This window comes from Ferrovibrio sp. GW821-FHT12D07 (genome assembly GCF_058807275.1).
The window spans coordinates 1,949,836-2,003,860 of the sequence record NZ_JBXAQN010000001.1; the positions used below are offsets into that span (position 1 = coordinate 1,949,836).

Genomic DNA, 54,025 nt, shown 5'->3' on the forward strand with positions numbered 1-54,025 from the left:
AAAAGGCGGAACGCATTAGAGAAGGGCGCTTTATGCCCGATCTCACGGAGACGCCATCCGAATATTTTGACGAGGAGCATGAGTTTGTACGGCAAGGGATTCGACGGTTGTACTTCGGCCTTCCTGACATTAATGCCCGAAAGCAGCTGATCGCCGCTGATAGGGCCCTTCGACGGGAATGGGAGGAGTGGTGGCGGCTTCACTGGCTTGAGGCAGAGCAAGAGCACCACAAAGCGAAACAGAAACTTCAGACCTTGCCGTGGGGCGAGGCCGCCTTCATTGCATTGGGCTTTGTCGCTGTAGGTTATTGGGCGAAACAAATGGTGGGAGCAATAGGGGGAGCCGTTTTCGGTTCTTTCATTGCCGCCGGCTACGTTTGGAATACAAGATTCCGCAGGCAGAATGATCTAGAAAGAGCACAAATCGACCTATCAGATCGAAAAACGGCACGCGAGGAAGCCCTTGCCCGCAAAGAGTGCTTCTCACAGATAGAGGAGGTAGCCGGCGAGGACTCCAGATGACAAATGCTCATCCGACTTGCGGAGGAGTAGATTTCTGACGATCTATCCTAAGGGCTCGCCAGGTTATTCTGGACGATACGTGAGGCAGAGTGAGTGCGCGATCTCGGTGATGCCTTCTTGCAAGTCCGGAGCATGAGGGCCCCCCTGAACGCTGAGCTCAAAAAGCGCTTTCGCTATGGAATGCCGGTCAACCAGAGTGACCGGGAAGTCGGCCAGCATTTTCTTAATTGTCGATCTCCCAGGTTTAAATGGCGAAATCGTTTGGTGACTGCGCGGGGTAGGCGGGCTGGCTAAATGATGCCAGTAAAGACGCAGAGTATTGTGAAGACCATCTGCGATTGCGCCGAGATAACTGTCGCGCTCAGCGAAAATACGACTTTCCGCTTCCTCCATCGCGGACACGATATTTTCGTATTCTCGTGATGTGGTTGAGCAGCGAATAATGCGGGGGCGACGGCTGCGACGCTTTCTTGAGATTTTAGTCATTTGCTGCCTCTTGAACTTGTATACGTATTTTACAAGTTCAATTAGAGAGCTTTAGGTAGGTTGTCCGGGCTTGTTGACGCGTCTTTAGACGGAGTTGAGCCCGGTTACGGCCAAGGCTGTTTTGACGCCTCTAGAGTAGTTTCAGCACCCGCTGGTATAGCGCCATCATGGTGGCATCGTTAGTGTTGCTGGCCTGGTGAGTGTACATCACGACACCGCGGCGTGGGGTGAGCACCAAATACTGCCCGCCATAACCAACAAATAGAAAGGACTCCGCGCTGCACCAATTCCAAATCTGGTAGCCGTAACAGCGGCTCGAAAGATGGGTGCGCTGCATCGGCCTCACTGCGGTCATCAGGTAGCGCGCAAAGCAGTCGTCGGGGTCACGCATCGAATCGATGAGGAAATGCCCAATCCGCAACCAGTCTTCAGGAGCGGCGCTAAAGCCGTTGTAGGTCGAGGTCTGACCTGAACTGTTCTGCAGCCAGGCACCACCTTGCTGTGGGCCGGCAGGCTGCCAGATAGCTTCATTGAAAAAATCGGGGAACTTGCGCCCGGTCGCCGCCTCGACGAGAAAGCCCAGTACCAGTGTATCGTAATTGTTGTAGTTGTACGTATCACCGGGCTTGAAGCGTCGCTCGTCATGCCGGCGCATCATTTCGATGAAATTTCCGGTCATGCGGCCGTTGTATATCCCGCGATGCTCGACCGCGACCGGTTCGGTCTGCCAGCCTGTATGCGCTGGACCATCCACGGCAGAGCCGCTTTGCATCAGCAAGATCTGCTCGATTGTGGAATTGCCCCAGGATGTGCCAGCCAAGGCGGGCAGGACAGCGTCTGTTCGGAGTTGGAGCGAGGATATCGCTCCACTGCACAGAGCTTTGCCCACCGCCAGGGCCGTCAGGCTTTTCGATATGGAAAGGCCAAGCGGTGTCGATTTCCGCAACCAGTTCTCGGCGTAGCCCTCATGTAGGATGTTCCGGTCTTTTGAGACCATGACAATGCGGGTCTCGCGGGGCCGTAGCAGGGCATCGAAACCTGCAGCAATGGCCGGATCGCGATGGGCGAGTTTCTGATCCGCGGGAGCCGGGGAAAGCTGTGAGGGAGCTGTTGCCGCTGGTAGGTGTGCTACCTGCGCTTGGCGGCGGACGCCTTCCGATAAGTTGGCCCACCAGGTCAGGGATTCTTGCGCCTGAACTGAGTGAGCCAGAGCTGCCGGAAAAAGAATGGAGACGAGGACGAGCGCCTTTGCCAGTTTCAGGGCGGGCCTGGCCTTTGCGCGTTTCTTGTTATTAGCCGGTGCGTGCTCCATCATGGAATCCCCTCGTTTTATCCCGTCCTTCATCGCAAGCTAAAAGCTCTATCCTAGCTACCAGAGCTAGAACTGGGCTTCGATGACCCATCGCCCCTTGGCCTTGTCGGCCCAGGAGATTCCATAGAGCACGGCCTGCCGCCCGCCATTGGTGATGACTTCTGCCTCGCACAGGTAGATTTGCACGTCACCGGCAGGCCCCTTCACGACAGCGTCCTGGCTATTCCAGACCCAAGGCTTGCTCGTCGGACCCGCCGTGATGATATCTTGGATTTCGAGCTGTAAGCGGCGGCCCTTCGGCGAATTCTTCACCGCGTCTTTCAGACTGCTTTGGGCGGTCCGGCTCTCGCAAGTCGGAAGCGAAGAGGTCAGGCTGAATTCATCTCCAGCGCCTTGGCGCATCAAGTTCCAGCCCAGAGCGATGACCAGGATGATACAGAAGGCCACCTTGTCTCGGGTACGGTGGAGAATCACGGCGCCTTTCTTCCGCTTATAGACCGGCCCCATCCAGAGCAGGATCAAGCCCGGTATCAGGAGTGCCAGGGAGCCCAGGACGTTTACGAAGGACAGGGCGACGCCCAGGGCGTTGATGATCCCCACCAGCCAGAGCTTGCGGTAGATCGGGATGCTGCCCCATTCGGGCAAAGCGGGAGCGGTGACGGAATCGGGATTCGTCATGGATGCCTCTAATGGCTGGGTGGATTGTGGATGAGTTGGACCGGTGCGCGGTTATGTGGCGGTGCTTATGTCTCCCGGCGGGCCTCGATTCGGAGGGAAAGACCGGCTTTTAGTAATTCCCGCTCGTTTAAACGAAATTATCCTCGTAGTTAAGTTTCGGTCAAGCGGCATTTCCGTAGTTTCCTTCGGTGGTTAATGGAGTGGCCCGAAACGACATTCGGGCATGGATAAACGCAGGAAATCGACCCCGGCCGAGACCCGCCAAAAGGCGTTGGGTCGTCGGATCAAGGCGCTCCGCAAGGAGCGGAAGCTCAGTCAGGAAGACCTGGCAGAGATGATCGGAATGAGCGTCGATACCGTGTCCAACATCGAGCGCGGGTTTTCCTCGACAAAGCTGTCAACGGTGTTCGAAATCGCCGCGGCGCTGAAGGTCGGCTTTACCGATCTCTTCGATTGGGCGGATATGCCGAAGCAGTCCCCTCAACAGAAGGTCCGAGCAGGGCTGGTCGAGAAATTCCGCATCCTTCTGGAAGGTAACGCTGAGGTCACGGTGGCCGATATTGCCGAGCTGACGCGAGCGATTTCCGAAGCCGCGACCAGGCACTGATACCGGCTCAGTATTCCTCTGCCAGCATTAAAGTCAGCACCCGGGTTGTGACGGCCGGATCAGCGGGATCGGGCGAGCCGAATTCCAGCGACTTGTCGTAGGCGTCGATTTTCCAGAAGAACTTCCGGCCACCATATTCGATGCTCCCGAAGTCATGCTCACCATAGGGATCGTTATCCGGGGTGAAGGCATCGAATTGGATCACCTCGCGACATAGCTCGGCGACGCGAATGGGGCCTAGCGCCTGGACGCCGGCAGTTATCATGAACCGCCCACCGAATCCGCCGCTCTTGCGGAAGGCATCATTGAGCTTGGCAATCGACTGGAGCTGTTCTTCCGGGTTTTCGCGATCGGTCGGTTCGTTCGACATGGACAATAGTCTCCTGTGGCGCGGCCCAGCGATTGACGGGCGGCGCAGATGGATCGGAGTTTGGGTGGAGTTAGATGCGATTACGGACGGAACGGACGGCGGCGGAGTAGCCGCAGCCGGGAGATGGCGTCGCCCTCTGTCTCCAGCACCAGGTAGAGGCGGGTTGGCCGATGACGTCGGGCACGTGGGTTTGAGACACGGGCGCTGATGATCCGATAGGCCAGATTGAGACTGTCGGGTGCAAGCACCAGAACTTCGGCGCTGAGCGGCACGCCCTCCAGGAGTTCGGCGAGGTCATCCACGGTCATGGCGGCCCCGGTCTTGATCCTGCGCCTGTTGGTCGGAGCCCCGGTCCTGACGATATTGCCGGAGTGCCGAATCCAGCTCCCGGACCGCTGCGGCCAGGTCGCCTCGGGTCCACCGATCAAGTACGGTCTGGGCGGCTTCGGCCAGGGTGACCATGCCTTTGCGGGGGCCGTTCATGGCGCACCTTCTTCGGCACTGCCGGTTGGCGGTATCCGCAGGCATGGTGGTGGCGTTGGCAGAAGCGGTGGGCCGGTGGGCACCTCAGATGCATTATCCGGTAACGGCTTCCGAGGCAGGAAATGGTTGAAAAGCTGATCCAGGGCCAAATGGATGCTCTCGGCACCGAGGTCACAAATCGGGCCTAACGCTGAGATCACCAGGCCAGTGACCAGCAGTTTCAAACGCCGCGCACGCTCCAGGCGGCTATCAAGTTCGTCGGCTTCTACATCCGTGCCGTCGAAGGCGAGGATGAACAGTTCGGTCTCTGGCCCCTGGAAGAGTGCCAGATAGCGCCTCCGTACGGGGGACGGTGGTTCCAGTCCGGCGAAGGCTGCAAACTCCTCAAGTGTCCCAATGAAAGCGAGCGAGAGCCGGTATGCAGCGGCCGAGGTCTCTCTCCGCCAAGTCTTGATGACCAACTCGTCCTCTACCGTTGTGACTTCATACCGGAAATCGAGCTGACCTTGGTCCCACCAATGGCTGCAGAGCGTGAAATGGGCTCCGTCACTGAGGCTGTCTTCCGCCCTCTGTGGTTTGGCGGCTGCCAGAAAGGCCGCAGCCCAATCACCTGCCTCGAACTGCGGCAGCGACCAGGCATAGAGGCAGGCCCGGTGACAGAGCGATGCGACACTTACCGGATCGCCCTGCGGCTCGATTCGGATATGGAAGGATTGCCCCTTGTTCTTGACACTCAAGACGGCCCGGATGACTGGGCCCGGCGTAATTCCAATATTGCTTCCGATGCTCATGGCGGCCTCACTCAAACCGGAGAGTGGCTTCGTCGGCATCGTGCATTACGGGCTGCGGGTGACCCGCCGAAGCCCAATCCTGCCAGAAGCGGACAAACGGTCGGTGGTCCAGGGTAATGCGGGCTGGAGCTCCATCGTCGTCATACTGGCCCAGCAGCGATACGACGCTGCCGTGACCGACGATGCGGCGGATATGAACGGGACGCTCGATCATGTGATCTCCTTCTATGTTGTGATGGGCAATAGGAGAGCGCCGGCGCCAGCCGAAGCGGGCGCGGAGACTTCCGGGTTGTGGTGGAGTGGAGAGGGTTACTCGGCGCCGTAGAGGCGCAGCAGGGCGGCTTGGTTGCCGACCTGAATGGTTTTGCTAGCTATCGGCTGTAACCGATGTGGACCCCGCTTCGGCCCTGCCGCCAAAACCTCACGGGGCACATTCATGGCAGCGAGGGGAGATTGGCCAGCCTGGGGCAGCTTCTCCTCAAAATGCGCTGCTCCGACAGCCAGGCCACCCTGCAGGGCAGCAGACGCAACCGCCAAGCCATGCCGTTGCCAATAGCCATCCCGCCCCGGCAGCTTGAAAGCATGGATGGCGGCAAGCGCGAGAGTAGGGCGATGCGCATCGAGCAGGGCTTGCCAATTTTGCAGTGCCTGTTCGCGGAGCGACTTGAAGCCAGTTTCCTCGACCCTTGGGCATTCCCCGTTCGGCAGCCATAAATCCCGGATTGGCGAGCCGCGCTTTTTCAGCATGCTGGGATCGCTGCAGATCCCGAACATATCGAAACAGGCGTTGAGCACGGCCCTGTGGCCGCTTGGCAGGATCACGAAGCGATATGGTGATGAATAGTCCGCCAGCGACGGCACGTAGACCCGCTTGCAGTGGATAGTGTCGGGATTGGACGGAATGACCTTCCGAGCGAGGCCGACGATCCCATCTGGCCCGACACCTATGCAAAGCTGGTCGCCGAACTCCCAGCGCCGGGGCGAAGCTGAATCGGCTCCGAAGACCAAAAGACTACCTGGTGAGGTATCAGCCAGGATCGCCACAGCCCTCTTCACGGCAGGCATGAAAGGCTCCTTGGCGAGCAGCCTGACCTGGGTAGGATGTTTCTTGCCCCTGATGTAAATCGAGATGTGGAAATAAGCACCGGGTAGCAGCATAGCATCCAGATTCTGCCAATTGGGGTCTTTCGCGATGGCGGTCGCGGCTGCGATCAGCAGCTCGCCTCTGGGTTTGTTGATGAATACTCTATGGGCGCGCTTACCCAGCACGCATAGGGCCGCGATCCGCGGCGACCGAATAGGTCCACGCATGACATCACTCCAGATTGTCGACGATTGTTGAGGATTGGTTTGGGATTTGGCTTTACCGGGTAACCTATCCCGGCTTTGCCCTAGTTATCCTAGCCTGTCATCCAAGCCGGGATTTCTCTTCACTAGAGGAGGGACACGAGCCGACGTTTGGCATTGGTGTCGCCGTCGATGTAGCCTTGCGTCTGCTCGATCGACTTGTGGCCAGCCAGTTGCTGGACGTCGCGCAGGCTGCCACCGGCCTTAGCAACCAGCCTGGCAGCTCTGGTGATGAAGGTCCGCCGACCCGAATGGGACGAGCAGCCCTCGAAGTTGAGCGCTGTGTAGAAGCCATAGAACCAATTCACGACGCTCGTAGGCTTCATAGGGTGTGCGCCACGCTCTGACTCGATGACCGGCGCTGTACCGCCGCCGAAGCGCCGCTTGCGCTGTAGACGCAGTAGAACGGCTTTGAGGTCTGGGTGCATCGGGATGGTCCTCCCGCTGCCTTTCTTGGCTGCCTTGTCGTGCAGCTCGATGGTGCTGGCCAGCTTGCCGTCCGATGTCTCGACCATCTGCCAGGTGAGTTTGGCGATCTCGCCGGCGCGCAAGCCCGCTTTGATCGAGAGCAGCAGCATGGCGCGATTGCGGTCGGCAAAGCGCGTGCGGCCGGCCTCGGCCATCGCGATACGAAATTGGCTGCTTGTTAACACTTTGGCTTGTTTGCCTGCCATATTTGCCCTCTTTTTGGAGTTAAATTACTCGCAATAGTAGCATATCAAAAATTTCAATAAAAATCAATAATATAAATTAGTTAAATGAAAAATAGGCCAAATTTTCATATCGACTTGGCAGTTATTAATCTACTTTCAAGGGTGTATTTGGCCGAGCGTAGGGGTGAGGGGGGCACCGGGCAGAAGCATGCCTAGACGACTTGGGCGGGCGCCGGGGCGCTGGCGAGCCAAGCTCGTAGGGGCCAGATTCCCGCGACGCTCTGCTGTAGTAAGGAGGCGGGCAGGCTCGGACAGCTGACCGCCCCAACCACCCGACCTCCCCCCCAAGGCGTCTGCTACCGCATCGCAGCCTTCAACGCCTTGAGCACCGGCTTGCCACCATGAGTGGCAAAGAGCATATCGCTCCAGTCGGTGTGCTGGAACTGCTGCCAGACGGCTGCCATGACGCGGTAGGGCTGTTGGCGGACTGTCCTGATGACGGTGTCTCCTGGGCCTTGGTACTCGGCGTAGAGCGAGTAAGGGTGCTTCAGCATGTAGGCGACAGCACCTGGCAGGTCATAGACCTTCTTGCGCACCACCGTTGGGATGTTGCGGGAGCCAGACTCAAACGCCCGACTAACCGCTTTCATCTGGGGCCTCGTTTCAAGGCCCCAATACATCCCCTCCACATGGAAGCGGACCTCCCAGTGAGCCAAGAGGTTCCGGTTCCCCCTCCTGACCGCAAACTCGATCGCAAAGATGCCATGGCAGTGGCGGAAAGCCTGCTGGACGCGGCGCTTGATCTCGTCGAGGTCAACCTCGAACCGACCAATATGGGTGACCCAGTCGATATCGAGGACCGTCACTTTATAAAGCGGCCATTCGGCTGCGATCGGGGCGAGATGCTTCATGGCGACCGAGTGCAAAAAGAGTGGGGCGGCCGGGTTCGTATAGGCGCAGGCTGGCGCCCATCTAAGACACGAGCTCTTTGGTGCGATCAAACCTTTAGCCCGGGGCAATCGAGTCCCATAAAGCTCCAGTGCCCGCTCAATCCGATCGCCGACCCTCCTGGCATCAGCAAGGCGGTGTTTGGGGTGATAAAAGCTTCGACGCCAGCCCGTCGTATCCGGTCCAGATCCTTCATAATTCAGAGCGTCCCAGAGATAGTTGGGATCAGAGAGACGATGTTTGTCGTAAGTCATGGTTATCCTCTTTGGATGCATCAGGCGCATCAGTTGATTGGTTAACTTTGGTCTACAATGGCTGCACGCATCGAAAATGCGTGAGCAGGCTGAGTGAGAAGGGCTGATAGGTCGCTAGGAGGTCGGGTTGGATCCGCCGGCGGACACTTCAAACGCCTCGATATCGGTGAGGGCATAACGGACCAGACGTCCGGCGATCTTGTTGACTGGCGGGCCAATACCGGCACTCGCCCAATTCGCCAAAGTTTTAGATTCCATTTTCCACCGAACCGCCAATTCACCGCGAAGCAAAAACTTGCGATTTCGCTTTTGGCAGCATTCGCAGTGACAGTCTGCAGTTTTCGCGATGTGCATATTTTCAGTTTTGTCGATCATGTCCGCACTCCTTTTGTTAGGGGACGGACTCACTTGACAAGATTGATCGTAGGCCGATCGGCGGTTCAAAAGTGCCAGTTTTAGGCTTCAATTGTCATTTTTCATTGACTTAACTTTCATTATGAAAGTTAAATGATTCCGGAAAAAATATGTGGGGGCGATGTATGTCGCGCAAGGTTTCGCCAGAAGCGGAAGAATATCTTGAAGATTTGCAGGATCACTTTATCGGGTTGGTCGGAGCGATTAAGCGGGGCCCGCAAATTATGCTCGTGGAACTTTATCGCAAACTCACCAGGGGCAAGGTCGATCGAAAGATCATAAATCAAGCTGCATGTGATGCGGCGGCTGAAGTCGGTAGGCGTGTCCGCACTGTCAACGCAATCCCATGTCTCATCGAGGTTTGGTATTTGCTAGGGATGCCCGACGTAAAGGATGGGCGTATTCCCTATGGAACAATGCGGCGATATGCAGCCGCCATCCAATATGGCCTTTACAAGACTTGGTCTTACAAGGAATTCGAAGAAAGACTGACCGCAGACGGGGTCACCAAGCTCGCCGCCAAATATGACAAGAAGTACGGCGGGCATCGGTCCGATACTAAGAGTGATGATGCCAATCAGCGTGATAATGGTGATAGGAGAAGCCGAAGGTCGATACATCGTAGGCGGCGGCACTGATCACTTAGTAGAATAATCCGTTCGCCCCCTGGCCGGTAGATAATCGTCTTTTCCTACTGAGATAAGCTGGGCAGACGCTGGGCCAATGGCCCATACCGTCATCTCGCTAGATGACTTCCTGTCCCAGGTTTTCAAACAGGCATAACTGCATGCCGTCAGCAATGAGTTGCGCCAACGGGCTAGGGTTTGTGGGTAGAGCGCCCCGCGTGAAACGCAGGGGAATGATTTTAATATGTTAGGCTGGATATTGGCGGAGAGGGTGACGTATGTGTGTTGCTGTCCATGATGATTCGGCCTCTGCATCGACGGCCAAATCCTCGATCGTCATGCCTCGATCGACCCGCAACTTACGCAAATTTCGCCCAACGACTTTCTTAATATCCATAGCCGGACACGACCAGCTTTGGAATCAGTAATACAGGTGGAATACCACCAATAATAATTGGCGAAGACTTATCGCCGAGATGAGGAGCTATCCGTTGCAGCCGGGGTGAGACTGGATGTCTTCGGTCCCCCGCTTTGTTGGTTCAAAGTCTGCCTACGCACGGATGTCCATGGGGCATGACCAAAGAAACAGGGAATGCCGGGGCCGGCTCAGAATTCAGAAGTTATTCCGAAAGGATGCCTAATGCATAGATCGGTAGGGATTCCACCGCATAGCAATCCATAGCAAGGAATGAAAACGCCGCTACATTACTCTTGAGAGTTGCGAAATTAATTCGGTGCCATATAGATTGTAGAAAAGGTGGGCGTGTGAGGGGGTACATGAGAAATTTGGTCTCCATTGTCGGCGTGGCTGCATTTCTGGCTGGCTGCACTACTCAGATACATTCGCAGGACGAAACCATTCAGCCTAGTAAGGTGCCGTTGGGAGGCTTCAAGTATGTGGAGCTCAGGCCGCTCGTTGTCGAACGGATGGAAGATGATGCTGGTGACCGGCGCGCCGCGACACGGATCGGTAATGAGCTGGAAACCTGCCTGAATTCTGTATTCCCAGCGATCCGAGCAAGCACGGAAGTTAATGCCGGGAGCAAACTGCTTATTGAACCGAGCATTGTTGACATGAAGAAAGTCAATGTCAGTGAAAGGTTCTGGCTCGGCAGTATGGCGGGTAGCTCGGCGGTCCTGCTCAAAGTTAAATATACCGACTTGGTGGCGCAGCAAGTGGTGGCCGAACCGGTTTTCTATGCAAAGGCAAATGCCATCGGGGGAGCTTTTTCGATTGGCGGTACGGACAATCTGATGCTTTCGCGTATTGTGGAAACCGCCTGCGCTTACGGGCGTCAATACTACTGATCTGTGGGATTGTTGCTCAGTCCGATACCATTAGCACGGGCCGTTGCTGGGTGGGGGTATTCTCTGCGGACGTCGCGCACGCTAAGCTGAGATCGGACGCAAGCAGCATGTGAGTTATATCCCACGGCTCGTCGGCGACTGTGGTTCGCCAGCTTCCCAGCGTCGGCCCAGTGCCAGCACAATCCCGGCCATCGGTTGCCTGGGCCAGGCCAGCACCTGTCGCCTTGGCGATAGCTTCGCGGATAGTCCAGATACGGTAAAATTCTTCCGGCACTCCCTGACTACGATGTTGTTCGGCTGCGCTGAAGCCCAGCGCGGCGATGCCGTGCAAGTCGCGATCCCGCCGGTGCACTTCAATATCTACCCCGATAGGGCCTGTGGTGCTGAGCGCGCAGGCGACCCAGGCGCCGGAATGACTGAACGAAACCCAGACGGGGTAAGCTCCGGCGTTGACGATGTGAGGCTGGCCGGATGCCGCCCGAGAAAAAACCCATGTCGCGGCTTTGGGGAAAAAGCCGGAATTCCTAGCGGAATATCTTAAAAGCGCCCGCGCCAGACGGCTGGAAGGGGACGCTGCTGTTTGGTCTGTTTCATGGCCCCAGGCTGGCAGCAACTGCAATCTCTGTCCTGCATCCCGGCTCATTGCGTGAACGAGTAACATGCGCGTTCATTTTCGCCTGAGTTGTAGAATATTCGAAAAATCTATACTAAAATTGTATTCAAGGTTGTGGGGATTTAGAAGGGTGTAAGGCGGGTCTGATTATGGCCGCCGAGCATATGTGGGGGACTTACATGGTACAAGGGAAGGCTCGCTGCGCTGTTGGCGCAGCGCTGGTTATCATGCTGACTGTTGGCGGCTGCAACCGCGTACAGCCTATCTATAAAGTTGAAGACCATCCGATTCCGGTCGCAGCCCAGAAGGCCGACCTGGTGACGCTGGAGACCGCCATTTATCAGGCTGCTTCATCGAATGGCTGGCTGGTCGAGAAGGTCAATCCCGGGCTGATGCGTGCCACCCAGAAATGGCGCGAACATACAGCGACGGTCGATATCGTTTATACGCAGAAAGCCTACAGCATCCGCTATGCAGGGTCATCTAACCTGAAGGCGGATCAGGACTGGATTCACCGGCGATACAATTCCATGGTCGTCAAACTTGAACAGGACATCGAGAAGCGTTTGTACACAGTCGGCTCTTGAAGGCCGACTCTTGAAGGGGGGCGCATGTCGGTCCTGCTGACATTCGCGGTGCATGACTGTTATGCGTGGGCGCTGTCGCGCGATGCGCTGCCGTCTGTTTTTGGCGGCGGCCGCGATCGCGTGGTCGAGCTGCCCATGATGATGCGTCGCCGGCTGACTCCGCCAGGGCAGGCTTTGATGAAGGCGGCTCTGTCCTGTGCGGGCAACCGGCAGGATGTGCGCTACATTCTGGCAAGTCGTGATGGCGAGCTGACGCGAACGTTGAGCATTCTTGAAGCGGTATCGCAGGGCGAGATGCCCTCACCGGCCGATTTCAGCGTCTCTGTTCATCATGCGCTGCTCGGCCTGCTGTCGATCCACACAAAGAACAAGGCCGGTCATACGGCAATTTCAGCCGGCCCTGATTCCTTCGGCTATGGCTTGCTTGAGGCGGCTGGTTGTCTGGCGCAAACGGGCGAGCCTGTGTTGTTGCTGTACGGCGACGAACCCCTTCCTGGGGCTTATGCAGCGTTTGAGGACGCAGAGCGTCCGCGCCAATCGTTCATCCTCTCCCTGTTGCTGGGGCGGCCGGCAGCGGGAGACGATGTCATCCGTCTTCACGTGTCGGCAGCCGCACAGTCCGAAGCTAATCCTGCCCCGTGCCTGGCGCAGGACTTCCTCGGCTTTCTGCTCTCAGACAGGAAGCATCATGCGGCCGCCGGCGCTGATATGACATGGGAGTGGTCCCGTGCGGCTTGATCGGTTAGGGCGCACATGGCGGATGCTGGCGACAGGGCTGGCCTTCTTCGCTTTGTTTGGCGGCGGACCGGTTCTTGCGCTGATTGCGATCTGCACCGTTCGCGTAATGTCGCTGGAAGGGCCCGAGCGTGGCGCGCGGGTGCGATACCTGATCCACCGCCTGTTCCGCCTGTATGTGGGCATTCTCCTGAAGCTGCGCATCCTCGACCTGGAGATGACGGGCGTCGACAAGCTCGCGGATCGTGGCGGACGGCTGATCATTGCCAATCACCCCACGCTTCTCGATGTCGTCCTGCTCATTGCGCAGCTTCCGCGCGCGCAATGCGTGATCAAGGCAGAGCTCTGGGATAGTCCGATGCTTGGGCGTTTGATGCGGGCTGCCGATTATATCCGTAACGATCTGCCTGCCGACGAAATGCTGTCGACCTGCCGCACCGCTCTGGAGGGCGGCAATCATTTGATCATCTTTCCCGAAGGCACGCGCAGCCGCCCCGGCGAGCCGTTGCGCTTCCGCCGGGGTTTTGCCCATATCGCGACGCTGCTCAATGCTGAAATCCAGCTCGTCGTGTTGTCCTGTAATCCACCGACTCTTCTTAAGGGAGACAAGTGGTGGCAGGTTCCGGTTCGGCGTCCGCGCTTTCGGATCGTTATCGGCGACACCATAACGACGAAGGATATTGGTATCGAAGAGCATCGTTCGCTCACGACACGTAAGCTCGTTCGCCATCTTGAAGATTATTATACGGAACAGTTAGCCAATGGATGATCTTGAGCTCGAGGTTAAAAAACTAATAGTCGCGTCCCTGAAGCTTGAGGATATCAGGCCAGAGGAAATTGACAGTGAAGAGGCGTTGTTTTCGGACGGCCTCGGATTGGATTCCATTGATGCGTTGGAGTTGGGCGTAGCGCTGCGCAAAGCCTTCAATGTGAAATTCGACACGGTAACCGAAGAGGTCAAGGCGCATTTCGCCAATGTGCGTAGCCTTGCCAGGTTCATTGCCGCTCAGCAGGCGGGGTGAGGGTGATGTTGTCGCGGGAAGAAATTTTTGAAAAACTGAAGGGGCATCTCGAAGAGATGTTCGAGGTGCCACCCGAAAAGATCGTGCAGAGCGCGCGCCTGTATGAAGATCTTGACCTCGACAGCATCGATGCCGTCGATTTGGTGGTGAAACTGCAAGAACTGACGGGCCGAAAGTTTAAACCGGAGGAATTCAAGAGTGTCCGGACGGTGGGCGATGTTCTTGAAGCGGTTTATGCCCTGGTTGCGTAACAAGGCTGCTGCAGGCGGTCTGGCGATCGTTTTTCTTCTCAGCGTCGGCTATCCGGCCGTTGTGTACTTCACGCGAGACCGCGTCGCGCCGCTGGCCTTCATCGGACTGGCGGAAGCGTTGCTGCTTGTGCGGCTGCTGACCCTACCGGCGCATTTGATGCGGGACTGGCGACCGGCTTTGCTGGCCGCGCTGGGATTGCTGCCTCTGCTGGCCGTGCTGGACGCCGAACTGGCCAGCCGCTGCTATCCGGTGCTACTCAGCCTGGCCGTCGCCACCATCTTTGCGGTATCGCTGTGGCGGCCGCCGAGCCTGATTGAGCGGTTTGCGCACCTGCGCCATGGTGCGCTGCCGCCGGAGGGGCAGATTTACTGTCGCCGCCTGACGATAGTATGGACCGCCTGGCTGGTCGTTAATGCCGTCATAGCAGCGGCGCTTGCCGCGGCGGGGGCCGATGATTACTGGGCGCTGTGGACCGGGTTGATTTCCTATGTCGTGATGGGGGGGCTGTTTGCAGGCGACTACATCCTGCGGCAGACCATTTATCGATCCTTCGGGCGCGCATGATGGAAGGCCGGCTGTCACATTTGCTGACGGATGCATCTTCTCCTGCGCGATGCATTGCAATCCATGATGGACGCCGCAAAAGCCGGGCGGATTTCCGTGCTGATGTTGCCACCAATGCGCGGCGCCTGCGGCAGGACGGATGCCGCCGCGGCCTGCTGCTCGCCGATGACAGTTACTGGGCGGCGGTCGGCCTGTTTGCCCTGCTGGATGCCGGCTGCGAGATCGTCTTTCCACCTAATGGCCGGCCCGGCACGCTGGACGCAATGGCGGGCAGCTTCGACTGTCTGGTCAGCGACGCACCGTCATCGGTGCCGGTGCATAGTCTGATCCTGCAAGACGGCATGCCAGGTGAATCCCCTGCGGCCCGGCCGCTGAATCCTGCCATGCCCATCGCCTTTTTCACCTCCGGCTCCACCGGTGCTGCCAAGCGTGTCGACAAGACCCTGCATCAGCTCGAGCAGGAAGCTGCCGCGATCGAAGCGGTATTCGGGAGTGTCGTTCCGGCAGCGGCCTGCGTGCATGCCACGGTCAGCCACCAGCATGTCTACGGCCTTGCCTTCCGTTTGTGCTGGCCGCTGGCCACCGGTCGTGTCTTCGAAGGACGCACGCATGACATATGGGAAAGCGTGATGGCTGCTCTGCAGGATGGGGGCGTACTGGTTACCAGCCCGGCGCATCTGATGCGGATGGATGGCATGATGTCACCGTCGGGGAACCGTCGGCCCAGCCTCATCCTCTCGGCTGGCGCGCCGCTTGGCTCGGAAGCTGCCGCAGCGACGGCGCAGCTGTTCGGCATTGCTGCGACCGAGATTTTCGGCAGCACCGAGACCGGGGCTGTCGCCTGGCGTAGCCACCGCAGGCCAGATGCCGACTGGCAGCCGCTGCCGGGTGTGCGCATCGGCACAGATGCGGAAGGCCGCATGGAGGTGCAGGCGCCGCATGTCGCCGGATTGCAGGCCAGTGCCGATCTGGTCGATCTGCTTGCCGACGGCGGCTTCCGCTTCCGTGGCCGTGCAGATCGGGTGGTGAAGGTGGAGGGAAAACGCGTCAACCTGCAGCAGGTCGAGCAGATGCTGGAGGCGCTGCCCTGGATCGAGGATGCTGCCGTTATCCTGCACGAGCCGACACGACGCCTTGCCGCTGCGGTGGTGACGACGACGGAGGGTCGGGATCAGCTGGAGAAGCTGGGTGCTTTTCGCTTCGGTCGCATGTTGCAGAAGGCATTATCAGTGACACAGGAACCGGTCGGCCTGCCGCGCCGGTGGCGCTTCGTTGCCAGCCTGCCGGTTGCGGCGCTGGGCAAACGACGGCAAACGGATATTGCGGCGTTGTTCGACGCCGCAAAGGTGGAGGCTATCCAGCCATGACGCGGCCTGTCGAACCGGTATTACGCCATAGCCGTGTTGCTGACGGCGTGGCCGAGTTGACGCTTTTCATTCCGCCGGACCTGGCGCAATGCGAAGGGCATTTTCCCGGTCAGCCGGTGTTGCCTGGCGTGGTACAGGTCGATTGGGCCGTATTGCTGGCCGAGCGGCATCTGGGACTTGCGCTTGAATCTGCGCAAAAGCTGCAGGTGAAATTCAGGCGAGTCACGCAGCCGGGCATGACTGTGGTCTTGCGCCTGCAGCATGTAGCCGCACGGGGACGCCTGACATTCGAATACCGCCATGAGGAGGATATCCTGTCTTCGGGCAGCATCGCCCTGGTGCCGGCATGACCGGTAGCGATCAGAAGATCTGTGCCATTGTTCCCAGCCATAATCACTGGCTGGCGCTGGACGGTGTGGTCTCGCCGCTTCGCGCGGCCGGGCTCACCGTGTTCATCGTCGACGACGGCAATGTCGAACCTGCCCGGAGTGCTTTGGCGGCACGCCACGACCCCGCGCAGGGCGTCATCGTGCATCGCCTTGCCGTCAATCAGGGCAAGGGCGGGGCGGTGCTGGCCGGCATGGCGCTGGCTCAGGCGGCCGGTTTCACGCATGCCGTGCAGGTCGATGCCGACGGCCAGCATGATATGAGCAGGCTGGAAGACCTGCTGGCGCTGGCCCGGCAGCATCCGCAGGCTCTGGTGACCGGCGTTCCCGTCTATGACAACACCATCCCCCTGGGCCGTGCCATCGGTCGCTGGATCACGCATTTCTGGGTCTGGGTCGAAACCCTGTCCCTACAGATCCGTGATTCGATGTGCGGCTATCGCGTCTATCCACTGGCTGCCGTGCAGCATCTGCGGGCCGATGGTGAAGTGTTGGGCCAGCGGATGGATTTCGACACTGAAATCATGGTGCGCCTGTTCTGGCGCGGCACGCCGGTGGTGCAACTGCCGGTCCGCGTTACCTACCCGCCGGGCAATACTTCCAATTTCGATATGCTGCGCGACAATCTGCGAATATCGGCCATGCACACGCGGCTGTTTTTCACCATGCTGTGGCGCCTGCCACGGGTGCTGAAGCATCGCCCCGGACCGCTGCGCGCGGAGCCCACGCACTGGGCGCGGCTGTCGGAGCGTGGGCTTTACTGGGGCCTGCAATTCTGTTCGGTCCTGTATCGCCTGCTCGGTCACCGGCTGTCGCATGCCGTGATGTCGCCCATTGTGCTGTTCTTCTATCTCACGGGCGGTGAACAGCGCCGAGCTTCGCGGGATTTTCTGACCCGGGCCTTTGCCGCCCGTGGCGAAGCAGGCAGGCCCGGTTTCTGGAGCGGCTATCGGCATTTCTTCAGCTTTGCGGGCCGTGCGCTGGATTCCCTGTCGGCCTGGTCGGGAAACCTGTCACCCGACATGATGGATGGGGATGGCGCCGACAGCCTGCGGCAGGCGATGGGGGATCGGCGTGGTGCCGTGATCGTTGTCGCCCATGTTGGCAATATAGAAGTCTCCCGCGCGCTCATCGATCCCGCCATCCGGCGCCGCCTGCTGGTGCTGGTCCATACCCAGCATGCCGCGAACTACAATCGCGTGTTGCGGGAAATCAATCCGGAAACCGCGCTGAACACATTTCAGGTGACCGAACTGGATGCCGCCACGGCGGTGCTGCTGAAGGAGCGGGTCGATCGCGGCGATTGGGTCGTCATTGCTGGCGACCGGGTGCCGGTTTCCGGCCAGCGGGTCAGCCTCGCTCCCTTCCTAGGGCAACCGGCAGCCTTTCCGCAGGGGCCGTATATCCTGGCGTCGGTCATGGAATGCCCGCTCTACACATTGTTCTGCCGGCGTGAAGGCGGCCGTTTCCATCTGGCGGGTCGTCGGCTGGCCGAGCGGGTGACATTGCCGCGGGGGCAGCGTATGGAGGCACTGGACGGGTATGCGGGCGAATTCGCCCGTGCCTTGGAGGAACAGGCGCTGCTGGATCCGTTCCAGTGGTACAATTTCTTCGATTTCTGGGCGATGAAGAAGGAAACCGTGACGCCATGATCTCGGCCGAGGTGGTCATTCACCCGCAATTCTACGATCTCGATCCGATGAATGTGGTGTGGCACGGTAATTACCCGCGTTTCCTGGAGCAGGCCCGCTGCGCCCTGCTGGACAAGATCGGCTACAATTACCAGCAGATGGTGGATTCAGGCTTTGCCTGGCCGATTGTCGACATGCATCTGAAATACGTCCGGCCGATCCGCTTTTCCCAGGCGATCGTGGTGCGCGCCACCCTGACCGAATATGAGAATCGTGCCTGCATCGACTATCGTATTCTCGACCAGGCTACCGGTGAAACCCTGACCAAGGCGCGTACCGTGCAACTCGCCATCACGGCTGAAACCGGTGAGCTGCAATTCGTCTCCCCGCCAGCCTTCACCGATAAAGTTAGGGCGTTGCTGTGAGTGCCATGCTGCGCATCGGCCTTGCCGGCCTATTGTTTCTGCTGGTGTTGCCTGCCGTGCACGCCGCCGAACGTGTCGGTGAGTTCGCGGATGGCCAGGTCCTGCAGGGCCGTTTTGTGCAGCTGCGGCAGCTCGCCGGCTTTCCCGCGCCGCTCAAAAGCGAGGGGCGTTTCACGTTGGCGGCCGGCCGCGGCCTGATCTGGCGGACGGAAACCCCCTTTGCCGTCACCACGGTCATCAGCCCTGCCGGCCTGGTGCAGGAGACCGGTGGCGTAGAAACCATGCGCCTGCCGGCCGCGCGGCTGCCATTCATTGCGCGGCTCTATGCCATGCTGGGCGGCGCCCTGAGCGGCGATTGGCAGGGCCTGGAAGAAGCCTTTGTGGTGACGCGCCAGGGCGATGACAAGGCCTGGACCCTGCGTCTGCTGCCGCGCAACGCCGTTGATGCGGCCATGCCTTTCCGGGAGATACTCATCCAGGGCGGTCGTTATGCCGACCGGGTTGAGCTTTTGAAGCCCGATGGCGATCGTGACACCTTGCTCTTCCTCGATCAGGTTCTGGCGGCCCAACCGCTGACGACTGATGACATGCAGATACTCGCCACAGTGGGGCGCCGCTGATGCGCGTCCTTGCCGTTCTATGGCTGGCTGTCGTTCTCTTGTCCGGGCTGTATCTGGGCTACCGCTTCCATGAGGGGGCGTTGTTCCGCACCGATCTCACGGCGCTCCTGCCGCAGGACGAGCGAAACCCGGTTCTGCAGCAGGCCAGCGACACCGTCTCCAAGGCGCTGAGCCGCCGCGTGATTTTCATGATCGGCCATGAAGACCGCATGGTGGCGCGGGCTGCCGCCGCACAATTCTCGACCGATCTGCTGTCGCGCGGCGTCATTGAGCGATTCGACTCGCAGTTCGATGCCGAACGCGTGGTCCGGCTGGGCCGCCAGTATTTTCCCTATCGCGATGGCCTGCTGTCGGAGCGGCATCGCAGTCTCCTGCTGCAGGACCGAGGCGAACAGCTATCGGTCAACGCCCTGTCGCAGGTCTTCGGCTTCGTCGGCATGGCGGATGCCGCATTGCTGCGACAAGACCCTTTCCTGCTGCTGCCGGGTTTTGTTGCCGATCTGCCATTTCCGGCGTCGCGCCTGGTGGTGGATGATGGCTATCTCACCGTAGTTGATCAGGGCATGGCCTGGATCGCGCTGACCGGCCTGGTTGCCGGCGAACCGATGTCGCTTGACACCCAGCAGCGTGTGATCGATGCGGTGTCCGACGCAGAAGCCAAATTCAAGGCGACGGCACCGGGCGGGGAACTGCGGCGGCTCGGCGTGACCTTCTTTGGTCATGCCGGTGCGTCGGTGGCGCTGGAGGAAGCCTCCTGGCTCGGTGGCCTGTCGCTGGTCGGCACCGTGCTGCTGATCCTGGTGGTGTTCCGGCGCATCGGGCCCCTGCTGCATAACCTGATGGCACTGGCGACCGGAAGCATTGTCGCACTCGCCGTTAGCTTTTTCATTTTCGGCGAACTGCATGTCGCCATCCTGCTGTTCGGCACCAGTCTCATCGGTGTCGCTGTCGATTACGGGCTGCATTACAGCGCCAGCCTCTTCGATCCGGATATGCAGCATCCGACCGAGCGGCTTGCGCATGTGGGAATCGCCATCACGCTCGGCCTGGTGACCACGCTGATCGGCTATGCGACCCTACTGCTCGCGCCGTTTCCCGGACTGCATCAGCTGGCGGTCTTCGCGGTGATCGGGCTGATTGCCGCTTTCCTGACAGTGATTCTCTGGATTCCGCTGCTCGATCATGACCGCACACTGCGCCATGGCGCAGTCATGCTGCATGCCGCTTCCGCGTTGTGGCGATTCTGGGCCGCGCCGTCTCTGCGGTCGCTGCGGTATGCCCTGCTCGCCCTCCTTGCCTTGATGGGTGTCGTCGGCTGGATGCGTTTGGAAACGGATGACGATGTGCGCCACATGCAGGCGCTGTCGCCTGCGCTGCTGAAGGAGCAGGCGGACATCCAGCGCCTGACTGGTGCGGTGCCGGCCGCACAGTTCCTGCTGATCAGGGCCGGGGGTGATGAGGCTGCATTGCTGCGGGAAGAAGCAATCATGCCGGCGCTGGAAACGATGAAGGCCGGCGGCCAGATCGCCAGTTATCAGGCCCCGGCCAGCTACGTGCCCTCGGCTGCGCGCCAGCGCGAGAATGCGCAGCTCCGCGCCGCCCGTCTTGATATCCCGCTGCGGGACGGGCAATACGCCAAGCTCGGCCTGCCGGCGCCCGATGAGATCGTGCCGACGCAGGGCGTGTTGACGCTAGGCGAGGCTTTGCAGCGCGACGCGATCCCCTATCTCAAAGACATGGTTATCGCGCCGGGCTTGCATACCATCACCTTACACGGCCTGCAGGATGCTGCCGCGTTGCGCGCGACCTTTGCCGGTATTCCCGATCTATGGGTGGTTGATCCGGTAACCGATTTCAATGCACTGCTCGGGCGCTATCGCGACCGTGCGGTGATGCTGATCGCGGTCTCCGCGCTACTGATGCTTCTGCCGCTGTTCTGGCGCTATGGCCTGCGCGGCGGTCTGAGCGTAATGGCGCCGCCGGCCATGGCGCTGCTGTTGACACCGGCCGTGCTGGCCCTGCTGGGCCAGCGGTTCACCTTTTTCCATGCCATGGCGATGATCCTGGTTCTGTCGATCAGTGTAGATTACGCGATCTTCTGCGCCGAGGGTGAAGCCGAGCATCACTCGATCATCATGCTGGCGATATGGCTGGTCACCTTCACGACGCTTTTATCCTTTGGCATGCTGGCCTTCAGCAGTGTTGCCGTGGTGCACGGTTTCGGCCTCACCATGCTGATCGGCATGTGCATTTCGCTGTTTCTGGCGCCACTGGCCCGCCGACAGATGGCGGCGGAGGCGGCATGATGCGACGCCTAGCCCTGCCTGTGCTGCTGGTCCTGGTGCTGGCCGCTTGCGCCGCCGCGCCGCCGCCCGTCTCGCCCGAAGAGGCTGCGCGGCCGATGATCGCGCCGGCGCGACTGCTGACGTTGCCGCGGCCCGCCGACCTCGGACGCGAGGTTCAGGCCGTGCAGCTCATCACGTTGCGTCGCGACAATCAGGCGATAAGTTTTGAAGGCCATCTCAGCATCACGCCGGAACGTCTGCTACTCGTCGGTATCGACTCTCTAGGGCGGCGGGCGATGACGCTGACCTGGAGTGAGAGTGGTCTTGCTGCCGAGGCCGCTGCCTGGCTGCCATCGGTCGTGCGGCCAGGCAGCATGCTGGCGGATATCGTGTTGCTGTACTGGCCGGCGACGGTGGTGCGCGCAAGCCTGCCGGCCGGCGGAGAACTGATCGAAAGTAATGGCCGTCGCCAGATCCTGCTCGACGGCAAGCCTGTGCTCGGCATCGAATACGGGTTCGATATCAGCCAGCGTTGGACCGGCCGCCTGCGCTATGTCAATTATTCCTGGGGCTACGAAATCGAGGTCCAGTCGGCGGAGGCGGGATTGTGACGGCGCTGTCTCTTGGCATCACGGCAATGGGCCTGTGCACGCCGCTTGGGACCGGTAAGGCCGCGACAACCGCGGCGCTCTTTTCTGGTTCCACCACCGGTCTGGTCCCGCGCGACGACCTGCTGCCGGGGCGCAGCCTGCATATCGGATCAGTGCCGCAGGATCTGTCGCCGTTGCCAGCTGCGCTGACGCAGTGGGATTGTCGCAACAACCGGCTAATGATGCTGGCGTTGCAGGAAATCGTCGATCCGGTGCGCGAAGCCGCAGAACGCTACGGTCGTCACCGCATCGCAGTCATCATGGGAACCAGCACCGGCGGCATCGCCGAGGGTGAGCTGGCCTTCGCCGCATATCGGCAGAGCGGGCAATGGCCGGCTTGGTTCCACTACCGGAATCAGGAGGCGGGCAGCCTGAGCCGCTTTTCTGCAGCTGTGTTCGGCCTTACCGGGCCAGCCTATGCGGTGGTCACCGCCTGTTCGTCCAGTGGCAAGGTCTTTGCGTCGGCGCGCCGGCTGATCCAGGCAGGCGTGGTTGATGCGGCAGTGGTCGGCGGCGCGGATACGTTGTGCCGCATGACGGTTGGCGGCTTCGCGGCCCTGGAAGCCGTATCGGCAGGACGCTGCAATCCGTTCAGTGCGCATCGTGATGGCATCAATATTGGTGAAGCTGCCGCAGCCTTCCTGCTCACGCGGGATGCGGCGCCGGTGCAACTGTGCGGCATCGGTGAAGGGTCGGATGCACACCATATCAGCGCCCCGGATCCCGAAGGTCATGGCGCCGTCACCGTGATGCGGCTGGCACTGGCCGATGCCGGTCTGATGCCTGGCGATATCGCCTATATCAACCTGCATGGTACCGGTACGACGTTGAACGATTCGATGGAATCCAAGGCAGTAGAAGCCGTATTTGGCGCCGGCATCGCCTGCAGTTCCACCAAGGGCATGACCGGGCACACCCTGGGCGCTGCGGGTGCCTGCGAGGCGGCCTTCCTGTGGCTGACCTTGCACCCTGACTGGAACCCGGAAGGCTATCTGCCGCCGCATCTGTGGGATGGTAACGCCGATCCGGCACTGCCTCGCCTGGCGTTGACCGCAATTGGCGAGCGTTTGCGCGATCCCGGTGCCCCAGCGGCGCTGCTCAGCAATTCTTTTGCTTTCGGGGGCAGCAATCTGGCGCTGCTGTTTGCACGGGGGGAGTTGTCGTGACGCCTTGCCCCTATCCGATCGAGCGACTTCTGCCGCATGCCGCGCCGATGCTGCTGCTCGACGAGGCGATCGCCTACGATGACGCATCCATGCAGGCCGGCGTTACAGTCCGCGAGGGGCTGTTTTTTCGATCCGGCCGGGGCATGCCGGCGCATATCGCGCTCGAATGGATGGCGCAAACTTGCGGCGCTTACATCGGCGCGTTGTCGCTCAACCGCAGCCTGCCTGTGCGGATCGGCTACCTGCTCGGCACCCGTGACTTCCGCTGCGGGCGAGCATGGTTCGCTGCTGGAGAGCATTTGCATGTCTATGCCCGACTGCTGTTCCGTGATGATGAAATGGGCGTGTTCGATTGTCGCGTTGCGGAAGTGGTGACGGGCCTGGACGTGGCGCAGGCACAATTGACGGTCTATCAGCCGGCCGAGGGTGGTACACTTCCGGGCGCCGGCGGAGAAGGAGGGGGGCAGCCATGACACGATTCATACTGGTCACTGGCGCCAGCAAGGGCATCGGACGAGCCATTGCCTTGCGGCTGACGCGCGATGGATTCGGCATCGTCGTACATTACGGCAGTGACCGTGCCGGCGCTGAAGAGACGCTGCAGATGCTGCAGGCTACGGGCGGCAACGGCCGTTTGCTTGGCTTTGATATATCCGACCGTGTCGCGACGCAGAGAGCGCTGGAAACAGATACGCAGGAGCATGGCGTCTATTATGGCGTCGTGCTCAATGCGGGGATCGCACGCGATGCCGCTTTTCCTGCCTTGTCCGATGATGACTGGGACTCCGTGCTGCGCACCAATCTCGATGGCTTCTACAATGTCCTGAAACCATTGAGCATGCTGATGATATCGGCAAGGCAAGGTGGACGTATCGTCACGCTTTCCTCGGTGTCCGGCCTGATCGGCAATCGCGGCCAGGTCAACTACAGTGCCGCGAAATCCGGCATCATCGGTGCGACCAAGGCGTTGGCCATCGAACTGGCAAAGCGAAAGATCACCGTGAACTGCGTGGCACCGGGTCTGATCGAGACGCAGATGACGAAGGATGTACCGATGGCGGAAGCTCTGAAGCTCGTGCCGATGAACCGGGTGGGCCAGCCGGACGAGGTGGCTGCTGCTGTGGCTTTCCTGTGCTCGGACGAGGCTGGTTACATCACGCGGCAAGTGATCTCGGTGAACGGAGGGATGATCTGATGCGGCGCGTCGCAGTCACCGGCATGGCGGGTATCACCGCCTTGGGTGAGGATTGGACCAGCATCCGGGGTCACATGATCCGTGGCGAAACGGCCGTGCGCGTCATGCCGGATTGGGATCGGTATGTGGGAATTAACACGCGCCTGGCCGCGCCGCTGCCGGCCTTCACCGCAACCGATCATTATCCGCGCAAGAAGACGCGCACCATGGGGGCGGTCGCGCGGATGGGTGTTTATGCCACGGAGCGCGCACTGGAGGATGCAGGCCTGCGTAATGATCCTGTTGTGCGCAATGGCCGTACCGGCATTGCCTATGGATCGTCTTTTGGCAGTCCGGCGCCGGTGATCGGTTTTGCCGAACTGATGACACAGGGGCATTCACGCACGTTGAACGCAACCACCTATATTCAGTTGATGAGCCATACTGCTGCGGTGAATATCGGTCTGTTCTTTGAGATCACGGGGCGAATCATCCCTACCTCCAGCGCCTGTACTTCTGGCAGCCAGGCTATCGGCTATGCCATGGAGGCGATCCGCACAGGCAAGGCGGACGTCATGGTCGCGGGTGGTGCAGAGGAGCTGGATGTAACCCAGGCAGCTGTATTCGATACGCTGTTCGCCACCTCGACACGCAACGACCGTCCGCAAACGACGCCTCGGCCCTATGACCGTGACCGCGACGGCCTGGTGATCGGTGAGGGGGCTGCCACCCTGATTCTGGAAGATTATGATCGCGCCATGGCGCGCGGGGCCCGCATCTATGCCGAGGCTGTGGGATTTGCCACCAACTCTGACGGCAATCATGTCACCCAGCCGCAGGCATCGACCATGGAGCTGGCTTTGCGCATGGCTCTTGAGGATGCCGGCCTGCAGGCGGGAGATATTGGTGCCGTCAATGGCCATGGTACTGCAACGGAATGGGGTGATATAGCCGAGACGCAGGCAACGTATAATGTCTTCGGCGGATCAACGCCGATGCATTCCCTCAAGAGCTATTTCGGGCATACCCTTGGTGCCTGTGGATCGCTCGAGGCCTGGTTGGCTATCGAGATGATGCGTGAGGGCGTGCTGTATCCGACCATAAACTTGACGAATGTCGACGAGCGCTGTGCGGCATTGGACTATGTGATGGGCGCTCCACGCCACCACCCCCATGCTTATGTCATGTCCAACAATTTTGCTTTCGGGGGCATCAACACGTCTTTGATATTTCGTGCGGTGTGAGGTGACGTCGATTCTTTAAAAATATAGCCGATGAATCAGAGCGAGTAAGAAAAGCAGGGGAAGTGCGATAAATATCCAGCGCAAGATGGAGGCCTCACCTTCTAGTAAATAGTCAGGAGCAGAATATTATCGTACTCCGCTCACATGGGTTGGAATTTTTTGAAGTAACGAATGACAAGTGACGCCGCGTACTCTCTTGCGCTGTCAGATGGGAAAGATATCCAAGTTATATCCAGCATTTGACAATTAAGATTAGTTTGCACAAAAATTTCTAGCTTTGTCGCGGATCTATGGGTGTCGAATTTCAGGAATGACTGTGACGGATCGAATATTTGCCGCTATTGCGGGGGTGTTTCTTTCGGCGGCAATGCCTTGCATCGGTGTCGCCCAATCCTATACCGCGGGCATGATGCAGCTGCCCCCGGTCCAAGTGCCCGGAGCCGTGGTGCCGGGCGTTCCGGTTACTGTGTGGTACCCGTCAAAAACACCAGAAAGTAAGGTGCAGATCGGAGATGTCGAACTAAAGGTGGCTTTGGACGCCCTCCCGTTGCCGGGGCGTCGCCGTCTTATACTTATCTCGCACGGCAGCGAAGGGAGTGACCTGGCCCTTAGCGATCTGGCGCGGCTACTGGCGCGCCGCGGAATGGTCGTTGCAGCACCACGGCACCTGGGTGACAGCTTCGACGATAAATCGGCGCATGGTTCGTCACGGCAATTTGGCGCGCGCCCCTATCAGGCGTCGTATGCACTGGATGTTGTGCTCAAGCACCCCCAGTTATCCAAAGTTGTTCACCCCCGGCGGATCGGGATGGTGGGGTATTCTGCCGGTGGTTATACGGCGTTGGTGATGGCTGGCGCCAAACCCGATCGCCAGAACTGGATCAAGCATTGCCAGAAGCCAGTGGAGCATGGCGCCGCTTGTCCTTTGGGTGGTTGGCTGACAAGCCTAGGATTGAGATTTCTCGATGATTGGAACAGGCCTCCTGAAACCCGGATTAAGTCGGTCGTTCTGCTCGCCCCATTCGGCGTGATGTTTGATAAGGCCGCCTTGGCAGATGTGAAGGTGCCCGTATTGATGTTCCAGCCAGAGCGAGATGAAATGCTCCCCAACGCCTTTAATGGTGAATTAATTCGAGACTCTCTTCCGCGCCGACCGGACTATCGCACGGTTCCGGGAGGGCATTTTATTTTCATCCAACCATGTTCAGCAAAAGCGGCGCTCACTGTGCCTCGCGTTTGCGTGGATCCACCTGGGGTGGACCGTAGAGCTATCCAGGGCCGGACAAATAACCAGATTGTGGAGTACTTCATGCGCACTTTGCGCAGTAAGTAGTGAAGTCTTTGTCCGTTAACAACGGACTTTCGCCCAGGTCGGCCTTGGAAATGGCATCTGGATCGGTTCGGGTCGAGGCCGAACTAGGTAATGGAGGGTGCGCAGGCATGTCAGAGAGCTCTGCAATGAGACCAGCTCCTTCGCGGATCACTGGCGTGTATCTGCTCACCTGTCTGCTTCTCGCGTGCCAGACGACAAGTGACCCGGGTGAGCCGGTGGGGGGCAGACTATGTCTTCATGAAGAATGGTGTTCTCCAGGATGAATTCCGGTTGCCAAACCGGTTGAGGATCACTCCTGTATATCCCCCTGGAGCGACGGTCATTCATTCGGACTACGCGCGGCTGGCCGAAATCCAGTGACCACGCGCCGGTATGGATAGAACTGGGAAGGCCGACGAAGCGCAAGTCAGCGTCACTCTGAAGCTACTCCCGCCGTCTAAGCTTGGCATTCCGTGAGCGCCATCTGACATCGCGTAGCAATTCCTCTAAGGACGGAAGTAAGTCGATGAGTGCGATGGCAGCGAGCAGGGTGACGATGTATGTCGTAGGTAATGGACTTTCCTTCGGCGTCAACATCCAGTTGGCCGACGCTTCTGGATTTTCGAGCAGTAAGGCGGCCTTGTCCCAATGAAGGACGCGTTCGAAGCTAAATGCCATGAAGGGAATGACCCCTAGATAATCATGCACCGGGCCATAGGCTGTGCGAATTCCTGACGGAAAGAAATGTAAGGTCTTTAGTAGTCAGCGGTGCAGAAACCGACGTCTGTGTATTGGCTTCGACGCTGGGCGCCATCGACTGCGGATATCGAGTAATTCTCGCACGGTTGGTAATGGGTGACATCATGGGAGATGGGAATTTCAATGGGTGACAAAGCGAACCAGGCATTAAGTGGGCCGGTATTCCAGCACTCTGGAAGGATTCACAATTTGAGTCCGCGGCGTGGAGCTACGCAGCACGGAAGGGGCCACATTCGGAAGCCCTGACGAAAATTGGTGGCCTGCAGGGAGAAGTTATCCTGCAATCCAAGATGCAACTGGAGAAGATCGTAGGATTTTCTGGTATGCCGAGCCCTATAGAAGAGTTATTCGCTTTAGCAGGTGTTTCGGGGCAAGACGCAGAAGACGAAGCGTGGAAGCGTTTGATCGAGGCAAACATTTATCCGAATGAATATCGTTGGATTAATCCAGCCCAAGCACAGGCGGCTATCGCACGTGTCAGAAAGCAATTCGCAGATCGTTTAATGGCGAAGTAGGCATATCCTCATGTCCACCAGAGTGCCGGCATTTCCACGCGGGTTTTGCAGTACTTTTGCAGTACGGTTCCTAAAAGAAACCGCATCATCCGACTAAGTTGTTGATTGATTTGGAGCGGGTGAGGGGAATCGAACCCCCGTCGTAAGCTTGGGAAGGAGCGTGATGTCCCAGGAGACAATGCGTCGGTTTTGGCGATTGTTGACCAGCGACTTATTTTGTCGCCAAATTGTCGCCAAATCGGCGAGAACCCTAAAAAATGGTGGGCGGTGACGGGATCGAACCGCCGGCCACCTCGGTGTAAACGAGGCGCTCTACCGCTGAGCTAACCGCCCGCGTCCGGTCTGGACGCGGGGTTATTAGCAGATCATTCCCGGCAATGCCAGTTTCAGGGCCGGTTATTCGGCCGCCACGGGGCTGGGCTGTTTCTGCAGCTTGCCCCGGATATAGACCCGCACGATGGTCTCGTCGGCGGGGTAGTGCGCGGGCTGCACGCTGGTCAGCTGGGCCTGGATGCAGCGCCAGATGCCGTCTTCCTGCAGATAGGTGTCCGTGTAGAAGGTCATACCGGTGGTCTCGACACCGTCCTTGATTCTGACCGCTTTGGTGGTGGAGCAGACGAGGGCGACATTGCCGAAAAGAGAGATTCGCTCATCGCGGTAATCGTAGTAGGGGATGGTGTTGGGATTGAAGGCGATGGCCCAATACGTCATGTACTGCTTGCGGGTGAAGCGTTCGCCATTCGGCATGATGCAAACAAAGCGGTCGTGAATGATCACGTCATGCGCATCGACGTCACTCATGATAAAATTGTTGATGAACTTCGCGTTCATGTCCCGCAGGATGGACAGCGTATTGTCAGACATGTTTTCGTTCCTTGTCACTCGTCTGGTCGGGTCAGGGCAGAAGCTGGAATTCCGGATCGTCCGCCAGTTCTTTCGCGATGGCGGCCGTGGCCTCGTCGGCCGGGAAGAAACTCTCGATCTTGATCTGCTGCAGCGTCACATCGCGCGGCATCGCAAAGGTGGTCAGTGCCACGAAGAAGGACAGATCGTGTTTGCCGATCGATAGTTCCATGCTCAGCATCGGTGCGTCGACGCCGGTTGGATCCGCTGCACGGAAGGAGGCCGGCATGTCGGGATACTGCATCAGGCTGTCACGCAGGCTGGCGGCGGCCTGGTTCAGGCCCTGCGTTGCGTCCCGATGCAAAACCTGCATGAAGGCGCCGACGAAGTCTTCCCAGTTGCGCATGAATGGCCGCATGCCGCCGGGATGGCAGAGTACATGCATGATGTTGGGCAGCAGCGGCTCCGGCACGGTGTAGCGCGCCCGCATGCCGCCGAAGATGCGTGTGCTGGCGGTATTGCGCATGCGGATGTTCCACCTTTCATCCAGCACCAGGGCCGGATAGGGCTCGTGATGTTCCAGCATGACGGTCAGCGCCCGGTTGATCGGCGCGAGTTCAGGTGCATCCAGGCTGCGCGCGCTGTAGATCGGCGCATAGCCGGCGGCCACGAGCAGGGCGTTTTGTTCGGCGAACGGAATGTCGAGTACCTGCGCCAGCAGGCGCACCATCTCGCGGCTGGGCAGCGAACGTCCGGTCTCGAGGAAACAGAGATGGCGCGCCGAGATGCCGGCCTCGGTTGCCAGGGCGAGCTGGCTCAGCCGTCGGGTCGTGCGCCAGTGCCGAAGCAGTTGCTGGAATTGCGGGGTCATGATGTTCATGTCTACAAGGTAAGACGGCCCAAGTAGGCTAAACAATTACGCCGAAAGTAAGCGTTTAATAAGTCTGGTTTTTCATATGCTTAATCGCACGACTGGGCCGTGGGCGCGGTTTTTCTATGCCTTTGGCCCGAGGCCTCTCGAATAGAGGTCCCATAATCCGAAGCGCTCGACCGTCTTGGGGCCTTCCGTCGGAGAGGCGACCGGCTCGCCGGTGATGTAGGTAAAGCCCGCCGCCACCGCCGCCGCCGTCAGGCTGAGCGACGGCGTGCCGCGCAGATAGGTGTGGATCAGGTTGCGCTGCGCGGCCGCGGCGAAGGTGGTCAACATTCCGACCAGGCGCGTTTCATCCTTGGGACGGGTGGTGAGTTCGATCCCGCAAATCCGGATGCCAGCCTCGATGAACGTGCTGAAGACACTGCCTTGCAGGGGAACCTGGGCAATGACATTGCGGCAATGCCGTTTGATGCTGGCGGAGATATCGAACAGGCGGTTTGACGGAATACCGGCCGGCAGGCCGACGATTTCCACCAGCAGGTACTTCCGGGTCTCTTCCGGAATGGCAGAGAATTTCTCGATATAAAGTCCGCGCGAGGCTGGCGATGTGATGGAGTCGTAATGGAGTGGAATGCACACCAGGGACCGCGCACCGGTTGCCAGCAGTTCGGTCTGGGTCGTACTCGCGGTCTGCAGCAGATAATAGTCGAGATCTGTCTGGTTCTCGAAAGCCCCCAGTGCCAGCACGCGATCCCGGCCAAGGATAAGACCGCTGGGAGTGCTGCAACTCGGCTCGGCTACGAAGGTCGATATTACATGACGGCGAATGTCCCACATCGGCTGATAGTGGATGCTGCGAGTGGCCTGCTCGCCGATTGCCGACCAGTCGAGCGCGCCCGGCTCCGGAGCGACATCGGCGCCGGACTCTTCCACGAGCCCGGCGGCATCCGGCGATGATTGACTGGCATCCGTTTTTTTCGACATCGGTGAAATCCCGTCGGGTCCGGTCTCTGCCCGGTCTCTGGCAGTGCGTTCCAAGATGCAGAATATGCTAGGATTTTCCGCCGTGAGCTGTATTTTTTACAATCTGATACTTTGACGTGCACCTTGAGTTCCAGCCAAAGGCGAGGACTTGGATAAGTCAATGAAAGTATTGGTAATTGATGACGAGCCGGCACTCCGTTCCCTGGTGGTGCGGATGATGCGGGGGGCCGGATTTCAGGCCGAGGAAGCGTCCGATGGCCGTATCGGCATGGAGATGCTGGCCGCGGCTCCATATGACCTGGTGATCACTGACATCATCATGCCCAACCAGGAAGGCATCGAGACGATCCGCTCCATCCGGGCGACATACCCGCATGTGAAGATCGTCGCCATGTCAGGGGGCGGCAATACCGCCAATTTCGACTTCCTGCGCATCGCCAAGGAATTCGGCGCAGCCGTCATGCTGCAGAAGCCGTTCCGCAAGGAGCAGCTGCTGGAAGCCGTGCAGTCCGTGATGGCGACAGGCTAGCCGTCTCGCCCGCTTATGCACTGGCGCGGCGGGGCTGCAGCGCCGTTTCCTCGACGCGAATCCGGTGCCGCAGCAGCAGCGCATTGGCGATGCTCCAGATCAGCGCAATCTCCCATGCGCCGAAGGCCAGCGGCAGCACGGCGATCTCGGCCACCACTACGGCGTAGTTCGGATGTTTCATGAAACGGAACGGTCCGCTGCGCACCAGCGGCGCGTCGGGCAATGTTATGACGCGTGTGGTCCAGTAGGGGCCAAGTGTCGCCACCACCCAGATGCGCAGGCCCTGCAGTACAGCGAAGACACCGATCAGCGGCCAGGATGGTTGCGTCTGTGGCGGTATGCTGGTCGCGATGGCGACGAGCCAGGACGCATGCAACAGAACGAACAGCGGATAATGCCGCCGGCCGATCTCGATCGCGCCGCGCGCCAGCAATCGTCTGGTATTACGCGCAGCCCAGACCAGTTCAGCCAACCGCTGCACGATCACGAAGCAGACGACCGCATACAGGATCGTCATGGCAGGTCGATCAGCTGCAGCGCAGCCGTGAAGCCGGGGCCCAGCGACGTCATCAGATGTCGCCCACGCGCGCCGGCATTCATCATCGCCTGCAGAACGAACAGCACGGTGACGGAAGACATGTTGCCATGCTGGCGCAGTACCTCGCGCGCATGCCGCATGCCGCCGGCCTGCAGGTCGAAGCATGATTCCAGGGCATCAAGCACCTTGGCGCCGCCAGGATGGCAGATGTAGCCGGCGATCTGCTCGGGCGTGATGCCTTGGGCGGCAAAGAAACGGTCGACGATGGGGCGCAGGTCGCTGCGCACCAGATCGGGAATGTTGCCCGAGAAGATCACCTTGAGGCCGTCTTCCAGCACATCCCAGCCCATCACGTCCAGGCTGTCGGGCCAGATATGCTCAGCCGCCGCGCCCAGCACCGGTTTGGCCATATAATCCTCGCGGCAGCTTATCACCGAGGCGGCCGCGCCATCGCCAAACAATGCGGTGGCGACAATGTTGCTTTTCGACCGATCCTGGAAACGGAAGGTGAGGCCGCAGAGTTCGACCGCCAGCAGCAGGATGTGCGATTGCGGCTGCGCTTTCGCCATGGAAGCCGCGCGTGACAGGCCTAACACGCCACCGGCACAGCCCAGGCCGAAGACGGGTAGGCGCTGCACATCGCTGCGGAAGCCCACCTGCTGCCACAGCCGCGCCTCCAGGCTGGGTGTGGCGATGCCGGTGGAGCTGATGCTGATCACCATGTCGATGTCAGTGGCAGCCAGCCCTGCGGCATCGAGTGCTTCGCGGGCCGCTTCGGACAGCAGGGCCGTGGCATTGTCGAGGAACAGGCTATTGCGCTCGGTGAAGTCATGCGGCGCGGTGTACCAGTCGATCGGCACGCAGGAATGACGATGCTCAATCTCGGCATTGCGATAGATCGGGGTCAGCCGACTGAAGTCGCTCATGCTGGGCGCGAAGAGTTCGCCGGCGCGGCGGGCCACCTCATCCTGCGGCAGGTCGAAAGCCGGCACCGCGGTGGCCAGCGAGACCAGATGCGGAATAGGGTTCCGATACGCGCTGCCGGTCATGACGCCTCCGTGGTTGGCCGCGCACCCTAGCTGGGCGGATATCCGGACGCAGCCGCCCGGCGTCTCAAGCTTCGGTGATCGGAACGCCCGTTGCGTTTACTCCGCCGCTACATCCAGCGGCGGATAATCGGTATAGCCTTCCGCGCCGCCGCCATAGAGCGTAGCACGATTCAGCGGCGCCAGCGGTGCCTTGCGGCGCAGGCGCGTCACCAGATCGGGATTGCTGATGAACGGCCGGCCGAAGGCCACCATGTCGGCATGGCCGCTGGCAATCGCTTCGGCGGCCATCTCCGGCGTGTAGCCGTTGTTGGTGATCCAGGTGTTGCGGAAACGGCTGCGCAGCGCGCCGTAATCGAAGCCGGCGCCGAAATCGCGGTCCGCACCGGTCGAACCCTCGATCACATGCACATAGACCAGGTTGAGGCGGTCGAGCTGTTCGACCACGTAATTGAACAGCGGCTGCGGGTCGCTGTCGCTGGCGTCGTTGGCCGGCGTCACCGGCGAGAGGCGGATGCCGGTGCGTTCAGCGCCGATCTCTTTCACGACCGCTGCGCTGGCTTCCAGCATCAGGCGGGCACGGTTCTCGATGCTGCCGCCGTATTCATCGGTGCGGTGGTTGGTGCCGTTGCGCAGGAACTGGTCGAGCAGGTAGCCATTGGCGCCATGCAGCTCAACGCCGTCGAAACCGGCGGCGATGGCATTGGCGGCACCCTTGCGATAGCCATCGACGATGCCGGGCAGTTCTTCCAGCCGCAGGGCGCGCGGTTCGGAGACGTCGATGAAGGCACCGCCGACAAAGGTCTTGCCCTTGGCGCGGATGGCCGATGGCGCCACCGGTGCCTGGCCGCCGGGCTGCAGCGACACATGGCTGATGCGGCCGACATGCCAGAGCTGCAGGAAGATGCGGCCGCCCTTGGCATGCACGGCATCGGTCACACGCTTCCAGCCGGCGATCTGCTCGGGTGAATGAATGCCCGGCGTGTCTTGGTAGCCCTGGCCTTCAGGCACCACCTGGGTCGCCTCGGCCACGATCAGTCCGGCATCGGCGCGCTGGGCGTAATACTCGGCCATCAGGGTGGTGGGGACGTTGCTGCCTGGCGTGGCGCGGTTGCGGGTCAGCGGGGCCATGGCGATGCGGTTGGCGAGCTGGAGCGGGCCAAGGCGGACGGGGTCGAACAGGGAGGTCATGGGAGGAGATCCGGGCAGGAGGATAGAGGCGTGGCATTAGAGAAAGGGTGCCGGGCGGCAAAGGCAAGGGTCGGGGAGACGATACTAACTACTTGATATTTCTGTATTTATGGAATGCATCCACAAGCACAGTGAGAATTGATCAGAATTTTTTGAGGGGGTAAGTAGAAATCAACTGTTACTAGAACAGGGAGGCGCAATACCCTCGAGTCTCTCCTGCCGAGCTTCGCTGTGACCCTGACCGATATCGCCATCATCACCATCCCCGGAATGCTCCTGCTGCTGGCAGTCGGCATCGGTGGGGATGCCTTGGCCGCACTGGCGCGCAACATGGCGATGAAGCGCTTTGATCTCGCCCGCCTAAGCGGTCTGATCGAGGCGGCGCGCAGCACCTATCATGAGCAGGCAGCGCGGCTGGATGAAAAGAGCAAGGCGCTGCTGGCGGTGGAATCCCAGTATCTGGGCGTCGCGCGTGAATTGCAGAGCCTGCGCTATGCGGAATCCGCCCTGCAGGACCCGCAGAACAACACGGTCTTCGAGATCGGAAAGCCGCTGGCCGGCAGCACCGGCTGGTTTGTGAAACTGCTGCTGCATCGCAAGCATGACATGTTCCGCGGCCTGGGCACGCAGCCGACCAACAGCGAAGGCTATCGCACCGGGCGGCTGGTGATCTGGGGTGTGGACAGCGAAACCGCCCAGCAGCTTTGTCGCCAGCGCTTCAGCACGGATGCGTCCGTGCTGGGCATCCAGCGCTTCAAAGGACAACTGAAGAAAAGCGATGTTTGATCTCGACCTGATGACGCTGGTCTATGTGCTGGTTCTGGGCGCCAACCTCGCCCTGATCCTGCTGGTCGGCAATCTGGCGATGGAACGCGCCCGCGATGCCTGGAACGATGTCGCCAGCCGCGCGCGGCAGACGCAGGTCCAGCTCGAGCATCTGGAAGACCTCACCGAAAAGGCCGGCATCCGCACGTCAGAGGCGATCCAGAAGATCGGCGAAGCCGAGCGCAAGCTGACCGAGGCGGAGCAGGAGCTGACGGTGGTGAAGCAGCGGCAGGAGTCCGAACCGCTGCCTTTCGTCTACAGCGTGACGCCGCCGGAGAATTTCGATCCGGGCGGCACGGTCTGGGAATTCCTGGCGCAGCATGATGGCGAGGCGCAGAAGGAAAGCAGCCCGCATCATCCCGCCCGGCAGTGGCTGAATGGTCGTCTTTATTTCGTACAGGCTGCAACCCAGACGGCAGCCAAACGCCAGCTTGAACGGCATCTGCCCGAGGCTGACGGTTTCCGGGTCACTTTTGTGAAACGGCATGGCGAGGCGTTATTCGCGCAAGCAAGCTGATCACGCTTGTTGGCCCTGTGATGGTGGTCACAGCGAGCCCGGGCGCCGCTGTGGAATAACATTGTCGTCAGCGTCGAGGGATGACCCTCGTTGTTCCAAACTGAGACCCCGGAGTCCGTGTGACTCCGGGGTTTTCTTTTTTCTGGTTGCACAGGCTGCCGATGCTCAACCGAACGTATCGGCGATGATTCCGGCGTACCAGCCGCGCGTATAATCGGCCTCGGCCTTGCGGTGCGCCGGGGCCGCGCGGGCTGGCGAAACGCCGCCGGAATTGGGCACCACGGCAACCCCCTGCGGCCCGGGGCGATAGGTGTCAGACACCGATATGCCGTAGTCGGGCGTTACCAGGCTGTAGCAGGTGTTGTGGAAAACCGTGGCCGGTGCAGGCGTGCCGCGCAAGGACGCGACGACATTGGCAGCCACCACCTTTGCCTGGCTATTGGCCGCGGTGCCGGATTTCGGCATGGTGCCGGCAATCGAGGCATCGCCCAGCACATAGACATTGGCAGCCTTGCGAGAGGTGAAGCTGGCCGGATCGACGGCGCACCAGCCGTTTGATTCCGCAAGGCCGGCATCCAGCGCGATGCGCCCGGCGGTCTGCGGTGGAATCACGTTGATGACGGCGGCTTTTTCGGTGCCGAAGCCGGTCGTCACGGTCATCCCCTTGGGATCGACGCTCTCCACCTTGCCGCCATCCTTGCCGGCGACCCAGGTGATCATGCCGGGATACTCGCTTTCCCAGCCGGCCATGAACAGGCCCTGCTTGGAGAAGGCGTCCTTCGCATCCAGCACCAGGATCTTCGACTTCGGCTTCTTCGTCTTCAGATACCAGGCGATCATGCTGACGCGCTCGTAGGGACCGGGCGGGCAGCGGAACGGATTGGCCGGCGGCGCGACGATCACGGTGCCGCCATCGGGCATCGCTTCCAGCTGCTTGCGCAGCAGCAGGGTCTGCGGGCCGGCCTTCCAGGCATGCGGCATCACGCCATTGGCAGCCTGCTCGCTGTAGCCGGCGACGCCGCCGTAATTCAGCTCGATGCCCGGCGCGACCACCAGCCTGTCATAGGGCAGGGCAGTGCCATCTTTCAGCTTCACGCTGCGGGCATTGGTATCCACCGCCGTCGCTTCGCCACGCACCAGCCGCACGCCATAGCGCTGGCGCAGCGGATCACGGCGATGGGTGATGCTGTTGAGGTCCTGGAGGCCGCCCAGCACATAGTTCGAGAAGGGGCAGGTGATATAGATGGCATCGCGCTCGACCAGAACCACATCGGTATCGGGCGAGAACAGCTTGATGTAGCGCGCGGCGGTCGCACCGCCAAAGCCGCCGCCGATCACGACGACGCGGCCGGCGGCATTCTGCGCCTGCGCGATATGGGGCATGCCAATGATGGCGGCACCCGAGGCGATGCCGGTCAGAACCTGGCGGCGGGACAGCGAAGACTGTGTCATGGCGCTCTCCCTCAATTCTTCGACAGGTAATCGGCGAGCGCCTTGAGCTGCTCGTCGGAATAGCCGCGTGCGATACGCCCCATGATGGTGGAAGGACGCTTGTCGGTCTTCAGCTCTGTCAGCGCTGTGTAGAGCGTGCCGGCATCCACGCCGCGGATCGGCGGCATGGCGGGTGAAATGTAGGAGGCATTGCCATGACAGACATTGCAGGTCTGCGCGGCAAGCGCGGTGTCGTCGAGGGTGGCGATGCGCTGCTGCGCCAGCGCCGGTGTGGCCAGCAGCGTTACGGCTGCAGCCAGAAGCATGATGGGGGCACGCATGGACTTCCTCCTTGAACCTGCGGGAGGAGACTAGGCCGGCTTTCGCCGGTTGATCAAATTAATTTGGGTATCGCCAGATTATACAAATTTTAGCGTTATTCTTTGATGGCGCTTTCTGCCCGCGCCGCCAGCAGGATCGCGCCAACGATCAGTGCCGCACCCGCTAGCATGGTGGGTTCCAGCACTTCGCCATACGCGAATGCGCCGACCAGCAACGCGGTCACCAGTTCGCTGGAACCGGCAATCGCCGTGCGTTCCGCGCCGGCCATCGGCGCGCCGTAGAGCAGCAGGCCGAGCGCGCCCACGGTGCTGACGATGGCAAGACCAATGGTCGCGCCCCAGCCCGCCATCGAGCCTGGCATGGCGATGCGCCCATCCATGATCAGACCGAGTGCGAGCATCGCCAGCAGGCCGCCGAGAAACACGCCGCCGAGCCGCACCGGAATGGCCATCCTGCTGAGCGGCTTGGCCGCCACATGCATGAAGACGGCGTAGGCGAGCGGCGGGATGAAGGCCATGCCCACGGCCATCAGGTTCTGACTGCTGCCCAGACCAGTGGGTGCCAGGATGAGGATTGCCGCCACCAGCACCAGCGCGGCCGCGCTGGCCGTGGGCCAGGTCAGGCGCTCGCGGAAGAACAGCCAGCCCAGCAGGATCGTGAAAAGCGGATAGGTGAACAGGATCAGAACGGTCAGCGCCACCGTCAGATGCTGCAGCGCCAGGAAGTAAAAGAACATCGTGCTCATGTAGCCAGCCCCGGCCAGCGTCGCGATCAGGGTGTCGCGTCTTGCGGCCAGCATGCGGCCGATGAAAGGCAGCAGGCAGAGAAAGGCGATGCCGAAGCGCCAGCTCAGCAGCGACAGTGGCGGTAGGCCATCGGCATAGGCGCTGCGGGCAAACAGTGGCATCAGGCCGAAACCGATGGCGCCGAAGGCCACCAGCGCCATGCCGGTGGTAGGAGAGCGGGATGCAGACATGATGGTTTCGTGTGACTAGACGGCGAAGGTCATTGTCAGCGGCTCCATGCCCTCGATCAAGCCTGTGAGCGTCGTGCCCGCAGGGAAAAAGTGCAGGCCGGTGAAGGAGCCGGTGGTGACGATCTGGCCCGGCTGCACACCGCCGCAATGGCGGCATTCGCGCACCAGATCGGCCAGCATGCCGAATGGCGTGCCGGTATTCAGCGTCGCGGGACCATTGCAGATATCCTTGCCGTCCGCCGCGAGTTGCACGACCGGATGGGCAAAATCCTCAGGCTGCCAACCCTTCGCGAGTGGCATGCCATGAATCAGTCCGGCATTGAGCTGGAAATCGGCGAGCTTCCAGTTTGGACTTGCGCCCTGCGGATCGCGCAGGCGCGTGTCGACGACCTCGAAGGCTGGCATCGGTGTCACCACGGCGGCAAGCGCCGTCATGAAATCGGGGGCATCGGTTGCGGGCAGCGGCCCGTCGATGCGGAAGGCGATTTCGAGCTCCAGCCCACGCAGTCGCGTTTCCGCCGGCTGGCGTGTGTCGGGTGCGGGACGGATCAGGTCGGCACGGATTGGTGCACAGATCAGCGGTTGGTCGGGACCGGCGCGGCCGACCTTCCAGCCGCCGACGGTACCGAGTTCAGCCATGACGCCGGACTGGATCGCATAGACGTCGTCGAGATTGGTTAGTTCATAGCCTGGCGACAGCAGCGGTCCGCCGCGCCGTGCTGCCAGCAGGCTGGCAATCGCATCGGCATGGCGGGCACCCGTCATCGGATTACTTGATGCCGCAGAAATCGCGGGCGGAAATCCACTCGCCGTGCTGTTTGCTCTTCGCTTCGGCCAGCGCCACGAAGACTTCCATGATGTCTTCCGGCTTGGGCAGGGTGGTCGGGTCTTCGCCGGGGAAAGCCTCGGCGCGCATCTTCGATTGCGTGCCGCCCGGATTGACCAGATTCACTTTGATGTTGCTTTCCAGCACTTCCTTCGAATAGGTCAGCACCAGATTGTCGAGTGCCGCCTTGGAGGCGGCATAGGCGCCCCAGTAACCACGGATGTCGCGGGCCACGCTGGAGGTCACGAAGATCGCGCGGCCGGCGGGAGAGGCGAACAGCAGCGGATGCACGGCGCGCAGCAGGCGCTGGTTGGCATGCACGTTCAGCTTGAACACCTGTTCCCACAGGTTCGGCGGATACTGGTGCATCGGCGTCATGCGGCCGAAGATGCCGGCATTGCCGACCAGGATGTCGAGACGGCCGAAGCGCTCGAGCAGCGGTGCGGCCAGACCATCGATCATCTCGGTCTTTTCCAGGTCGAGCGGCACCAGCGTGGCGGTGCCGCCGGCGGCCTTGATCTCGTCGTCCAACTCTTCCAGCGCGCCCGAGGTGCGGGCGACGCAGATGACATGCGCGCCCTCGGCGGCATAACGCTTGGCGATGGCGGCACCGATGCCGCGGCTGGCGCCGGTGATCAGCGCGATGCGGTCCTTCAGACGCATAACAGGTCTCTTCTTATCTTAAGGCTTGGGAAAACTAGCCAGTTTCGGCCAGCAGGGTGAGCTGGCGCGGGCTGCGGACGGTGCGGTTGACCTCGTCGGTCAGGCCGATCGGATAATCGCCGGAGAAGCAGGCGTCGCAGAAGGCCGGATTGGTGGCGTCACGCACCGGACGGCCCATGGCGCGATAGAGGCCGTCCATGTTCAGGAAGGCCAGGCTGTCGGCCTTGATGAACTTGGTCATCTCTTCGATCGAATGCGTCGCGGCCAGCAGCTTGCTGCGCTCGGGCGTGTCGACGCCGTAGAAGCAGCTATGCGTGGTCGGCGGCGATGCGATCCGCATATGCACTTCCTTGGCGCCGGCATCGCGCACCATCTCGACGATCTTGGTCGAGGTGGTGCCGCGTACGATCGAGTCATCGACGAGGATGACGCGCTTGCCCTGGATGTAGGCGCGGTTGGCGTTGTGCTTCAGCTTCACGCCCAGATGGCGGATCTGGTCGGTCGGCTCGATGAAGGTACGGCCGACATAGTGATTGCGGATGATGCCGAGTTCGAACGGGATGCCGCTCTCGGCGGCATAGCCGATGGCAGCCGGCACGCCGCTATCGGGCACCGGGATCACGACATCGGCGTCGACATGGTTCTCGCGGGCGAGTTCGGCGCCGATGCGCTTGCGGGTTTCATAGACGCTCAGGCCTTCGACCTGCGAGTCCGGGCGGGCGAAATAGATGTATTCGAAGATGCAGAAGCGGCGCTTCACATTGGGGAAGGGGTGATAGCTGTGAATGCCCTCGGCATCGATCACGATCAGTTCGCCCGGTTCCACGTCGCGCACGAAATCGGCGCCCATGATGTCGAGTGCGCAGGTTTCAGATGCCAGGATCGGTGCGCCGCGCAGATTGCCCAGCACCAGCGGCCGCACGCCCCAGGGATCGCGCACGCCGATCAGCTTCTTCGGCGTCAGGCAGACCAGCGCATAGGCGCCCTCGACCTGCTTCAGCGCATCGATGATGCGGTCGACCACGGCGCTCTTGCGGCTCAGCGCCACCAGATGAGTGATCACTTCGGTGTCCATGGTGGACTGGAAGATGCTGCCCTTGGCCACCAGGTCGTCGCGGATATGGCGGGCGTTGGTCAGGTTGCCGTTATGGGCGAGCGCGATGCCGCCCAGTTCCAGATCGGCATAGATCGGCTGCACGTTGCGCAGCAGCGTGCCGCCCGAGGTGGAGTAGCGCACATGGCCGATGGCGCTGTCGCCCGGCAGTTCGCGGATCACCTTCTCGGACGAGAAGTTCGGTGCCACATGGCCCAGTGCGCGATGGCTGTTGAAGCGGCCCTCGTTGAAGGTGACGATGCCCGCCGCCTCCTGGCCGCGATGTTGCAAGGCGTGCAGGCCGAGCACCGTGTTGGCGGCGGCGTCGGGCGTGCCGTAGATGCCGAAGATGCCGCATTCTTCATGCAGCTTGTCGTCATCGAAGGGGTTCGTTTGCATACTTAACGGCTCCATCGCCCGACAGGCCAGCCCGGCCCCCGGTGACTCACTGGGCGGCTCAAGGCTTGTCCTGCTTCTGGATCAGACTTTCGATGCCCTGGCGTTCCTCGGTCTTATAGCCGGTTTGGCCGCGCGAGTCAGCGCCGCCGCCCGGTGTTGTATGGGTCGGAATCGGGGTTGAAACGGGCCCGACCGGACCTTTTTTCGGGGCCCGGCTGGGATCGAGCTGGCGCAGCACCAATTCGGCACCCCATTCGTAGCCTTCTTTGGCCAAATCGTGGGTTTTGGCGTCCTTCAGCCAGGCTGGCCGAGTCTGTTCCGGTACCAGCCGGTCGACCGCCCACCAGGCCACCACCACGATCAGCGCGCCGCGCGCCAGACCGAACAGAAAGCCCAGGCTGCGGTCGACCGCCGAAACGGCCGATGCCCGCACCTGTTCGGAAAACCAGTGGGTGAAGATCGAGCATAGAATCAGGGTGGGCAGGAACAGCGCAATACCGGCTGCGATATCGGCGAAAAGTCGTGATTCGATATAGGTACGGGCGATGTCCTTGGCAATCGGGAACAGAAAATAAGTCACCGCCACGGCGGCCACCCAGCCCAGGATCGACAGGACTTCCTTCACGAAGCCGCGGAACAGCGCCAACAGGGCCGACAGCAGCAGGATCACGATGACGATCAGGTCGGCCGGATTGATCGGCAGGGACGACATGGCTCAGTCCTCCTCACCCGTCCAGTTGGAACGATCCCCGCCGCGGCCCGCATTGGCGCGCTTGGCAGCGGCGCGGGCGCCGGGGAAGAGTTCGACCAGTTCGTTCAGGCGCATCAGTTCACTCGTCCCGATAGCCTTGACCTTGGTTTTCCCGCCAGAAGGCATGACGGCATGTTCAAAACCCAGCTTGGCCGCTTCCTTCAGCCGCGACTCGGACTGGCTGACCGGACGGACCTCGCCGGCAAGACTGACCTCGCCGAAGAAGACCGTACGTTCCGGCGCCGGGCTGTCGGCCAGCGCCGAAAGCAGGGCAGCGGCCACGGCCAGGTCGGCGGCGGGTTCGACGACTCTTAAGCCGCCAGCGACGTTGAGATAGACGTCGCAGCCCGAGTAGCGCAAGCCACATCTTGCATCCAGGACGGCCAGCACCATGGACAGGCGGCCGGAATCCCAGCCGACGACGGTGCGGCGCGGTGTCGCAAGCGGAGAGGGCGCGACCAGGGCCTGGATTTCCACCAATAAGGGTCGCGTGCCTTCCATACCGGCGAAGATGGCCGAGCCCGCTACGGGATCGCCCTTGCCGGCCTCGGAGCGGCCGAGGAACAGGGCGGAGGGGTTGGCCACTTCGGCCAACCCGGCATCGGTCATGCTGAACACGCCGATCTCGTCGGTGGCGCCAAAGCGGTTTTTCACGGCACGCAGGATGCGGAACTGGTGGCCGCGCTCGCCTTCGAAATACAGCACGGTGTCGACCATATGCTCGACCACGCGCGGGCCGGCGATCTGGCCGTCCTTGGTGACATGGCCGACCAGGAACACCGAGGCATTCGACTGCTTGGCGACGCGCACCAGTTCATGGGCGCAGGCGCGCACCTGGTTCACGGTGCCCGGCGCGCTTTCGATATTGTCGGCGAAGATGGTCTGGATCGAGTCAATGACAATGACTGACGGTGCGCCCTTGGCCTGCGCCATCGCCGCATCGATACCGGCAAGGATGTCACGCAGGGAATTCGCAGACGACAGCAGGACCGGCGCGTCGGCCAATCCTAAACGCTGTGCGCGCAGGCCGATCTGCGCCACGGCTTCTTCGCCCGACACATACAGCGCGGTCGTGCCATTGCGCGCGAGCTGCGCTACGGCCTGCAGCAGGATAGTGGATTTGCCGATGCCGGGATCGCCGCCGATCAGGATGGCCGAGCCGGGAACCAGGCCGCCACCGAGCACGCGGTCGAATTCATTGATACCGCTGACCGTGCGCACCACCTTGTCGGGCTGCGCGCTCAGGCTTGCAAAGCCGATGGCCTTGCCCTTGCCCGAGGACAGGCCCTTGGGGACGGCGACTTTCGGCGCTTCCTGGACAATCGTGTTCCAGGCTTCGCAGGCATCGCAGCGGCCCTGCCATTTGCGGTAGGCGGCGCCGCAGGACTGGCAGACGAAAGAGTCGACGACCTTGGCCATTAGATGCCTGTTACCGTCATCCCGGCCGAAGCGCAGCGAAGAGTCGGAATCCCATTTTGTAACACCAAGAAAATGGGACCCCGGATCAAGCCCAGGGTGACGGATTTGGGAAACACGACTGCGCTACTCAAGGCTTCAGGATTTCCATCTGGATCGGGCCTTCGGCCCGTCCGTGGATGAACTGGTCAACGTAAGGATTGCCGGAATTGTCGATCTGGCTGGCCGGACCGTGCCAGATGATCTTGCCCTTGTAGATCATTGCGATCTCGTCGGCGATCTTGCGGGCGCTGGCCATGTCATGGGTGATGCTCAGCGCGGTGGCGCCCAGCTTGCGCACGCAGGAAATGATCAGGTCGTTGATCACGTCGGCCATGATCGGATCGAGGCCGGTGGTCGGTTCATCGAAGAAGATGATCTCGGGTTCGGCGGCAATCGCGCGTGCCAGCGCCACGCGCTTCTGCATGCCGCCCGACAGTTCCGATGGCGACAGTTCGGCCACTTCCGCGCCCAAGCCGACCTGGCCCAGTTTCTCCAGCGCGATTTCCTTGGCGTCCTTGCGATCCATGCGGCGGCCCTGGATCAGGCCGAAAGCGACGTTTTCCCAAACTTTGAGAGAATCGAACAGCGCCGCGCCCTGGAACAGCATGCCGAACTTGCGTAGCGCATCCTCGCGTTCGCCGTTGTCGAACCGGGTCGCGTCCTCGCCATCGATCATGATCTGGCCGCTGTCGGGCCTGATCAGGCCGAGGATGCATTTCAGCATCACCGATTTGCCGGTGCCCGAACCGCCGATCACCACCAGCGACTTGCCGCGCGGCACGTCCAGGGTCAGGCCATCCAGCACGACCTTGCGGCCGAACTTCTTATGGACGTCCTTGAGTGCGATTTTGGGCTGGTCGCTCATTTGCCGGCAAAGAAGAGTTCGGTGACGAAATAGTTAGCGACCAGGATCAGGATCGAGGCCGAGACCACCGCATCGGTGGTCGCCTTGCCCACGCCCTGTGCGCCGCCGCGCGAATGGAAGCCGTGATAGCAGCCCATCAGCGCGATGATGAAACCGAACACCGCCGCCTTCACCAGACCCGACACGACGTCCAGGGTCTGCAGGAAGTCGATGGTGGTCTTGATGTAGACGCCGGCATTGAAGCCCAGCTTGTGGGTGGCGATCAGGTAGCCGCCCATAACGCCGATAACGTCGGCCACCAGCACCAGCACCGGCAGCGACAGCGTGGCGGCCAGCAGGCGCGGCGCCACCAGATACTTGAACGGGTTGGTCGACAACGTGGTGAGCGCGTCGATCTGCTCGGTCACACGCATGGTTCCGATCTCGGCCGCCATGGCGGAAGCAACGCGGCCGGCGACCATCAAGCCACCCAGCACGGGCCCGAGTTCGCGGGTGATGCCCAGCACCACGATGCTGGCGACGGCATTCTCGGCATTGAAGCGGCCGGCGCCGATGAAAATCTGCAGCGCCAGCACCATGCCGGTGAACAGCGCGGTGAGCCCGACGACCGGCAGTGAGAAATAGCCGATGATCATCATCTGCCGGATCAGCAGGCGCAGATAGAAGGGCGGTAGGAAGATGTGGCGCACGCCCTCGAAGGTGAAGACCGCGACGCGACCGATGGCTTCAAGGAATTCGAGGAAGACGCGGCCGACGATGGCGAAGGGATTCATCGCGCGCCGCCCCCAAGAGACTGGCCCTTGTAAATGCGGTGGTAGCGATGGCCGAGCTGCGTCAGCAGCTCGTAGGAGATGGTCTTGCCGGTGGCGGCCTGGTCGTCGATGTCGATGCCGCCGCCGATCAGGCTGACCGGTGTGCCGGGACGGCAGTCGTCCTCCGGCAGCGCGGAGACATCCAGCGTGATCAGATCCATGGAGACCCGCCCCGCGATAGGTACTCGAACATGGCCTTGGCGACCCTTTATGACGGCGCTGCCCCGACCGGACAAAGCGCGCGAGAACCCATCGGCATAACCGACCGCCACAGTGGCAATTCGGCTCGGTTTTTCAACGATATAGCCGGCACCGTAGCCAACGGTCCCCTTGCTGTCAACGGAACGGACCTGCAGGATTTTTCCTTGCAGATGAACCACTTCCGCCATCCGGGTGGCCTCCCGCCGGGACCCGGCCGAGGGGTCCAGAGGGTTGGCTCCGTAAAGGGCGATTCCCGGCCGGAGGATGTCGTGGTGATAGTCCGCGCCGAGGAAGATGCCGGCCGAATTGGCCAGGCTGCCCTTCAGGTTGGGGAAACGCTGGCGCCAGGCGGCGAAGCGGTCGGCCTGTCTGGCATTCAGCGGATGGTCGGGCTCGTCGGAGCAGGCCAGATGGCTCATCACGAAACCCAGGTCGATGCCGGCCAGATGGCTGCCCGGATCGGCGGCCACCGCATCGGCTTCCGTATCGCTCAGGCCCAGACGGTTCATGCCGGTATCGATATGGAGTGCGGCGGGCAGGCGGCGACCCAATTTCTTTGCCATATCGCGCCAGGCGGCGATCTGCTGCGGGGTGGACAGCACCGGGCTCAGGCCGGCTTCGGCCAGATCGCGTTCGATGCCAGCGCTGGGTCCATGCAGGATGTGGATCGTCGCGTCGTCCGGCAGAACGGCCGAAAGCTTCAGGGCTTCCTCGGAATGGGCGACGAAAAAACGGCGGCAGCCGGCGCGGTATAGCGCGGGTCCGACTACGCCGGCACCCAGGCCATAGGCGTCGGCCTTCACCACGGCAGCACATTCCGCCTGCGGCGCCAGCCCGCCGAGCCGGCGCCAGTTGGCGATCAGCGCGTCGAGATCGATGGTGAGAATCGCCTGGTCACCCGCGGGCATAGTCATGGCCGGTGTTTAGCCCAGCCGCGCACAAAGGGACAGGCTTAAATCAGCCGGTTTGCTTGTCTTGGCCCGCTGGCCCGGGCAGACTGCATGCAACGGGGGACCGGTCACGGAAGAGGGCCGCCACAATATGCGTCGCCGTCTGTTTGTGCGTTCGAGGTTTCGATGTCTGCCCCGTCTTCCGCGAATGAATCTGAGCGCCCCGGTTTCTGGGCCGGTCTCGGCACACGCCTGTTCTCGAATGCCTATCTGCTGCTGATCCTCACCATGATGATGTGGGGCGGCCATTCCGTGGTCAGCCGTCTGGCGGTGCCCGAGATTTCGCCCGCCACGCTCACCTGCCTGCGCTGGAGCATCGTGGCCGGCCTCATGCTCAGCCTCCGCCGCCAGGGCCTGCGCGAATACTGGCCGGTGCTGAAGCCCCGCATCGGCTATCTGGCCCTGATGGGCACCATGGGCTACACCGCCTATAACACGCTGCTCTACTGGTCGGCGCACAGCACCACGGCGATCAACATCAACATCATCAACGGCGCGATGCCGGCGTTGATCTTCATTTTCGCGCTGGTGATCTTCGGCCAGCCTGTGCGTGCGCTGCAGTGGCTCGGCATGGCGGTCTCGATGGCCGGCGTGATCCTGACCGGCGTCAAGGGCGACCTGACCCATCTGCTCGACCTGCGGCTCAATCAGGGCGACCTGCTGATCCTCACTGCCACTGTCTTCTATGCGGTCTATTCGGTGCTGCTGCGCAATCGCCCGGTGGTGCCCAGTCTGGTCTTCTTCGCCGCACTGACGCCGGCGGCGTTGCTGTCATCCGTCGTGCTGCTCGGCGTGGAGATCGCGGCGGGTGAATTCTTCTGGCCCACGTGGAAGGGCTGGATGCTGCTGATCTACGTGGCGATCTTCCCGTCGCTGCTGTCGCAAATCTTCTTCATCCGCGCGGTCGAGCTGATCGGGCCGGGGCGGTCGGGGCTGTTCACCAACCTGATGCCGATCTTCGGCGCCAGCCTCGCCGTGCTGATCCTGGGCGAGGAGATGGCGCTGTATCACGTCGTCGCGCTGGTGCTGGTACTTGGCGGCATCCTGCTGGCGGAATGGCGGCGTCGGCCGCCCGTCATTGCGCCTTGACCGTCACGCCACCCTGAAGAAGCCGACCAGCGACGTCAGTTCGCGCGCCTGACCCGACAGCGCTTGCGCCGAGGCCGAGGTCTGTTCCACCAGCGCGCCATTGCGTTGGGTCATCTCGTCCATGCTGGCGACGGCGGTGTTGATCTGGTCGAGGCCGGTGGCCTGTTCGCGCGAGGCCGAGGCGATCTCGGCCACGATGTCGGACACCTTCTTAACCGAGGTGACGATATCGCCCAGCGCCGAGCCGGCCTGGTTGACCAGCGTCGCGCCGGTCTTCACCTGGCTGTTGGATTCCGAGATCAGCGTCTTGATCTCCTTGCTGGCGTCGGCCGAGCGTCCGGCCAGCGCGCGCACTTCCTGGGCGACGACGGCAAAGCCCTTGCCGGCCTCGCCGGCGCGCGCGGCTTCCACCGAGGCATTCAGCGCCAGCAGGTTGGTCTGGAAAGCGATCTCGTCGATCAGGCTGACGATCTCGACGATCTTCTGCGCGCTGCCCTCGATGCCGGTCATGGCGCCGACGACATCTTGCATCACCTTGCCGCCCTTGTCGGCGGCATCGCGAGCCGAGACGGCCAGCTGGTTGGCGGCTTCGGCATTGTCGGCATTCTGCTTCACCGTCGCCGTGATCTCGTGCATGGAGGCGGCGGTCTCCTCGATCGAGGCGGCCTGGCTTTCCGTGCGCTGTGCCAGGTCCTGGCTGCCGGTCGAGATTTCCGAACTCGCCTCGCTCACCGCCCTGGCGGACTCGGCGATGCCGCGCACCGTGCCGGCCAACTTCTCGTTGGTGGCATTGGTGTTGTCCTTCAGTTCGCCGAACACGCCGTAATACTGCCCGGTGACTCGCTTGGTGAGGTCGCCACCAGCCATGCCGGCCAGCACCTTGCCCACTTCGTCAATGGCGGTATTGACGCTGGAGACCAGGTTGTTGATGCCGTCGCCCAGCTTGCGCATCACGCCCTGCAGGCTGGCAGTGTCGATGCGCTTGGACAGGTTGCCGTTGACAGCGGCCTGCACCACCATGCCGACCGAGCGGTCGAGTTCGGCTTCCTGCTCGGCGCGCTCGCGCTCGCGCTGCTGGCGCTCGGCCTCGACCTGGCCGCGCAGGCGTTCGTTTTCCTCGCCATTCTGCTTGAAGACCTGCACGGCCTGGGCCATGCGGCCAAGTTCGTCCCGCCGCTCCAGTCCCTTCACCTCGGCGCTGTAATCGCCCTGCGCCAGCACGCCCATGGTCTCGGTCAGGCCGAGGATGGGCGCGCGGATCGAGCGGCCGATCAATACGGCGAAGATCAACGCCACGACCAGCGCGATCGGCGCCAGGATGGCGATGAAGACCAGAGTGGCCTGCAGGCTGGCATGCATGGCGGCTTCGTCGGCATCCAGTTCAGCACTGCGGCTGTCGGCCAGCTTCTCGACCCGCTCCAGCGAACCGACGGCATTCTGCTGCATCGCGCTGTTGAGCTCGGTGCCGATGCGGCCGATGATGGTCATCACCTTCAGCAGGCCTTCGGCATAGGCCGCCGTGGCCTCCTTCAGTTCCTCGCCGGCCGACATCTGTCGCTTGTCGATCAGCCGTTCGGCCAGCGCGTTGCTCACCGTGCCCAGTTCGCCGGTCAGCTGCTTGGTGCGTTCCAGCAGGTCGGGGCGGGGACGATAGAGATACTGGTAGGCGGCGGCGCCGATGGCATTCAGGATTTCCTGCACGCGCGCCGACAGGTAGGCGGTCTCGTAATCCTTGACGTCGACGGCCTGGCCCATGGTCTGTGGCAGGATCTGGCGGATCACCGTGCTGGCGGGCACCACATCTTTCTGGAAGATGCCGTTGTATTCGGCGCGGGCGGCGACTGCGGCTTCCAGCGCCGCGCCGTATTTCTGCGTCAGATCGTTGATCTCGGCCATGACGCGCTTTTCGTTGGCGTCCGCATCGGCGTTGGCTTCCTGCAGGGTGTTCGGGATCGATTTCACCAGGCCGCGCGCATCTTCCAGGCCCTTGGTGCTATCGCGATCCATGTAAAGCAGCACATTGCGGCTCAGGTCGATGATGTCGCGTTCGGCCCGCAGCACGGCGCGGGTTGCATCGGAGGTGATGTCGAATTCGTTGAACAGCAACCGCGCCTTGTTGACGCCCAGGAGGCCGGCGCCGGCGACCACCAGCAGCATCACGATGACCAGGCCGAAGCCGAGATTGATCCTGCCGCCAATGCTGAGATTGTTCACGCTCTGCATGTTGCCTCCCGGACAGCGCGCCTGTGCCGGTGGCCGGTGCGCATTGATTATCGTTTGTATTGCAACGATCGGCATTCTAGCGCGCCGGGCGGGGGCTTGGAAACCGGACTTCTGCGCAACCGGGAGGATGATAGGCTATGGATTAGCAACCGGGGCGTAGCCCGCTGCAGTAATCTTGTCTTCGTCAGCCCAGCGCCACGTCAAGATAGAGCATGACCACGAAGCCGCCGAACAGCGCCGTGGTGGCGCCGCGCTCGACACCATGACGATGGGTCTCGGGGATGACCTCGGACGAGATGATGAACAGCATCGCACCCGCAGCAAAAGCCAGCGCCCAGGGCAGCAGGCCGGCAGTGAGCGCCAACGCGCCGGCACCCAGCGGTTCCAGAAGGCCGGTCAGCGCCGCGATCATGAAGGAGCGTTCGCGGGTGTAGCCTTCGCCGCGCAGTGCGACGGCCACGGCCAGGCCTTCGGGCAGGTTCTGCAATCCGATGCCGAGGGTGACGCCAAGGCCGCTGGCGAGATCGCCGCTGGCTGCACCGATGCCCACGGCCAGACCTTCTGGAAAATTATGCAGGGCGATGGCGATGACAAAGAGCCACACCCGCGACAGTCGCGAGGCATCGGCATTCTCGCGGCCCTTGGGGCCGAAATGCTCATGCGGCGCGAAGCGGTGGGCGACATACATGGTGATCGCGCCGATCAGCAGCGCGAGGATGACGCTGAGCGCCGCCGGGCTGGGCGTCATCGAGCGGCCGGCCTGTTCCAGCGCCGGCACCAGCAGCGAGAAGAACGTGGCCGCCAGCATCACGCCGGCGGCGAAAGCCAGCATCAGGTTCTGCGTGGTGTCTTTCAGCACGCGCAGCACGAAAACCGGCAGCGCGCCCACGGCTGTCGCGCCGAAACCGGCCACGACGCTGGCCAGCACGCCCAGCATGAAGGGCGACAGGTCGGGAGGGGGAGGCGCGAGGTCCATGCATCAGATGTAGCACGGGCCTCGCGATATTCGACAGGCTTTAGGCGGGGGCACCCTTCTTCATGGCAATGGCCAGCCGGTTCCAGGCGTTCATGCTGGCGATGGCCACGGTCAGGTCGACGATTGTGCGCTCATCGAACAGGGCTTTGAGTGGGTCATAGACATCATCGGCGACACGCTGGTGTTCCAGCCGGGTGACGGCTTCGGCATAAGCCAGTGCCGCGCGCTCCTTGTCGTCGAACAGCGGCGACTCCCACCAGATGGCGACGTGATGCAGCTTGCGGTCGGTCGCGCCATGCTGGAGCGCGTCGCTGGTATGCTGGTCGACGCAATAGGCGCAGCCGTTGATCTGCGATATGCGGATCCACAGGATATCCACGAAGGGTCGCGGAAGTGCCTTGGTCAGATGCGGATGGCCGGCGAACAGCCCCTTGATCGCTTCGGGGCTGAGGGTGCGGTAGTCGAGACGCTGGGTCATGGTGTTTCTCCTTTTGACACCAGCATAGACGTGGCAGATCGGCCACCTGTGACAGAAAACGGGGCCCTTGCGGGGCCCCGTTCAGTGACTGCAGTCAGATGTCGTTGGTGTCTGGATCAGGCTGCCGCGATCAGCGCCTGGTCGGGCATGCGGGCGGCGGTCAACCTCTGCACGGCCAGCAGCGGCACCAGCCGTTCGCCCACGGTGGCGATGCCGTCGATCAGGCGGGATGACCAGTCCTCGCCTTCGGTCCGGCGGATCGTATCGGCATCGATCTCGACGATATCCGACACGCTGTCGACCACCAGGCCGCGCGGCTGACCGTCCAGCACGGCGACCACAATCACGTCCTGCGGACTGGGTGGCGGCGGTGTGGCATTGCCCAGGATCATGCGGGCATCGAAGATCGGCATCACCGATCCACGCAGGTTCAGCATGCCAAGGCAGGCCGGATCAGTATCGGGCAGATGCGAGACCGGCGACCAGCCGCGAATCTCCTGAATCTGGAGCAGCGGCAGGGCATAGGTCTGCGGGCCGACATTGATCAGAAGGGCGTCTATGCGCTCCATGATCAGAACTCCTGCCAGTCTTCCGGCTGCCCGGCGGCCGACGACGGAGACGGGGCCTTGGCAGTGGGAGCAGGTTTTACAGGGGCGGCAGCGGGTTTTGCCGGCGCCGGCTTGGCGGCAACCAGCACCGGCTTGGGACGCGATGCGACCGTCGGGGTCGGCGCAGAGGCAGTGGCGGGGCGATGACCGCCGGTCTTGAAGAAGCCGACCAGCTGGGCCAACTGGTTGGCCTGGCCCGACAGTGCCTGCGCCGAAGCCGAGGTCTGTTCCACCAGCGCGCCATTGCGCTGGGTCATCTCGTCCATCGAGCCGACGGCGGTGTTGACCTGATCGAGACCGGTGGCCTGTTCACGGCTGGCGGCGGCGATCTCGGCCACGATGTCCGACACCTTCTTGATGGCGCCGACGATCTCGGTCAGCGACTGGCCGGTCTGGTTCACCAGCGCCGCGCCCGTCTTGACCTGCGTGTTCGATTCAGAGATCAGCGCCTTGATGTCCTTCGAGGCATTGGCAGACCGTTGCGCCAGCGCGCGCACTTCCTGCGCGACCACGGCAAAGCCTTTGCCGGCCTCGCCGGCACGGGCTGCTTCCACGCTGGCATTGAGCGCCAGCAGGTTGGTCTGGAAGGCGATCTCGTCGATCAGGCCGACGATGTCGCTGATCTTCTGGGCGCTGCCTTCGATCTGGCTGACGGCCTTCACAGCGTCGGCCACCACATTCCCGCCTTTCTCGGCGGTATCGCGCGCAGCGGTGGCCAGCTGGTTCGCCGCCTGCGCGTTATCGGCATTCTGCTTCACCGTGGTGGTGATCTCGTGCATCGAGGCGGCAGTCTCTTCAATCGAAGCCGCCTGGCTTTCCGTGCGGCTGGCCAGGTCCTGGCTGCCGGACGAGATTTCGGCCGAGGCATCCTTCACTGCCGTCGAGCTTTCATTCAGCCGCGCGGCGAAACCCTGCAGCTGCTCGATGGTGCGATTCATGCTGTCGCGCAGCTCGCCAAACACACCCTGATAGTCGCCGGCAACCTGCTGGCTCAGGTCACCCTGTGCCAGCGAGGCCATGCTGGCGGCCAGCTTGCCGGTGATCGACTGCAGTGAGGTGGTCAGCTGGTTGAGCTGCTGGCTCACGGCCAGGAAGACGCCGTCCTTGTCGGTCTCGATGATGCGCGAAGCCAGGTCGCCCTTGGCGACCTTGCCGCAGAAGGCGGCGATCTCTTCACGCGCCCGCTGTTCGCGCTGCTGCTGTTCGGCGGCGACCTCGGCGGCCTTGCGCTGCTGCTCGCCGGCCTGGCCTTCCAGTTTCGCCTTCGCGATGGCGTTGTTACGGAAGGTTTCCACCGTGCGGGCCATGTCGCCGACCTCGTTGCGGCGGGTGAGGGCCGGAATCTTCAGGTCGGTTTCGTCGTTGGCAAGCTTCTGCATCGCCGTCTTCAGCACTTCGACAGGGCGGATCGCGCCGAGGAAGAACAGGGCGGCATAGCCGGCCATGCCGAGCGCCAGCACGACCAGCAGGGTCATGAAGATGGCATTGTCGCGGTCGACAGTGTTTTCGGCCTGACGGATGGCGTCGGCGGTGCGCGCATCGAGCAGGACGAAGAACTCGTCGATCGGCGCCATGATCTGTGATTTGAAGGTGTGGTACTCCTTCGAATGAACCAGCTTGCGCGCCAGCTCGAAGTCGGGGTCCTTCTTCAGGGTGAAACCACCCTTGCCGTCGTCGAACAGGCCTTTCACCGCATTCATGGCGATGACTTCCAGTTTGACAAGGCCATCGGAATTGGCCTGCGCCTGGGTCAGCTTGGCGAATTCGGCATCGGTGAAGCCGGCCTGCTTCATCAGGGTCTGCAGCGGCACGGTATCGGCATCGGGGCGCGGCTTCTGGTTACCGGCGGCGACGAAATCCCAGTAGATGCGCTGATAGGCCTGCGGACGCGGCTTCTTGCCGTTGCGGATGTCGAGAATGGCCATGTACTGGTCTTCATAGGCCTGCTCGCCGGTCACCACATAGGTGCGCGCCAGCCGGGTCAGGTCATCGGAACTCTGCCGCAGTTCATCGGCCAGCAGGTAGGATTCATACCGTACACGGTATTTGTCCTGCAGGTCCTGCTGCGCGCCGTTGAGCAGCAGCCAGGTGCCGATGATGGCGGCCAGCATGGCAAGCATGACGGTATTGGCCGCAATGGTCAGAGTCCTCAATGTCACGATAGTGCCTCCCGTATTTTTTTATCGGGACTCGCGACAGTGTTTCTCACTGGCCGCAAATGTTGCCCGTGTATTCAGTCTAGGGGTTTGGCGGGCTGCTCCTATCGCCCTGTAGGCTTACGTCATGCGTCTGCCAGAATTGGTGAGAGTTTTTGCGGAAACAAAAAAACGGGGCCCTTGGTAGGGCCCCGTTCCCGTATCCGTGTTGACAGTCTTAGTGGCTGCGCGGAATGCGCGAGTGGCCGGGGCCCATGGGCTGGGCGAAGAGCTGGT

Annotated in this window: 63 protein-coding genes and 1 tRNA gene (2 of these 64 running past the window's edge); 28 read left to right on the forward strand and 36 right to left on the reverse strand. The window is 61.4% G+C overall.

Going from position 1 to position 54,025, the window contains the following annotated elements; genetic code table 11:
• Positions 1–521 carry the 3' portion of a hypothetical protein gene (locus AC1RRE_RS09635; protein WP_492980911.1) on the forward strand. 67 nt of this gene lie to the left of the window's left edge, so 521 of the gene's 588 nt are visible here — the last part of the coding sequence; its start codon lies off the left edge, out of view; its stop codon occupies positions 519–521.
• 63 nt (positions 522–584) lie between these two features.
• Here AC1RRE_RS09635 and AC1RRE_RS09640 read toward each other — a convergent pair whose 3' ends face one another.
• The 3 genes from AC1RRE_RS09640 to AC1RRE_RS09650 form a co-directional block, all read right to left on the reverse strand.
• Positions 585–1,007: a hypothetical protein gene (locus AC1RRE_RS09640; RefSeq protein WP_492980912.1), complete on the reverse strand. Its 423-nt coding sequence runs from the start codon at positions 1,005–1,007 to the stop codon at positions 585–587.
• 130 nt (positions 1,008–1,137) lie between these two features.
• Positions 1,138–2,322, reverse strand: a complete 1,185-nt coding sequence (locus AC1RRE_RS09645; protein ID WP_492980913.1) for a serine hydrolase domain-containing protein — start codon at positions 2,320–2,322, stop codon at positions 1,138–1,140.
• 63 nt (positions 2,323–2,385) lie between these two features.
• A complete protein-coding gene (locus AC1RRE_RS09650; protein WP_492980914.1) occupies positions 2,386–2,997 on the reverse strand; it encodes a hypothetical protein in 612 nt (203 codons plus the stop codon).
• Positions 2,998–3,220: 223 nt separating this feature from the next.
• Here AC1RRE_RS09650 and AC1RRE_RS09655 point away from each other — a divergent pair, with 223 nt between their 5' ends.
• Complete coding sequence (locus tag AC1RRE_RS09655; RefSeq protein ID WP_492980915.1) at positions 3,221–3,604, forward strand: helix-turn-helix domain-containing protein; 384 nt, start codon at positions 3,221–3,223, stop codon at positions 3,602–3,604.
• A gap of 7 nt (positions 3,605–3,611) precedes the next feature.
• Here the strand turns inward: AC1RRE_RS09655 and AC1RRE_RS09660 are convergent, their stop codons facing one another.
• The 8 genes from AC1RRE_RS09660 to AC1RRE_RS09695 form a co-directional block, all read right to left on the reverse strand.
• Positions 3,612–3,974, reverse strand: coding sequence for a DUF3768 domain-containing protein (locus AC1RRE_RS09660; protein WP_492980916.1), 363 nt, complete (start codon positions 3,972–3,974; stop codon positions 3,612–3,614).
• A gap of 80 nt (positions 3,975–4,054) precedes the next feature.
• Positions 4,055–4,282, reverse strand: coding sequence for a hypothetical protein (locus AC1RRE_RS09665; RefSeq protein WP_492980917.1), 228 nt, complete (start codon positions 4,280–4,282; stop codon positions 4,055–4,057).
• 171 nt (positions 4,283–4,453) lie between these two features.
• A complete protein-coding gene (locus tag AC1RRE_RS09670) occupies positions 4,454–5,248 on the reverse strand; it encodes a hypothetical protein (RefSeq protein WP_492980918.1) in 795 nt (264 codons plus the stop codon).
• A gap of 7 nt (positions 5,249–5,255) precedes the next feature.
• A complete protein-coding gene (locus AC1RRE_RS09675) occupies positions 5,256–5,462 on the reverse strand; it encodes a hypothetical protein (protein WP_492980919.1) in 207 nt (68 codons plus the stop codon).
• Between the two features lie 95 nt (positions 5,463–5,557).
• Entirely contained in the window at positions 5,558–6,559 is a 1,002-nt protein-coding gene (locus tag AC1RRE_RS09680) for a hypothetical protein (RefSeq protein WP_492980920.1), read from the reverse strand.
• Between the two features lie 122 nt (positions 6,560–6,681).
• Entirely contained in the window at positions 6,682–7,269 is a 588-nt protein-coding gene (locus AC1RRE_RS09685; protein ID WP_492980921.1) for a tyrosine-type recombinase/integrase, read from the reverse strand.
• Positions 7,270–7,604: 335 nt separating this feature from the next.
• Positions 7,605–8,450: a hypothetical protein gene (locus AC1RRE_RS09690; RefSeq protein ID WP_492980922.1), complete on the reverse strand. Its 846-nt coding sequence runs from the start codon at positions 8,448–8,450 to the stop codon at positions 7,605–7,607.
• A gap of 114 nt (positions 8,451–8,564) precedes the next feature.
• Positions 8,565–8,825 (reverse strand): hypothetical protein, encoded by a 261-nt coding sequence (locus AC1RRE_RS09695; RefSeq protein WP_492980923.1) that lies wholly within the window; start codon positions 8,823–8,825, stop codon positions 8,565–8,567.
• Between the two features lie 164 nt (positions 8,826–8,989).
• On the opposite strand from AC1RRE_RS09695, the gene AC1RRE_RS09700 reads away from it, so the two are divergent.
• Both AC1RRE_RS09700 and AC1RRE_RS09705 read left to right on the forward strand, forming a co-directional pair.
• Entirely contained in the window at positions 8,990–9,502 is a 513-nt protein-coding gene (locus tag AC1RRE_RS09700; protein ID WP_492980924.1) for a hypothetical protein, read from the forward strand.
• A gap of 765 nt (positions 9,503–10,267) precedes the next feature.
• Positions 10,268–10,798 carry a hypothetical protein gene (locus AC1RRE_RS09705; RefSeq protein WP_492980925.1) on the forward strand — a complete coding sequence of 177 codons (531 nt, stop codon included), beginning with the start codon at positions 10,268–10,270 and terminating at the stop codon, positions 10,796–10,798.
• 16 nt (positions 10,799–10,814) lie between these two features.
• Here AC1RRE_RS09705 and AC1RRE_RS09710 read toward each other — a convergent pair whose 3' ends face one another.
• On the reverse strand, positions 10,815–11,459 hold the full coding sequence (locus AC1RRE_RS09710) for a 4'-phosphopantetheinyl transferase family protein (protein ID WP_492980926.1): 645 nt from the start codon (positions 11,457–11,459) through the stop codon (positions 10,815–10,817).
• Positions 11,460–11,560: 101 nt separating this feature from the next.
• Here AC1RRE_RS09710 and AC1RRE_RS09715 point away from each other — a divergent pair, with 101 nt between their 5' ends.
• The 20 genes from AC1RRE_RS09715 (at position 11,561) to AC1RRE_RS09810 (ending at position 28,105) form a co-directional block, all read left to right on the forward strand.
• Positions 11,561–11,998, forward strand: coding sequence for a hypothetical protein (locus AC1RRE_RS09715; protein WP_492980927.1), 438 nt, complete (start codon positions 11,561–11,563; stop codon positions 11,996–11,998).
• A gap of 24 nt (positions 11,999–12,022) precedes the next feature.
• Entirely contained in the window at positions 12,023–12,736 is a 714-nt protein-coding gene (locus tag AC1RRE_RS09720) for a beta-ketoacyl synthase chain length factor (RefSeq protein WP_492980928.1), read from the forward strand.
• Positions 12,726–13,502 (forward strand): lysophospholipid acyltransferase family protein, encoded by a 777-nt coding sequence (locus AC1RRE_RS09725; RefSeq protein WP_492980929.1) that lies wholly within the window; start codon positions 12,726–12,728, stop codon positions 13,500–13,502. The genes AC1RRE_RS09720 and AC1RRE_RS09725 overlap by 11 nt, the downstream gene beginning before the upstream one ends.
• Entirely contained in the window at positions 13,495–13,755 is a 261-nt protein-coding gene (locus AC1RRE_RS09730) for a phosphopantetheine-binding protein (RefSeq protein WP_492980930.1), read from the forward strand. Before AC1RRE_RS09725 ends, AC1RRE_RS09730 begins: the two co-directional genes overlap by 8 nt.
• 5 nt (positions 13,756–13,760) lie before the next feature.
• Positions 13,761–14,006, forward strand: coding sequence for an acyl carrier protein (locus AC1RRE_RS09735; RefSeq protein ID WP_492980931.1), 246 nt, complete (start codon positions 13,761–13,763; stop codon positions 14,004–14,006).
• Positions 13,972–14,571, forward strand: coding sequence for a COG4648 family protein (locus AC1RRE_RS09740; protein WP_492980932.1), 600 nt, complete (start codon positions 13,972–13,974; stop codon positions 14,569–14,571). Before AC1RRE_RS09735 ends, AC1RRE_RS09740 begins: the two co-directional genes overlap by 35 nt.
• 20 nt (positions 14,572–14,591) lie before the next feature.
• A complete protein-coding gene (locus AC1RRE_RS09745) occupies positions 14,592–15,938 on the forward strand; it encodes an AMP-binding protein (RefSeq protein ID WP_492980933.1) in 1,347 nt (448 codons plus the stop codon).
• Positions 15,935–16,288, forward strand: coding sequence for an ApeI family dehydratase (locus tag AC1RRE_RS09750; protein WP_492980934.1), 354 nt, complete (start codon positions 15,935–15,937; stop codon positions 16,286–16,288). Before AC1RRE_RS09745 ends, AC1RRE_RS09750 begins: the two co-directional genes overlap by 4 nt.
• A complete protein-coding gene (locus AC1RRE_RS09755; RefSeq protein WP_492980935.1) occupies positions 16,285–17,976 on the forward strand; it encodes a glycosyltransferase family 2 protein in 1,692 nt (563 codons plus the stop codon). Before AC1RRE_RS09750 ends, AC1RRE_RS09755 begins: the two co-directional genes overlap by 4 nt.
• Positions 17,973–18,380: an acyl-CoA thioesterase gene (locus AC1RRE_RS09760; protein ID WP_492980936.1), complete on the forward strand. Its 408-nt coding sequence runs from the start codon at positions 17,973–17,975 to the stop codon at positions 18,378–18,380. Before AC1RRE_RS09755 ends, AC1RRE_RS09760 begins: the two co-directional genes overlap by 4 nt.
• Positions 18,381–18,385: 5 nt before the next feature.
• Positions 18,386–19,000 (forward strand): LolA-related protein, encoded by a 615-nt coding sequence (locus tag AC1RRE_RS09765; RefSeq protein ID WP_492981349.1) that lies wholly within the window; start codon positions 18,386–18,388, stop codon positions 18,998–19,000.
• Positions 19,000–21,306: an MMPL family transporter gene (locus AC1RRE_RS09770; protein ID WP_492980937.1), complete on the forward strand. Its 2,307-nt coding sequence runs from the start codon at positions 19,000–19,002 to the stop codon at positions 21,304–21,306. The genes AC1RRE_RS09765 and AC1RRE_RS09770 overlap by 1 nt, the downstream gene beginning before the upstream one ends.
• Positions 21,303–21,896 carry a DUF3261 domain-containing protein gene (locus AC1RRE_RS09775; protein ID WP_492980938.1) on the forward strand — a complete coding sequence of 198 codons (594 nt, stop codon included), beginning with the start codon at positions 21,303–21,305 and terminating at the stop codon, positions 21,894–21,896. The genes AC1RRE_RS09770 and AC1RRE_RS09775 overlap by 4 nt, the downstream gene beginning before the upstream one ends.
• Positions 21,893–23,101 carry a beta-ketoacyl-[acyl-carrier-protein] synthase family protein gene (locus tag AC1RRE_RS09780; RefSeq protein WP_492980939.1) on the forward strand — a complete coding sequence of 403 codons (1,209 nt, stop codon included), beginning with the start codon at positions 21,893–21,895 and terminating at the stop codon, positions 23,099–23,101. The genes AC1RRE_RS09775 and AC1RRE_RS09780 overlap by 4 nt, the downstream gene beginning before the upstream one ends.
• Positions 23,098–23,574, forward strand: a complete 477-nt coding sequence (locus AC1RRE_RS09785) for a hotdog family protein (RefSeq protein ID WP_492980940.1) — start codon at positions 23,098–23,100, stop codon at positions 23,572–23,574. The genes AC1RRE_RS09780 and AC1RRE_RS09785 overlap by 4 nt, the downstream gene beginning before the upstream one ends.
• Positions 23,571–24,296, forward strand: coding sequence for a 3-ketoacyl-ACP reductase FabG2 (locus tag AC1RRE_RS09790; protein WP_492980941.1), 726 nt, complete (start codon positions 23,571–23,573; stop codon positions 24,294–24,296). The genes AC1RRE_RS09785 and AC1RRE_RS09790 overlap by 4 nt, the downstream gene beginning before the upstream one ends.
• Positions 24,296–25,519: a beta-ketoacyl-ACP synthase gene (locus tag AC1RRE_RS09795; RefSeq protein WP_492980942.1), complete on the forward strand. Its 1,224-nt coding sequence runs from the start codon at positions 24,296–24,298 to the stop codon at positions 25,517–25,519. The genes AC1RRE_RS09790 and AC1RRE_RS09795 overlap by 1 nt, the downstream gene beginning before the upstream one ends.
• Before the next feature lie 310 nt (positions 25,520–25,829).
• Positions 25,830–26,852 carry an alpha/beta hydrolase family protein gene (locus tag AC1RRE_RS09800; RefSeq protein ID WP_492980943.1) on the forward strand — a complete coding sequence of 341 codons (1,023 nt, stop codon included), beginning with the start codon at positions 25,830–25,832 and terminating at the stop codon, positions 26,850–26,852.
• A 698-nt stretch (positions 26,853–27,550) separates the two neighbouring features.
• Positions 27,551–27,721, forward strand: coding sequence for an isochorismatase family protein (locus AC1RRE_RS09805; protein WP_492981350.1), 171 nt, complete (start codon positions 27,551–27,553; stop codon positions 27,719–27,721).
• Between the two features lie 159 nt (positions 27,722–27,880).
• Positions 27,881–28,105, forward strand: a complete 225-nt coding sequence (locus tag AC1RRE_RS09810) for a hypothetical protein (RefSeq protein WP_492980944.1) — start codon at positions 27,881–27,883, stop codon at positions 28,103–28,105.
• Positions 28,106–28,363: 258 nt separating this feature from the next.
• On the opposite strand, the gene AC1RRE_RS09815 is transcribed toward AC1RRE_RS09810, so the two are convergent.
• From AC1RRE_RS09815 to AC1RRE_RS09830, 4 genes are all read right to left on the reverse strand, one after another.
• Positions 28,364–28,438, reverse strand: a tRNA-Val gene (locus tag AC1RRE_RS09815).
• Between the two features lie 63 nt (positions 28,439–28,501).
• Positions 28,502–28,969: a nuclear transport factor 2 family protein gene (locus AC1RRE_RS09820; RefSeq protein WP_492980945.1), complete on the reverse strand. Its 468-nt coding sequence runs from the start codon at positions 28,967–28,969 to the stop codon at positions 28,502–28,504.
• Between the two features lie 31 nt (positions 28,970–29,000).
• On the reverse strand, positions 29,001–29,819 hold the full coding sequence (locus AC1RRE_RS09825) for a helix-turn-helix domain-containing protein (protein WP_492980946.1): 819 nt from the start codon (positions 29,817–29,819) through the stop codon (positions 29,001–29,003).
• Positions 29,820–29,942: 123 nt separating this feature from the next.
• Complete coding sequence (locus AC1RRE_RS09830; RefSeq protein ID WP_492980947.1) at positions 29,943–30,806, reverse strand: hypothetical protein; 864 nt, start codon at positions 30,804–30,806, stop codon at positions 29,943–29,945.
• A 160-nt stretch (positions 30,807–30,966) separates the two neighbouring features.
• Here AC1RRE_RS09830 and AC1RRE_RS09835 point away from each other — a divergent pair, with 160 nt between their 5' ends.
• Positions 30,967–31,335, forward strand: coding sequence for a response regulator (locus AC1RRE_RS09835; protein ID WP_492980948.1), 369 nt, complete (start codon positions 30,967–30,969; stop codon positions 31,333–31,335).
• Positions 31,336–31,348: 13 nt separating this feature from the next.
• Here the strand turns inward: AC1RRE_RS09835 and AC1RRE_RS09840 are convergent, their stop codons facing one another.
• From AC1RRE_RS09840 to AC1RRE_RS09850, 3 genes are all read right to left on the reverse strand, one after another.
• Complete coding sequence (locus AC1RRE_RS09840) at positions 31,349–31,852, reverse strand: isoprenylcysteine carboxyl methyltransferase family protein (RefSeq protein ID WP_492980949.1); 504 nt, start codon at positions 31,850–31,852, stop codon at positions 31,349–31,351.
• On the reverse strand, positions 31,849–32,922 hold the full coding sequence (locus AC1RRE_RS09845; RefSeq protein ID WP_492980950.1) for a type III polyketide synthase: 1,074 nt from the start codon (positions 32,920–32,922) through the stop codon (positions 31,849–31,851). The genes AC1RRE_RS09840 and AC1RRE_RS09845 overlap by 4 nt, the downstream gene beginning before the upstream one ends.
• Before the next feature lie 96 nt (positions 32,923–33,018).
• Positions 33,019–34,110, reverse strand: a complete 1,092-nt coding sequence (locus AC1RRE_RS09850; protein ID WP_492980951.1) for an alkene reductase — start codon at positions 34,108–34,110, stop codon at positions 33,019–33,021.
• Positions 34,111–34,341: 231 nt separating this feature from the next.
• Here AC1RRE_RS09850 and AC1RRE_RS09855 point away from each other — a divergent pair, with 231 nt between their 5' ends.
• Both AC1RRE_RS09855 and AC1RRE_RS09860 read left to right on the forward strand, forming a co-directional pair.
• The gene (locus tag AC1RRE_RS09855; RefSeq protein WP_492980952.1) at positions 34,342–34,896 is read left to right on the forward strand and encodes a hypothetical protein; all 555 of its coding nucleotides are present in this window, start codon (positions 34,342–34,344) and stop codon (positions 34,894–34,896) included.
• Positions 34,889–35,452 carry a hypothetical protein gene (locus tag AC1RRE_RS09860; protein WP_492980953.1) on the forward strand — a complete coding sequence of 188 codons (564 nt, stop codon included), beginning with the start codon at positions 34,889–34,891 and terminating at the stop codon, positions 35,450–35,452. The genes AC1RRE_RS09855 and AC1RRE_RS09860 overlap by 8 nt, the downstream gene beginning before the upstream one ends.
• A 165-nt stretch (positions 35,453–35,617) precedes the next feature.
• Here AC1RRE_RS09860 and AC1RRE_RS09865 read toward each other — a convergent pair whose 3' ends face one another.
• The 11 genes from AC1RRE_RS09865 to alr form a co-directional block, all read right to left on the reverse strand.
• Positions 35,618–36,904, reverse strand: coding sequence for an FCSD flavin-binding domain-containing protein (locus AC1RRE_RS09865; protein WP_492980954.1), 1,287 nt, complete (start codon positions 36,902–36,904; stop codon positions 35,618–35,620).
• Between the two features lie 11 nt (positions 36,905–36,915).
• Positions 36,916–37,224 carry a c-type cytochrome gene (locus AC1RRE_RS09870; protein ID WP_492980955.1) on the reverse strand — a complete coding sequence of 103 codons (309 nt, stop codon included), beginning with the start codon at positions 37,222–37,224 and terminating at the stop codon, positions 36,916–36,918.
• A gap of 95 nt (positions 37,225–37,319) precedes the next feature.
• Positions 37,320–38,201: a DMT family transporter gene (locus tag AC1RRE_RS09875; RefSeq protein WP_492980956.1), complete on the reverse strand. Its 882-nt coding sequence runs from the start codon at positions 38,199–38,201 to the stop codon at positions 37,320–37,322.
• Positions 38,202–38,216: 15 nt separating this feature from the next.
• Positions 38,217–38,966: a hypothetical protein gene (locus AC1RRE_RS09880; RefSeq protein ID WP_492980957.1), complete on the reverse strand. Its 750-nt coding sequence runs from the start codon at positions 38,964–38,966 to the stop codon at positions 38,217–38,219.
• A gap of 4 nt (positions 38,967–38,970) precedes the next feature.
• On the reverse strand, positions 38,971–39,690 hold the full coding sequence (locus tag AC1RRE_RS09885) for an SDR family NAD(P)-dependent oxidoreductase (protein ID WP_492980958.1): 720 nt from the start codon (positions 39,688–39,690) through the stop codon (positions 38,971–38,973).
• Positions 39,691–39,724: 34 nt separating this feature from the next.
• Positions 39,725–41,182, reverse strand: coding sequence for an amidophosphoribosyltransferase (gene purF / locus AC1RRE_RS09890; RefSeq protein ID WP_492980959.1), 1,458 nt, complete (start codon positions 41,180–41,182; stop codon positions 39,725–39,727).
• Between the two features lie 58 nt (positions 41,183–41,240).
• Entirely contained in the window at positions 41,241–41,894 is a 654-nt protein-coding gene (locus AC1RRE_RS09895) for a CvpA family protein (protein WP_492980960.1), read from the reverse strand.
• A 3-nt stretch (positions 41,895–41,897) separates the two neighbouring features.
• Positions 41,898–43,352 carry a DNA repair protein RadA gene (gene radA / locus AC1RRE_RS09900; RefSeq protein WP_492980961.1) on the reverse strand — a complete coding sequence of 485 codons (1,455 nt, stop codon included), beginning with the start codon at positions 43,350–43,352 and terminating at the stop codon, positions 41,898–41,900.
• A 127-nt stretch (positions 43,353–43,479) separates the two neighbouring features.
• Positions 43,480–44,256 carry an ABC transporter ATP-binding protein gene (locus AC1RRE_RS09905; protein ID WP_492980962.1) on the reverse strand — a complete coding sequence of 259 codons (777 nt, stop codon included), beginning with the start codon at positions 44,254–44,256 and terminating at the stop codon, positions 43,480–43,482.
• Positions 44,253–45,029 carry an MlaE family ABC transporter permease gene (locus tag AC1RRE_RS09910; RefSeq protein WP_492980963.1) on the reverse strand — a complete coding sequence of 259 codons (777 nt, stop codon included), beginning with the start codon at positions 45,027–45,029 and terminating at the stop codon, positions 44,253–44,255. Before AC1RRE_RS09910 ends, AC1RRE_RS09905 begins: the two co-directional genes overlap by 4 nt.
• Positions 45,026–46,183, reverse strand: coding sequence for an alanine racemase (alr, locus tag AC1RRE_RS09915; RefSeq protein WP_492980964.1), 1,158 nt, complete (start codon positions 46,181–46,183; stop codon positions 45,026–45,028). Before alr ends, AC1RRE_RS09910 begins: the two co-directional genes overlap by 4 nt.
• Before the next feature lie 162 nt (positions 46,184–46,345).
• On the opposite strand from alr, the gene AC1RRE_RS09920 reads away from it, so the two are divergent.
• Positions 46,346–47,308, forward strand: a complete 963-nt coding sequence (locus AC1RRE_RS09920; protein ID WP_492980965.1) for a DMT family transporter — start codon at positions 46,346–46,348, stop codon at positions 47,306–47,308.
• Positions 47,309–47,311: 3 nt separating this feature from the next.
• Here the strand turns inward: AC1RRE_RS09920 and AC1RRE_RS09925 are convergent, their stop codons facing one another.
• The 6 genes from AC1RRE_RS09925 to AC1RRE_RS09950 form a co-directional block, all read right to left on the reverse strand.
• Positions 47,312–49,531 carry a methyl-accepting chemotaxis protein gene (locus AC1RRE_RS09925; RefSeq protein WP_492980966.1) on the reverse strand — a complete coding sequence of 740 codons (2,220 nt, stop codon included), beginning with the start codon at positions 49,529–49,531 and terminating at the stop codon, positions 47,312–47,314.
• 184 nt (positions 49,532–49,715) lie between these two features.
• Positions 49,716–50,507 carry a ZIP family metal transporter gene (locus tag AC1RRE_RS09930; RefSeq protein WP_492980967.1) on the reverse strand — a complete coding sequence of 264 codons (792 nt, stop codon included), beginning with the start codon at positions 50,505–50,507 and terminating at the stop codon, positions 49,716–49,718.
• 40 nt (positions 50,508–50,547) lie between these two features.
• Positions 50,548–50,985, reverse strand: a complete 438-nt coding sequence (locus AC1RRE_RS09935; RefSeq protein WP_492980968.1) for a carboxymuconolactone decarboxylase family protein — start codon at positions 50,983–50,985, stop codon at positions 50,548–50,550.
• A 116-nt stretch (positions 50,986–51,101) separates the two neighbouring features.
• Positions 51,102–51,554: a chemotaxis protein CheW gene (locus tag AC1RRE_RS09940; RefSeq protein ID WP_492980969.1), complete on the reverse strand. Its 453-nt coding sequence runs from the start codon at positions 51,552–51,554 to the stop codon at positions 51,102–51,104.
• Between the two features lie 2 nt (positions 51,555–51,556).
• Positions 51,557–53,752, reverse strand: a complete 2,196-nt coding sequence (locus tag AC1RRE_RS09945) for a methyl-accepting chemotaxis protein (RefSeq protein WP_492980970.1) — start codon at positions 53,750–53,752, stop codon at positions 51,557–51,559.
• 214 nt (positions 53,753–53,966) lie between these two features.
• A protein-coding gene (locus tag AC1RRE_RS09950; protein WP_492980971.1) for a Spy/CpxP family protein refolding chaperone crosses the window boundary here: on the reverse strand, positions 53,967–54,025 show its final stretch. The gene runs 445 nt beyond the window's last position; the window shows 59 of its 504 coding nt (coding positions 446–504); its start codon lies off the right edge, out of view; the stop codon is at positions 53,967–53,969.

Bases quoted from the DNA above. Each gene is read 5' to 3' on its own strand.
- AC1RRE_RS09670 (WP_492980918.1), bottom strand. From the start codon at position 5,248: ATGAGCATCGGAAGCAATATTGGAATTACGCCGGGCCCAGTCATCCGG.
- AC1RRE_RS09645 (WP_492980913.1), bottom strand. From the start codon at position 2,322: ATGATGGAGCACGCACCGGCTAATAACAAGAAACGCGCAAAGGCCAGG.
- AC1RRE_RS09895 (WP_492980960.1), bottom strand. From the start codon at position 41,894: ATGTCGTCCCTGCCGATCAATCCGGCCGACCTGATCGTCATCGTGATC.
- AC1RRE_RS09655 (WP_492980915.1), top strand. From the start codon at position 3,221: ATGGATAAACGCAGGAAATCGACCCCGGCCGAGACCCGCCAAAAGGCG.
- AC1RRE_RS09870 (WP_492980955.1), bottom strand. From the start codon at position 37,224: ATGCGTGCCCCCATCATGCTTCTGGCTGCAGCCGTAACGCTGCTGGCC.
- purF (WP_492980959.1), bottom strand. From the start codon at position 41,182: ATGCAAACGAACCCCTTCGATGACGACAAGCTGCATGAAGAATGCGGC.
- AC1RRE_RS09765 (WP_492981349.1), top strand. From the start codon at position 18,386: ATGCTGCGCATCGGCCTTGCCGGCCTATTGTTTCTGCTGGTGTTGCCT.
- AC1RRE_RS09905 (WP_492980962.1), bottom strand. From the start codon at position 44,256: ATGAGCGACCAGCCCAAAATCGCACTCAAGGACGTCCATAAGAAGTTC.
- AC1RRE_RS09835 (WP_492980948.1), top strand. From the start codon at position 30,967: ATGAAAGTATTGGTAATTGATGACGAGCCGGCACTCCGTTCCCTGGTG.
- AC1RRE_RS09700 (WP_492980924.1), top strand. From the start codon at position 8,990: ATGTCGCGCAAGGTTTCGCCAGAAGCGGAAGAATATCTTGAAGATTTG.
- AC1RRE_RS09885 (WP_492980958.1), bottom strand. From the start codon at position 39,690: ATGCGTCTGAAGGACCGCATCGCGCTGATCACCGGCGCCAGCCGCGGC.
- radA (WP_492980961.1), bottom strand. From the start codon at position 43,352: ATGGCCAAGGTCGTCGACTCTTTCGTCTGCCAGTCCTGCGGCGCCGCC.
- alr (WP_492980964.1), bottom strand. From the start codon at position 46,183: ATGACTATGCCCGCGGGTGACCAGGCGATTCTCACCATCGATCTCGAC.
- AC1RRE_RS09650 (WP_492980914.1), bottom strand. From the start codon at position 2,997: ATGACGAATCCCGATTCCGTCACCGCTCCCGCTTTGCCCGAATGGGGC.
- AC1RRE_RS09790 (WP_492980941.1), top strand. From the start codon at position 23,571: ATGACACGATTCATACTGGTCACTGGCGCCAGCAAGGGCATCGGACGA.
- AC1RRE_RS09850 (WP_492980951.1), bottom strand. From the start codon at position 34,110: ATGACCTCCCTGTTCGACCCCGTCCGCCTTGGCCCGCTCCAGCTCGCC.
- AC1RRE_RS09775 (WP_492980938.1), top strand. From the start codon at position 21,303: ATGATGCGACGCCTAGCCCTGCCTGTGCTGCTGGTCCTGGTGCTGGCC.
- AC1RRE_RS09740 (WP_492980932.1), top strand. From the start codon at position 13,972: ATGTTCTTGAAGCGGTTTATGCCCTGGTTGCGTAACAAGGCTGCTGCA.
- AC1RRE_RS09925 (WP_492980966.1), bottom strand. From the start codon at position 49,531: ATGCAGAGCGTGAACAATCTCAGCATTGGCGGCAGGATCAATCTCGGC.
- AC1RRE_RS09750 (WP_492980934.1), top strand. From the start codon at position 15,935: ATGACGCGGCCTGTCGAACCGGTATTACGCCATAGCCGTGTTGCTGAC.
- AC1RRE_RS09865 (WP_492980954.1), bottom strand. From the start codon at position 36,904: ATGACACAGTCTTCGCTGTCCCGCCGCCAGGTTCTGACCGGCATCGCC.
- AC1RRE_RS09845 (WP_492980950.1), bottom strand. From the start codon at position 32,922: ATGACCGGCAGCGCGTATCGGAACCCTATTCCGCATCTGGTCTCGCTG.
- AC1RRE_RS09920 (WP_492980965.1), top strand. From the start codon at position 46,346: ATGTCTGCCCCGTCTTCCGCGAATGAATCTGAGCGCCCCGGTTTCTGG.
- AC1RRE_RS09695 (WP_492980923.1), bottom strand. From the start codon at position 8,825: ATGATCGACAAAACTGAAAATATGCACATCGCGAAAACTGCAGACTGT.
- AC1RRE_RS09880 (WP_492980957.1), bottom strand. From the start codon at position 38,966: ATGACGGGTGCCCGCCATGCCGATGCGATTGCCAGCCTGCTGGCAGCA.
- AC1RRE_RS09860 (WP_492980953.1), top strand. From the start codon at position 34,889: ATGTTTGATCTCGACCTGATGACGCTGGTCTATGTGCTGGTTCTGGGC.
- AC1RRE_RS09665 (WP_492980917.1), bottom strand. From the start codon at position 4,282: ATGACCGTGGATGACCTCGCCGAACTCCTGGAGGGCGTGCCGCTCAGC.
- AC1RRE_RS09755 (WP_492980935.1), top strand. From the start codon at position 16,285: ATGACCGGTAGCGATCAGAAGATCTGTGCCATTGTTCCCAGCCATAAT.
- AC1RRE_RS09940 (WP_492980969.1), bottom strand. From the start codon at position 51,554: ATGGAGCGCATAGACGCCCTTCTGATCAATGTCGGCCCGCAGACCTAT.
- AC1RRE_RS09825 (WP_492980946.1), bottom strand. From the start codon at position 29,819: ATGACCCCGCAATTCCAGCAACTGCTTCGGCACTGGCGCACGACCCGA.
- AC1RRE_RS09680 (WP_492980920.1), bottom strand. From the start codon at position 6,559: ATGCGTGGACCTATTCGGTCGCCGCGGATCGCGGCCCTATGCGTGCTG.
- AC1RRE_RS09685 (WP_492980921.1), bottom strand. From the start codon at position 7,269: ATGGCAGGCAAACAAGCCAAAGTGTTAACAAGCAGCCAATTTCGTATC.
- AC1RRE_RS09830 (WP_492980947.1), bottom strand. From the start codon at position 30,806: ATGTCGAAAAAAACGGATGCCAGTCAATCATCGCCGGATGCCGCCGGG.
- AC1RRE_RS09930 (WP_492980967.1), bottom strand. From the start codon at position 50,507: ATGGACCTCGCGCCTCCCCCTCCCGACCTGTCGCCCTTCATGCTGGGC.
- AC1RRE_RS09660 (WP_492980916.1), bottom strand. From the start codon at position 3,974: ATGTCGAACGAACCGACCGATCGCGAAAACCCGGAAGAACAGCTCCAG.
- AC1RRE_RS09840 (WP_492980949.1), bottom strand. From the start codon at position 31,852: ATGACGATCCTGTATGCGGTCGTCTGCTTCGTGATCGTGCAGCGGTTG.
- AC1RRE_RS09690 (WP_492980922.1), bottom strand. From the start codon at position 8,450: ATGACTTACGACAAACATCGTCTCTCTGATCCCAACTATCTCTGGGAC.
- AC1RRE_RS09810 (WP_492980944.1), top strand. From the start codon at position 27,881: ATGCAACTGGAGAAGATCGTAGGATTTTCTGGTATGCCGAGCCCTATA.
- AC1RRE_RS09800 (WP_492980943.1), top strand. From the start codon at position 25,830: ATGACTGTGACGGATCGAATATTTGCCGCTATTGCGGGGGTGTTTCTT.
- AC1RRE_RS09795 (WP_492980942.1), top strand. From the start codon at position 24,296: ATGCGGCGCGTCGCAGTCACCGGCATGGCGGGTATCACCGCCTTGGGT.
- AC1RRE_RS09640 (WP_492980912.1), bottom strand. From the start codon at position 1,007: ATGACTAAAATCTCAAGAAAGCGTCGCAGCCGTCGCCCCCGCATTATT.
- AC1RRE_RS09730 (WP_492980930.1), top strand. From the start codon at position 13,495: ATGGATGATCTTGAGCTCGAGGTTAAAAAACTAATAGTCGCGTCCCTG.
- AC1RRE_RS09735 (WP_492980931.1), top strand. From the start codon at position 13,761: ATGTTGTCGCGGGAAGAAATTTTTGAAAAACTGAAGGGGCATCTCGAA.
- AC1RRE_RS09935 (WP_492980968.1), bottom strand. From the start codon at position 50,985: ATGACCCAGCGTCTCGACTACCGCACCCTCAGCCCCGAAGCGATCAAG.
- AC1RRE_RS09820 (WP_492980945.1), bottom strand. From the start codon at position 28,969: ATGTCTGACAATACGCTGTCCATCCTGCGGGACATGAACGCGAAGTTC.
- AC1RRE_RS09875 (WP_492980956.1), bottom strand. From the start codon at position 38,201: ATGTCTGCATCCCGCTCTCCTACCACCGGCATGGCGCTGGTGGCCTTC.
- AC1RRE_RS09705 (WP_492980925.1), top strand. From the start codon at position 10,268: ATGAGAAATTTGGTCTCCATTGTCGGCGTGGCTGCATTTCTGGCTGGC.
- AC1RRE_RS09720 (WP_492980928.1), top strand. From the start codon at position 12,023: ATGTCGGTCCTGCTGACATTCGCGGTGCATGACTGTTATGCGTGGGCG.
- AC1RRE_RS09710 (WP_492980926.1), bottom strand. From the start codon at position 11,459: ATGTTACTCGTTCACGCAATGAGCCGGGATGCAGGACAGAGATTGCAG.
- AC1RRE_RS09760 (WP_492980936.1), top strand. From the start codon at position 17,973: ATGATCTCGGCCGAGGTGGTCATTCACCCGCAATTCTACGATCTCGAT.
- AC1RRE_RS09770 (WP_492980937.1), top strand. From the start codon at position 19,000: ATGCGCGTCCTTGCCGTTCTATGGCTGGCTGTCGTTCTCTTGTCCGGG.
- AC1RRE_RS09675 (WP_492980919.1), bottom strand. From the start codon at position 5,462: ATGATCGAGCGTCCCGTTCATATCCGCCGCATCGTCGGTCACGGCAGC.
- AC1RRE_RS09715 (WP_492980927.1), top strand. From the start codon at position 11,561: ATGGCCGCCGAGCATATGTGGGGGACTTACATGGTACAAGGGAAGGCT.
- AC1RRE_RS09910 (WP_492980963.1), bottom strand. From the start codon at position 45,029: ATGAATCCCTTCGCCATCGTCGGCCGCGTCTTCCTCGAATTCCTTGAA.